Genomic DNA, 57,035 nt, shown 5'->3' on the forward strand with positions numbered 1-57,035 from the left:
TACCTCTTCTTGCTCTACGTGTTTTCTTAGGTGCTTCTTCTTCAGTTTTCTCAGGTTGAACACCTTTTTGAAGAACCTCACCTTTAAAAATCCATACTTTAATACCTATGTTTCCATAGGTTGTATGAGCCTCAGCTACACCGTAATCTATCTTTGCTCTAAGAGTATGAAGCGGAACGCGACCTTCTAGATACCACTCGGTTCTTGCCATCTCAGCGCCACCTAAACGACCAGCAACTGAAATTTTGATACCTTTAGCGCCTGATTTTTGAGCACCTTGGATAACTTTTTTCATAGCACGTCTAAATGCGACACGCTTTTCAAGTTGCATAGCTACGTTTTCAGCAGCAAGTTGAGCTGAAGCTTGAGCTTTTCTTTCTTCTTTGATATTTACATTTACTTCTTTGCCGATAAGTTTGCTAACTTCATTCTTTAGGTTTTCAACATCTTGGCCTTTTTTGCCGATGATGATACCAGGGCGAGCTGCAACTACGGTTACACGAAGTTTTTTAGCCGTTCTTTCGATTAGAATTTGGCTAATTCCTGCATAGTAAAGTTTTTTCTTTAAAAATGCACGAATTTTGTAATCTTCACCGATATTTTCAGGAAGACTTTGTTTGGTTGGAAACCATCTAGATTCCCAGTTGCGGTTAATTCCTAGTCTAAGACCTATTGGATTTACTTTTTGTCCCATATTATGCTTCCTTCTTTTCAGGTTTAGATACTTCTACCATTACATGAGAAGTAGGTTTGCGAATTTTGCTCGCTGTTCCTCTTGCTCTTGGTCTAAATCTCTTTAATACAGGACCAGCGTCAACGCGGCAACTAGTTACTATAACCTCTTCTGGCTCAAATCCGCCATTTGCTACTGCTGAGCTAATAGCGTTTGCTATAAATTTAGCACCACGATTTGGCATAAACTGCAAGCTTGCAAGTGCTAGCTCAGCATTCATACCTTGAACTTCTCTTGCTATAAGTCTTGCTTTTGTAGGAGAAAGTCTTACGAATTTTATAATTGCTTTACTCATATTATCTCCCCTTACTTGCCGATTTTCTTTTGCACTGAGCCTTTATGACCCTTAAATGTGCGTGTTGGAGCAAATTCGCCAAGTTTATAGCCTATATGATTTTCTGTAACATATACAGGAATAAAGCTCTTGCCATTATGAACGTTAAATGTTAGTCCAATCATTTCAGGTACAATCGTGCTACGTCTTGACCAAGTCTTGATTGGTTTGTTATCGTTTGCATTTTTTGCGGCAATAACTTTTTTCATTACATGATCATCTACGAAAGGACCTTTTTTGAGTGATCTTGCCATCTCTATTTTCCTTTCCTTCTTGAAATTATAAGCTTATCGCTAGCTTTTTTACGGCGAGTCTTAGCACCTTTAGTTGGTTTACCCCATGGAGTAACTGGGTGACGGCCTGAATTTTTCTTACCTTCACCGCCGCCGTGTGGGTGATCAACTGGGTTCATAGCAGAACCACGTGTTTGTGGGCGGATGCCGCGGTAGCGATTACGTCCAGCTTTACCTATAGTGATGTTAGCCCAGTCTTCGTTACCAACTACACCGATACTTGCCATACACTCAGCTAGTACTTGTCTCATCTCGCCACTTGGCATTCTTAAGATAACGTACTTCTCTTCTTTACCCATTAGCTGAGCATAACCGCCAGCTGAACGAGCTATCTGAGCGCCTTTGCCAGGTTTTAGCTCTACGTTATGAACGATAGTACCAACTGGGATAAATCTTAGTTTCATAGCGTTGCCTGGTTTAATATCTAGTGAACCCTCATCGATAGATGCGATAACATCGCCAACATTTAGGCCATTTGGTCTAATGATATAGCGTTTTTCGCCATCTTTGTAAGCTATAAGAGCGATACGGCAGTTTCTATTTGGATCGTATTCGATCGCTTCAACTTTACCTTCTATACCAAATTTACGACGTTTAAAGTCGATGATACGATAAAGTTTTTTTGCACCTGCCTCTTTATGTCTTGAAGTTATACGACCATTGTTATTTCTACCGCCAGATGCAGGTATTTTAACAAGCAAGCTTCTAACGCTTGGTTTAGCTGTTATATCTTCAGAGCTTAGTCCAGTCATATATCTACGACTAGGTGTATATGGTTTATATGATTTTATAGCCATCTTACGCCTCCGTATTTTCTAGGCTTACGCCTTCAGGTAACTTAACGTAGAATTTCTTTATCTCGTCACGTTGGCCTGCTCTTCCTCTAAAACGCTTAACCTTGCCGCTAATTCTAAGTGAATTTACGCGAACAGGCGTTACTCCAAAATACTCTTGTAAAACCGCTTTTAAGCTGTTTTTTGTAACTCTTGGTGAAGTTTGGATAACAACAACGCCTTGTTCTTGAAGGCCTAGAGTTTTTTCTGTATAAATAATTGTTTTGATATCAGTTATATCCGCCATTTTAGCCCTCTTTTGTTATAGTTTTTAGTGCAGCTTTTTCAATGATAACCGAACTAAATGTAGAGATAAGATAAGCATTTACCTCATTTGCATCTACTACATAGCAGTTTGCTAAATTTCTAAAAGCAAGTAGTGTTTTATCGTCTAGTAAATCTTTAACTATAAGCGCGTCTTTTACTTTTAAATTTTTGATGATATTAGCTGCATCTTTTGTCTTTCCAGACTCGATTGAGATGCTATCTACTGCGAAAATTTTACCATCTTGTGCTTTTACTGCCAAAGCGTACTCAAGAGCTAGTCTTTTTTGTTTTTTATTGACTTTTTGAAAATAGTTTTTCTCGTTTGTTGGACCAAATGCAACTGCACCGCCTACCCAAACGTTAGTTCTAGTTGAACCTGCTCTTGCACCACCACGTCCTTTTTGTCTCCATGGTTTTTTACCGCCACCGCTTACAAAAGCACGGCTTTTAGTATGAGCCGTATTTGCTCTTATACCAGCAAGGTAAGATTTTACATAAAGATATAGGTTGTGCGGATTTACTTCAGCGTAGCTTGCAGGAAGCTCTAACTCGCCTGAATTTTCAAATTTATCGTTTAATACGTGAATTTTACTCATTTTACAATCCTTATTTTACCCATTGCACCATTGTGACCAGGAACGCAACCTTTTACAACTACGATGCCATTTTGAGCGTCAAAGCTTATTAGCTCGTTTTTAACAGTAACTTTCTCATTGCCCATGTGTCCTGCCATTTTCATACCTGGTTGAACACGACCTGGCCATTCGCAGTTACCAATTGAACCGTGGCGTCTGTGGAAACGTGAGCCGTGGCTTTTTGGACCACCACCGAAACCATGTCTTTTTACCACACCTTGGTAGCCTCTACCTTTTGAGTTAAAGCTAACTTTTAAAATTTTAGCCTCGTTTAATGGTGTAAAGTCTAGGTTTCCAACTTCGCTATTAGCTACTTCAAGCGTAGCAAATTTGTTAAATTCTGCTGTCAGATTGTATTTTTTTTGCTGACCAGCGATAGCTTTGTTGTTTGCTTTAGTGTGGGCATACGCTACGATAGCACGTTTGTTTTCGTCGATCTCACATACTTTAGCCTCAACTAGCTTAAGTAGTGTAACTGGCGTACTCTTCGTGGCAATCGTTCTACTCATGCCTATTTTTTCTACAATATATTCCATACTCTTATCCTTTTGTCCGCTTATTTCATCGCACGAACTTCGACATTAACTTCTGGAGCTAGGTCGAGTTTTGTTAGGCTATCTACAGTTTCTGGAGTAGCAGCTACGATGTCAAGCATACGAGCGTGTATTCTCATCTCAAACTGCTCACGTGAGTCTTTGTTGATGTGTGGAGATTTTAAGACTGTATAGCGTTTGATCTTTGTAGGCATTGGTACCGGGCCACGAACGTCGGCACCTGTTCGTTTGACAGCTTCTACGATTGCTGCAACAGTGCGGTCTAGAACTCTATGGTCGTAAGCTTTTAGCTTTAACCTGATTCTTTCCATGTGTTTTCCTTTAAAAAGAACTTGTCGCAAACTCGCGACCTCTTTACATCAAAATAACTCGCATAGGATCAAGCGATCGTACGAGCAAAGACGCTTGTCTTTTCGTAAAGAGAACGCGATTCTACAAAAAAGCTATTATAGTTGTCAAGAAAAACGCTACTTTTTGATGAATTTTGATTAATTATTTCCTTTTAATAAGGAAGATATAAAATTTAAAAAGATAAGATTCCAAGAAATTAAAATTTTAAAGAGAAAAGATGCCGATCTTTAATCCAAAATTCTTATTAGCTCAAGAACAAGACGAGGAGAAGCTTAAAAAGCGTTATGCAAATTTGCAAATGTATCAGGCAAAAGCTAGCGACATTAAGAGCTTCAAAGAAGAGAAATTTCAAACGCAGTTTCTAAAAGATATCTTTGAAAACTGCCTTGGCTACACTTTAGACACTACTAATCCTACAAATTTCAATCTTGAACGCGAGAAAAAGAACGAAACTGACGGCAAAAAAGCAGATGGGGCGATACTGATAAATGGCGAAGTTAGATGCGTGATCGAGCTAAAAGATCAGACTACACAGCATCTTGATAAAACTCCATCCAACCGCGAGCTTAGCCCAGTAGATCAAGCCTTTCGCTATTTTATCTCGCATGAAAATGCCAAATATGTCGTTGTTTCAAATTTTAATAAACTGCGCTTTTACATCGGCAATAAAACAACATTTGAAAAATTTGACCTTTTTACAGCAAACTTTGACGAGTTTAAAAGACTTCATTTACTGCTTAGCTTTGAGAGCATTAGCACGGATCTGCCGCTAAAGCTAAAAGAGAAATTTGCCACTCACGAGCGTGAAATTTCAAACAAATTTTATAAAGACTTTAGCGCATTTAGGCTCACTCTTTTTAAAAATATTTGCAAAAACAATGCTAGCATTGATAAAAATAGGCTTTTAAGCCTAACTCAAAAACTATGTGATAGGTTTGTCTTTATACTATTTGCCGAAGACCGCGGACTACTAAGACTTCGCACGATAGCCGAGATAAAAGATAAATTTCAAAACCAAGTTACTGAGCTTAGTTTTTATGACTTTTACAAAATTTACTTTAAAGCCATTGATGAAGGCAGTGAACGTCTTGATATCAAACGCTATAATGGCGGTCTTTTTGCCACAGATACTGAGCTTGATGCGCTAAAGATAGACGATAGCGTGCTTGAAGCGCAGTTTTTAAGCGACTATGACTTTTTAAGCGACATCGGTGTAAATATCCTAGGACATATCTTTGAAAGCTCACTAAACGACCTTGAAGAGCTAAATGCGCAAATAAATGGAAATGAATTTGATACCAAACAGAGCAAACGCAAAAAAGATGGTATATTTTATACGCCAGAGTTTATAACAGAATTTATAATTGAAAATTCGCTTGGCACGCTTTGCAAAGCTAAAAAAGATGAGCTAGGGCTTGATCTAAATGAGCTGCTAGCACCAAAAAATCCCAAAAAATTAACCAAAGCAGAAAGCGAGATCAAAGATAAAATTTATGCTTACCGCGAGTGGCTCTTATCTCTTAAGATACTTGATCCGGCTTGTGGCTCTGGTGCGTTTTTAAACCAAGCCTTAGAATTTCTCATTGCTGAGCACGGCGCATTAGACACTTACCGAAAAGTATATGAGGGCGAAGGTTTGGGACTTTACGATATAGAAAGCACTATTTTAGAAAATAACCTTTATGGCGTAGATATAAATACCGATGCAGTCGAGATCGCCAGACTATCTCTTTGGCTCCGCACAGCTGCAAAGGGACGAGTTTTGACAGATCTTAGTAAAAATTTAGTAACTGCAAACTCGCTTTTAGAATTTCCTTTTGACTTTAAATTTGATGTCGTTATCGGCAATCCTCCCTATGTCAGACAAGAGGCGATAAAAGAGCAAAAGCCAGCCCTACAAAAATATAAAGCTTATAGCGGCACGGCTGATTTGTTTGTCTATTTTTATGAGCTTGGCATTACACACCTAAAAGAAAATGGGCTTTTAGGTTTTATATGTTCAAATAAATTTTTCCGTGCCAGCTATGGTGAAAATTTACGTAAATTTATATTAGAAAATACACAAATAACACACATTATTGATTTTACTGGGGTTAAAGTTTTTGAAGACGCAAGTGTAGATAGTGCGATTACTATTTTTAAAAAAATAAGAGCCGATGAAAATTCAAAATTTAATTTCCTAGCTTCAAGCACTATAAATTTAAAAACGCAAAAATTTATCCAAATACCACAATCCACACTAAACGAAACAAATTTCACTTTCCTTGATAACAGCAAATTTGAGCTAAAAAACAAGATCGAAAAAGTCGCAAAACCATTAAAAGATTGGGGTGTGAATATCAATTATGGTGTCAAAACTGGACTAAACGAAGCATTTATCATCGACGATAGCACTCGTGATAAAATTTTAAATAACTGCTTTGGAGAAGAAAGAGAACAGACACAAAAGCTCATAAGACCAATCTTGAGGGGTAGAGATGTAAAACGATATGACTATGAGTGGGCTGGGCTGTGGCTCATTTGCACTTTTCCAGCATTAAAGATAGATATTGAAAATTTTCCAAGTCTTAAGGGATGTTTACAAAATTTTTTGCCTTATATAGCACAAAGTGGTGAAACCATAAATGGTAAAAAATGCCGCAAAAAAACATCAAATAAATGGTTTGAGACGCAAGATAACATCGCTTATTATGAAGAATTCGAAAAAGAGAAAATTTTATGTGCCAGAATGGTGCAAAGCCCAAAATTTGCTTACGATATAAATAATAATATTCCAGACAATACTGCATATTGCATAACTGGCGAAAATCTAAAATTTTTATTAGCTTTTTTAAATTCAACAGCTGTTTATAAAATTTTCAACTTTTTCTATGCTGGAGGCGGACTTGAAGGCGAAATAAAAATAAATCGCTTAGAGATTTTACCTATTCCCCAAATCACGCCACAAAATGAAAATTTAGCAAACGAGATAATAAATTTGATCGATGAAATTTTAAAAGCCAATGAAAAAATCAAGCTTTACGAGAAGCACATGCCTACTTTAAGCCTTGATGAAAAGCTAGAAGCCAAAGAAAATATCGACACGCTAAACGACAAAATCAAGGCAAGTGACGAAAAAATAGACGAACTTGTTTTTGAGCTTTATGAACTAACAAGCGATGAGATCGCACTTATAACGGGGGGGGGGTTCTGAAGGTATAGCAAAAATTTACATATACATCTTACAAAGGGGAGAAAATGAACCAATTAGAGCTTTATTACAATCAGCCGCTTAAATCAAGTAAATTTATCCCCAGAAAATACGAAATTATCTCGCCAAAAACGCTTATAATAGGCGCCATTTCAAGTGGCAAAACAGCCCTTGTTTATGAGTTTTTGAGCCATTATAAAAGCGAAGAGAGACTTTATGTAAATTTAGACGATCTAAGGATAGACAGAGCCTTACTTTTAGCAAATTTGAAAGAATTTTTAGAAAAAAATACCCAGATAAAAGTGCTCGCAGTTGAAAATTTACAAGCTGCTGACCTTGCAAATTTAGGCTTTTTAAAGAGCGCAACACTTGAAAATATCATCCTTACAAGCAAGGAATTTTCACTCACGATTGACTGCTTTGCTCGCATAAATTTAAACTATCTCGATTACGAGGAATTTATACTATTTTTTAAGAAAAATTTGGACCAAGACCTGCTGTTTAGCTATTTTTTGGCTCACGGCAACGAGATAGCAAGTGCCTTTTTAGACTCCAGCGAGGTCACGGCACACTTGCAGCAGCTCTTAAAAGCAAATTTAAGCGAGCAAAGCATTGCGATTTTAAAAGAATGTGCTCCAAAATGCCACGATGTGCTTAGTACTTTTGGTATCTACAAAAACCTAAAAGAGCAGATGAAAATCTCAAAAGATAGTGTCTATAACGCAGTAGCTAGCCTTAATGAAAATGGCTTTATAGAATTAGTACCAAATTTAGATGAGAGCAGCACGAGTAAAAAGCTCTATTTTACAAATTTTGCACTTCGCAACGCTTTATACCTAAAAAAGGACTTTTTAGCTGTCTTTGCAAATGTCGTTTTTTGCGAATTGCTTAAATTTAAAGATGAAATTTACTACACAAAAGAGATTGATTTCTTCCTTAATAAAAGGAAGATCGCAATCATCTGTGTGCCGTTTTCTGCACCAGAGATCATCTTTTTGAAATTTAAAAAACTCCACGCAAGCTTAAAAGAGCTAGGCGTTAGTAAGCTTCAGATAATCAGCGTCGCAAACCAAGCTGAGCTTAGCTTTGAGGGCATAAAATGCGAAATTTTGCCATTTTCTAGGTGGAGTCTAGGTTTATAAATTTAAACCTTTATTTGATTATTGTTTTAAAAGCTTAAAGTAAAGAAGCTATAATCAAAAAAACTATAAAGGACGGATATGAGAGCATTTTTTGGGATTTTTATACTTATAGTAAGCCTATTTGGCTATGAGATAAATCACGAAAACTGGGCAAAATTTTATAAATTTATTGGCGAGGCAAATGGTATAAAATTTGAAGTTTATATGAACTATTTTAAAGATGAATTTGAAAATTTTAAGCAAAGCAAGAGCTTTAAAGTGCCGGCCAAGATAAGCGGACATATCTTTTTTGATGGTACAAAATATGACTACGAAAAAGGCTCTTTTGAGCAAAATAGCAGTGAAATTTCATCGCTAAATGCTGTATCTGATAAGATAAATTTAGACGTTAAAAATGAAAATGGCGAGCTAAAGGGCAAAATAATCGTTAAAAACAAAGCCTATAATGCGACTATCAAAAAAGAAAAAGAGTATGAAATGCTAAATATTGGCATCCAAATGACCGAAGCAAATGGCACAAGATACGAAGCTATAATTAACGATATATTTGCCAAAGAATCGGCTAAAAAAAATAAAAATAAATTACTCTCGACACTTTATGACCTAAAAAGCGAGCGTAAAAAATGGCCAAATAACCAATTTGAAAGCCTAGATAATATCTACTATATAAATGACAAAATAAAAAGCATCTGCACCTATAAAAATAACAAAACTAGCTGTGATGTCGTCTTACTTAAAACCAACAAAAAGCTAAAGTTAAAGCAGATTTTTAAAGATATGAACGACACTCATCTAAAAGCAATCCTCGCAACAGCAGGCGTTAGCGAAAATTTTGTACTTTCGCCACTTGGGCTTACCTTTTTAAACGAGGAGCAAATTAGCGTGCCACTTGATGAGCTAAGACCTTACTTTAGCGATGAAATCGGACTTTAATGGTAAAAATTTGTGGCATAGATGAGGCTGGACGTGGGGCTTTAGCTGGGCCTTTAAGCGTAGCGGCCTGCGTGCTTAATAAAGAAATTTCAGGCCTAAACGACTCCAAAAAACTAACCGCAAAAAAGCGTGAGGAGCTTTTTAAAGAGATCATAAAAAGCTCAAATTTTCTCATCATCTACTTCTCAAATGCACAAATAGACGAATTTGGGCTAAGTGAGTGCTTAAGACGAGCGCTCAAAATTTTTAAGGCGCACTTTGAGGGTTTTGAGATCATTTATGATGGAAATTTAGACTATGGTGTTGGTATCACAACGATGATAAAAGCTGACAGCAAAGTCGCTGGGGTAAGCGCTGCTAGCATATTAGCAAAAGTTAGTCGTGATAGTTTGATGAAAGGCTGGGATAAAATTTACTCAAAGTATGGCTTTGCTGGGCACAAAGGATACGGCACAAAGGCTCACCTAGATGCCATTGCCAAGTTTGGCTATTCAAGCTTTCATAGAAAAAGCTTTGTAATAAAATCTTTTGAAAAATCTCTATTTGACTAAGATTAATTATCTAAGCATCTATTTGATGCTTAGATAACATCCTTTTTAATGGCAGCCACAACCGCAACTACCGCTACTTTTAATAGCATCAAATACAGCATCGTAGTTTGGCTCTTCTGTCACTTCAGGAACGATTTGTTTGTGTATTATTACGCCATCATTGATGACAAATACCGCTCTTGCAAGTAGTCCTTTTAGTGGGCCATCGCTCATTAAAACACCATAGTTTTTAGCAAATTCTCCGTATCTAAAGTCACTTCCGACACGTAAATTTTCTATGCCTTCAGTTGTGCAAAATCTCCCCATCGCAAATGGCAAATCATTTGAGATGATGCTAAGTTTTACGCCGTGTTTTCCAGCTACTTTTTCGTTAAATTTACGTGCTTCTGCCGCGCAAACGCCAGTATCAAGTGACGGCAGGCAAACAAGTACTTCTACGCCATTATTTCCGCCTACGCTAAACTCGCTAAGATCTTGCGCTACGACTTTTGCTTCAGGCGCATAAGAGCCTACGAAAACCTCATTTCCACTTAAATTTACCTCACTACCTTTAAATTTTGTAGTTGCCATATCTATCTCCTTTATTATTTTTTTGCTTTTTTAAATGCTTGATCAAGATCTGCTATTAGATCATCAGCGTTTTCGATGCCGATGGCTAGGCGAAGCAAGTTTTGCTTTATACCAATCTTATCTAGCACCTCTTCTGGATACGCCTCGTGCGTCATCGTAGCAGGCCTGCAAATAAGGCTTTCTACACCTCCAAGGCTCACTGCTAGATCAAAAATTTCTAGCGATTTTACAAATTTATTTACATCATATTTTTCATCGAGCTCAAATGAGATGAGAGCACCGATGTCGCTTGCTTGAGCCGCTTGTATCTTTGCCTCTTGCTCGCTATATGAGCCGGCAAAATGCACAACGCTAACTGCGTCATTATCCTCTAAAAATTTGATTATTTTATGTGTATTTTGTGTTTGTCTATCAAACCTAACGCTAAGCGTTTTAAGCCCACGTATTAGGTAGTATGCGTCCATCGGGCTTATGATGCCACCAAGCGTGTTTTTAGCAAATTTTATCTTTTCGGCCAAAGCATCATCGTTTAGCGTGACGATACCAGCGATCACGTCGGCGTGTCCGCCGATATATTTTGTGGCGCTATAGACCACGATATCAGCTCCATGATCAAGTACTCTTTGATAATAAGGCGTTAAAAATGTGTTATCCACGATGACTAGAGCGCCTTTTTTGTGAGCGATCTTTGAAATTCTAGCAATGTCTGTCACTCTTAAGAGAGGATTTGACGGAGTTTCGATGAAGATAGCCGCCACGTCGTCACTAATGTCATCTTCGCTCAAAAAATTTAGATCATCTATAAATTCGCTCTTTATACCGTGGCTTTCAAAAACGGTTGTAACATATCTATAAGTGCCGCCATAGACGTTGCTATTTAGTAGGACTTTTTGCCCAGTTTTTATAAGGCTAAGTACCGCCGCTGTTGCTGCCATGCCTGAGCCAAAGCTAAAAGCGTATTTGCTGCCTTCAACTTTTGCAAAAATTTCATCAAATGCTTTTTTAGTTGGGTTGCTACCACGCGAATATGCAAATTCTTGAAAATTCTCAAGATCATCTTGCACAAATGTACTTGCTAAAAAAATAGGCGGAATGACAGCTTTATTTGGATTATTCTTAGCTTCAATGCCTTTTACGATCAAGGTGTCAAGTTTCATAAATTTCCTTTTAAAAATTTGTGAAATCTTACATAATAAAGATTAATCTTCCCCAAACCCACCCAAAACGTAGCTAAATCAGTAAGTGGTAGTAACATTTATTTTTAAGAATGCATTTTTTAAATTGCTGGGATAAATTTAAGCTTTTGCTCTCTCCCCGCAAGCCTAATAAATTTTTCTTTTTACTCGCCTTTAGCTACATTTTCACCATAAATTTTATTCTATAAGATCAACTTGCCAGTTTGCCTCTTGTAGCTTCATATCTAGCTCTCTGATCTCTTTGGATAGCTCGTCTATTTGCTTTTGAAGCGTGACCACATCGACACTACTTAAAATTTTTATCTCGCTATTTGAGTAAAGATCAACCTTTTGGCTTGCGCTTTTGGCAAAATCCCTAAGTACGCTTGCTTTTTGGCTTAACGTATCTTTTTTAGCAATCATTTCAGTTAGACTCGCGCCTTCAAATTTTGCAATTGAGTTTGTTAAATTTATAGCCAAGATCAGCCTAAATAGCTCATCGCTTAGCCTATCAAGCTCTTTTAAAAGAAGCTTTGGATCTTCGCTAGGTCTTTCATTTTCTTGCATTTTTGCATTATCGAGCAACCTACCTTTTAGCTGCTCTAAGCGTTTTTGTGTATCGGCCCTTAAAATGAGAGCCTGAGCTAATTTCATCATTTTTCCTTTTGAAATATTAAATTGAGAGAAAATTTCAAATTATATTAGTATCTTTTGGGTTATAATTGATTTAAAATTTTATTTTAAGGAAAAGCTATGAAGTACGATTTTGATACGCTTATTAGCAGAGATGGCACTAACTCATCAAAATGGCGAATGAAAAACGATGTTTTGCCAATGTGGGTTGCTGATATGGATTTTAAGGCTGCACCTGAAATTTTAAATGCCCTACAAAAGCGTCTTGATAATGGCGTCTTTGGCTACTCATTTATCCCAAAAGAGTGGAACGAAGCGATTAAGGGCTGGTGGAAAAGGCGTCATGATGTTAGCTTTGAAAACGATTGGATGTGCTTTTGCACTGGCGTTATACCAGCGATTTCTACTGCTATTAGAAGATTTAGCAATCCAGGGGATCAAATTTTAGTTCAAGCTCCCGTCTATCACGTATTTTTTAACTGCATCAAAAATAATGGTCGTGAAATTTTATCAAACGACCTTGTCTATAAAAATGGCTCTTATGAGATTGACTTTGAAGACCTTGAGGCAAAGCTAGCGCAGCCGCTAACAACTATGATGCTTCTTTGCAATCCTCACAATCCAATAGGAAAAATTTGGGACAAAGAGACGCTTAAAAAAATAGGCGAGCTTTGCTATAAGCACGATGTTTTGGTTATCAGCGATGAGATCCACTGCGACATAACTGATCCTGGTCTAAGCTACGTGCCATTTATCAGCGTTAGCGAAGAGTGTAAAAATAACTCAATCACATGCATCTCACCAACAAAAGCTTTCAATATCGCAGGACTTCAAAGCTCAGCCATCGTCACGCCAAATGAGCAAATACGCGCCAGAATAAATGCAGCTGTAAATTATGATGAGATAGGAGAAGCAAACGCATTTGCAATAACTGCGACAATAGCGGCATTTAACGATAGTCAAACATGGCTTGATAAACTTAGGGAGTATCTCTTCGAAAATAAAAAGGTCGTTATAAATTTCATAAAAGAGCAAAATTTGCCAGTAAAACTCCTACCATCAAATGCGACTTATCTTTTATGGCTCGATTGCAGCGCTTTTTGTGAGGATTCGAGCGAATTTATGAATTTCTTGCGTGATAAAGCTGGGCTTTGGCTAAATGATGGCAATGCTTACAGGGGAGATAGATTTTTCCTCCGTATGAATATTGCAACCCAAAGAGCCAGAGTGCTTGAGGGGCTAAAACGCTTACAAAATGGTATAAATTTATACACTTCAAGAAAATAAAATTGACCAAATTTGGCTGGGTGGCTTTTGAATTTTAAGCTACTCCTGCCCAATATTAATACAGCTCGGGGCATTTTTGAAGCAGTGAATATTGCCCCAATATTTTTAAATATCAAATCAAATTGTACTGATAATTTTAAAGGTAAGATGACCTACACTAGTTTTTATTTGCTTGCTTAAATTTAAGTATATAACCTCTCTCAATCACGATATAGTAGATTAAAGCGAGCAATTTGCACCTTTTTGAAGTGATAAATTCTATACCCATGGCTTATAAAATTTAGCAGTGGTTTAAAATTTTCAACAAAGCAGAAATTTGAAGTTAAGATAGCTTATGCTGGTTTTAAATTTAAGAGAAATTGTTTGCTAAAACAAAATTTTGAGCCATTTTTGAAGTTACACTTTCTTTTAAAACAAGGTAGTTTTTGCTAATAAATTTGATGATTTTAAAAATTTAGATAAAAGTAGAAATTTAAAGGCGGGTAAGCCCCCGCCAGATATTATTTGTGAAGTTCTTTTGTGTAAAACTCAACTGAGCCTAGGCCCTCTTTTAGCGCCCACTCGTAAGCTTTGCTTACAAATTCCCAGTTTATATTCTCATAGAAAGTCTCTAGGTATTTTGGACGAGCGTTGAAGTTGTCGATGTAGTAAGCGTGCTCCCAAACATCAACGACTAGAAGCGGCACTTTGCCATCGCTCACTGGAGTTTTTGCGTTACTAGTTTGTACGATCTCTAGCTTTTTGTTGCTTGGATCAAATACAAGCCATGCCCAGCCTGAGCCAAAAAGTGTTGTAGCTGCCTTTAAAAATTCCTCTTTGAAATTTGCGAAATTTGCTTCGATCGCAGCTTTTAGCTCGCTTGACATCTCGCTTTTTTTAGCGATACAGTCCCAGTAAAAGTCGTGGTTGTAAACTTGAGCGACGTTGTTGTAAAGGCCACCTTCGCTATTTGTTAGAATTTCATAAAAAGATGCGTTAGCAAATTTTGTATCTTTTATAAGATTGTTTAAATTTGCTACGTAAGTTGCATGATGCTTGCCGTAGTGGTATTCACAGGTTTTTGCGCTAACTACTGCATTGCTATTTGCATCAAATGGAAGTTTTCTAAGTTCAAACATAATAATTCCTTAATAATAAAATTTGTTGTTTCGTATTATAGCCATAAAAAATTAATAAACAAAAATCTTTTAAATTTAGCCGCAAAATATAGGCTAAATTTAAGCAAGACTAAACTTACATTTTTTGGCGGGCTTTTAAACTTATAGAAAAAATTTAGAGCAAAATATCCCATACATTTGTTTAAATGGATTCAAAAATTTATTAAAAGTAAAAATAAAATAAATTTTATGTGTAAAAAAGTAACAAATATACTTTAAAAGTTTAGTTATTAAAAAACTATAAAAATTTTTCAAAAATATAAATTAGCCTTTAAGAGCATAGTTGTTACTAAAATACACATACAAAAATAAATAGCTGTGAATTTACGAAACAAAATTTCTAAATTTTTATTTTTGAAATTTATAATGCGTTTAACAAAACCATTACAAAGGATAAAAGATGAAATTCTTACAAGCTTTACTTTTCACTTGTGCCATCAGTGGCTTAGCATTTGGTGCAGACAAAGTCTATACGATCAAATTTGCTCACGTTGTTGCAGCTTCTACACCAAAAGGCAAGGCAGCTGACTTTTTTGCTAAACGTGCTGAGGAGCTAAGCGGCGGTAAACTAAAAGTTCAAGTCTTCCCATCAGCTCAGCTACTTGATGATGATAGGGTTTTTGGTGCGTTAAAGCTTGGCAATGTTCAAATGGCAGCTCCAAGTTTTTCAAAATTTACACCTATCGTGCCACAGTTTCAGCTATTTGACCTGCCTTTCATCTTTAAAGACGCAGAGCACCTTCATAAGGTCCAAGACGGCGAGGTCGGCGAGGAGCTAAAAGCCCTTGTTACAAAAAAAGGCTTTGTGGCACTTGATTATTGGGATGCTGGATTTAAGCATTTTAGCTCAAGCAAAAAGCCAGTTCTTGTGCCAGAAGATGCAAAAGGACAAAAATTTAGAATCCAAAGCTCAAAAGTGCTTGAAGAGCAGATCAAAGTGATCGGTGGTAACCCACAAGTTCTGCCATTTTCAGAGGTTTATTCTGCACTTCAACAAGGCGTAGTTGATGCGACTGAAAATCCACTATCAAATTTCTATAACTCGAAATTTCACGAAGTTCAAAGCTCGCTTACACTTTCAAGTCACGGATATTTGGGCTATTTAGTCGTTATGAGCGATAAATTTTGGAGCAAGCTACCAGATGATCTAAAAGCAAATGTAAAACAAGCTCTAAGCGAAGCAACAGCTTTTGAGAGAGAAGAGACAGCAAAAGAGGACGCTCACGTCATAGCTGAGCTTGAAAAATACATCGCTGCTAGTAAAAAACTAGAAATTTATAAGATCGATGATGCACAAAAGGCTGAGTGGCAAAAGGTTATGCAATCAATCTATCCTAAATTTTACGATGTTATCGGTAAAGATCTCATAGAAAAGACTCTTGGGACAAAATAATGAAGAGTTTTTTTAATGTCCTTGATATAGCGATAGCCTCACTAAATAAAACTATCGCAGTAGTCGGGCTAGCTAGTGGAACATTGCTGGCCTTTGCAAATGTTATGGCTAGATATTTTTTCGATAAAAGCTGGTCATGGGCGAGTGAGCTATCAAACTATCTATTTATATGGTCGGCGTTTTTTGCCGCAGCATATGGCTTTAACAAGGGCATTCACGTGAGCGTAACTATCTTGGTGGAGAAATTTCCACCAGCGCTCGCGAAAGTATGCCTGCTCTTTTCACACATCTTAACAACTGTCTTTTTGATATTTATCGCAGTTTATTCGATTGATTATCTCAAAATTTTGCATGAGATCGAGCAGATGATAATAGACCTTGGCATACCTCAATGGGTCCCTATGTTAGTGCTTCCAATAGCCTTCGTTACAGCTAGCTACCGCTCGACTGAAAAAGCCATAAAAGTAGCTCTAACGCCTGCAGAAAATGTCGTAAGCAACGAAGCACATGAGCTAGCTCATGGTAGCGTAGTCAAAGATTAAGGAGAAAAAAGATGACAATAGCATTTTTATTTATCCTACTTTTTGCACTAATGCTAATAGGCGTGCCTGTGGCTGTTTCACTGGGAACTAGCACTGTTTTAACGATGATATTTTTTACAGATATCGACATCGCTACGATCCCACAGCTAATTTTTGATGGTATCAATAAATTTTCGCTAATGGCGATCCCGATGTTTATCTTGGCTGGAAATTTACTAAGTAAAGGTGGCTCAGCAAGACGTATCATCGACTTTGCAAAGTCTATGGTCGGACACTTGCCTGGCGGCTTGCCTATGAGTGCGATATTTGCCTGCATCATCTTTGCAGCGGTCTCTGGAAGCTCACCTGCGACGGTTGTAGCGATAGGCTCAATTATGTTTGCAGCGATAAAAGAGGCCGGCTATCCAAAAGAGTACGCAGTGGGCGGCATAACTACAGCTGGCTCGCTTGGAATTTTGATCCCACCTTCAGTTGTTATGATAGTTTATGGCGTAACTGCTGAGGTAAGTATTGGCAAGCTCTTTATGGCTGGTGTTGTGCCTGGTCTTATGCTTGGAGCTTTTATGCTAGTTCAAACTTATGTTGGCGCAAAAAAACTTGGCTTTAAAGCAACTAAGGCTGAACCATTTAAAGTAAGAGTGCAGAAATTTACCAAAGCATTTTGGGCGCTTTTGATCGTTGTTGTGGTCATCGGCGGAATTTATGGAGGTATTTTTACTCCGACAGAAGCTGCTGCGGCAAGTGCAGTCTATGCGTTATTTATCTCACTTTTTATCTATAGAGATATAAAGATAAAAGATCTTTGGGATATCTGCCTAGACTCGGCTCTTACAACAGCTATGATATTTTTCATCATCGCAAACGCTGTTGTTTTTGCATATTTGCTAACTAGCGAGCAGATCCCTCAAGCTATCGCTTCGATGATACTTGACGCGAATATCGGTATGATAGGATTTTTGATATTTGTAAATATCCTGCTCTTTATTATGGGTCAGTTCATGGAGCCTTCAAGCGTTATCATGATCATGGTTCCACTCTTGCTTCCGATAGCTACGCAGCTTGGCATAGATCCGATACATTTTGGTATTATCTTAGTTGTAAATATGGAGATAGGCATGGTGACTCCGCCTGTTGGACTAAATTTATTTGTCGCAAGCGGTCTTACAAATATGAACTTAAAAGAGGTCATCATGGCATGCTTGCCGTGGACACTCACTTTATTCTTTGGCCTTATCTTGGTTACTTATATACCACAAATTTCTCTTTGGTTGCCAAACATAATGTATGGACATTAAAATTTAGAGGCTCTTGCCTCTAAATTTATGCTTTTGGGTCGTAATCCGCACTCATAACGATATTTTTACCACTTCGCTTACCAGCATAAAGTAGATTATCAGCTTGTTTTATCATCTTTTCTAAGCTAAATTCTCCCGTACCATCATGAGCAACTACTCCAAAAGTCATAGTTGCGTTGATCTTTATGTTTTCAAACTCAACTATATTTTTACTCAAAGTCTCTCTCACACGCTCTACGATACTTACAGCTGCATCTTTTTTTACGCCCAAGACGACTGCTAAAAATTCTTCTCCGCCAAACCTAGCCACTCTATCTTTATCTCTAAATGTATTTTTAAATATGCCTGATAAGCTTCTTAAAACGGCATCTCCTGCACCGTGTCCATAGGTATCGTTTATCTTTTTAAAGTTATCAATATCGCACATAACGATTGCAAAGTCCCTATTTTTATAAAGATCGTTTTGGCTTAAAATTTTCTGCATCGAAGTACGATTTAAAAGCCCTGTTAATGGATCGTGATTTAAGATATTTTCAGCCATCTCTTTTTCCTCTAAGATGCTTAAAAATATAAATAAATTTGAGCTCTCCAAAAGGTACGAAACAACAACCGAGAATACACAAACCATACTTAAGTTAAAAACAAAAAGTAGATCTCTAAAGCCGTCAAAATTTTTTACAGGCTGGCCATCTAAATATACATAGCAGGCTATAGATAAAATTATTTGCACTGCAACTATTATGTAGTTAAAAAATTTATAGGTAAATGAAGTAAAAAATAGTATTAGCGACGATGCTAGAAACAATAACCCAAATCCATACCCCCATCCAAGTGTTAGCATACAAACTAATGCATGAAATAAAATTTCAAGCTGGACTATCAGCATTGCTATCTTGTTATTTTCAGGGCTATCGTAAATAAGCCTTAAAAGAAAAAGATAGGTTGCCACCGAAAATACATTCATAACCGCTAGAATTTCTTCTTTCATAAATAAAAAAATGAAAAAATAACAGACGTGAGTTAATAATATTGAAAATATGATAATTTTTTGAGCCGTATAGAGTGAAATTCTACGCATCCGAGCCCTTTTTTAAAATTTCTAATTCGATGCGGTCTTTGCCATTTTGCTTGCCTTCGTAAAGCAGCTTATCTACTAAAGTTATGGCTTGCTCAAAATCCACCTCAATACCATTTGCACATATTAGCATGCCAAAGGTCATAGTAACTGGAGTTTTATCTGGAAGTTTTGCGTTGTTTATCTGTTTTTTAAGCCTTTTGCTCACTTCGTGGATAAATTCTATCTTTGTATCGGGCAAGATTATCAAAAATTCTTCTCCGCCCCAGCGACAAACATAGTCTTTGCCTCTAAATGATTTCTTCAAAGCACTGGCTATATCTTTTAAGACCTCATCGCCACAGTCATGTCCATATGTATCGTTTATTTTTTTAAAATTATCAATATCGCCTAGCATTATGACTAAATTTGTGTTACCGCTTCTTTCCTTGTTGGCAATTAGTTCAAATCTTAAAGTTTTTTCTATTGTTCTTCTATTTAAAAGACCAGTTAAAAAATCATGCTTTGAGTCCTTTTCAAGCTCTTCCGTCTCTTTTCTTATTTGCTGATATCCACTAGAAGTGATGATATCTGCAAACATTGAAAGCCTTAAAACAATAAAAAAAGCAAAAACAATACTGCACACAACTATCGTCCCTCGTATAGCTGATGGGATCAGCGGCGCCTCATCTTTATGAATAAAATAAAGAAGTATAAGCAAGATTAATTCTAAAAATGCCATTATATAAGTAAGACTCTTTGAATCAAACGCTAGGAAGTAGTTTATAAAAATTACACCAACAAGTATTATCCAAATTCCAGTATTCCAACCCATAATAGTAACAATAATAGTAACAAGTAATATGATATTTAGGTGAAATGCAAGGGATATCAATACTCTATATTTTATGTCAAATTTTATTCTAAGCAATATACCAGCTGCTATAAATAATAAGCACATAAAAAGTAGTGGTGTAGCTATGATCATAAAAAGGAACAAAGATAGTGCATTCGTAGCTATCATAACATCTAATATCGTTTTATAGATATCATCGATCGCTTTATAACTACTTTGATCTACAAAATCGTGTGTCAAACAAAACTCCCTGTAAATTTATTCCATTAAATTTCATTAAGTCATTCTAATAAGAGTCGTAACTATCTTCGTCCTCGTCACTATCTTCGTAGTTGTAGTCATTTTCATCGTAATTATAGTCATAACTATCGCTACTATCGTCCTCATCGTCATTAAATTCAGAGTAGTCTTCTTCTACTTCTTCATAGTCAAAATCATCACTCATTGTTTTCTCCTTAAATTTTATCTTTGACACTTTCAATATACAAGCTTTGGCTTGGGAATGCGAAATTTAGACCATTTTGCTTTAAAATATCCATAATCTTTAGCATTACATCTTGTTTGACATCTAAAAATTCTCCCCAAACGATAGTCTTTGCAAAACAATAAACTAAGATATTTATCGAGCTATCTGCAAAATCATCAACCACGACAAATAAATTTGATTTATATCCAGCATAATCATCAACTGAAACTATACTTTGTCTATATTTTAGCCCTTTTTTCTTTGCTGTTATATCCTCACTTTTGGCAATATCTGGATGATTTATCAACATAGTTTTTATATCATCTACACATTTTTTAATCTCATCAGTTGTCGCTCCATATTCAATGCCTATTAGCATTCTGATACGTCTACCGACTTTTCTTCTACTCCAGTTTCTAACAGGATCACTTGCTAGTTTTGAGTTTGGCACAAAGATTAAAGCATTATCAAAACTTCTAATAGTCGTCTTTCTAAAGCCAACCTCAACAACAGTGCCCTCTATATCACCACAAACTATCCAGTCTCCTTGCGAAAATGAGTTATCAAAGAGCATCATGACAGAAGCAAAGAAGTTTGCGATGATATCTTTTGCAGCAAATGCAACAGCAAGACCACCGATACCAAGTGAAGCTATGAGTGCTGATATATCAAAGCCAAGCTTTTGAAGAATTAGTAAAAGTGCGATTATTAATACGATTACGTAGACTACTTTTAAAACTAAATTTACGACCTCTTTTCGTCTGCTTTTTTGAGCAATTTTATCGATTATTACTATGCCATAACCATTTAGGATGGTTAAAACAAGCCATGAAAACGCGACTATATATACGATCGAGAAGATATTTGCTAGAGTTAATGGCACTGGCACTGGATAAAAGCCAACACCGATACAAATATTTAGCGCATAAATGATAAGAAGTGCAGAGATAGGCTTTTTAACGATATCTACTATCTGATCCTTTGCCTCCTTTACACCTTCACCAGAGGCAATAAGTGACATAAGCCAGTACGTGAGTTTGGCAAGAATTCTTGTAAGTGAGACAAAAAATAAAAATACTACGATTATAACTACGATCTTACCAACGTTAAATTTTGCCGAATTTATAGAAGTTAGCTTATTTATATATTCGACCGTATCGACTAAATTTAGCTCTGATAAGATCATGCTTGAGCTCAGAAGATCGGCATTGTTTTTAAGATAGATTAAAATTTCCTCATCAGTCTCTTTTTTTAAATCAAGCTCGGCAAATGCGTTATCGTAAGAGTTTGAAGTCTCATTTAGTGAATCTTTTAGCTCTTTTATGCTGACGTAAGAATTTGTTTGTAAATTTAAAAGTCCGTTATCTATCACCTCTTTTATAGAATTTGCCTTAGCACCCTTTTTAAAGATCTCTTCAAGGCTAATAAGCGCTGAGTAGTAAGCGTAGTCGACTTTCATCTTTTCAAGTTCAATGGCACTTTGGATATAAGCGTCTTTATTTGATTGTTTTTCTAGCCTAGCTACTTTTTTTTCTAGATTATTTTTTTGCAAAATAAATTTGTCAATATCGCTTTGAGTCACTTCAATCTGCATGATATATAGCGGAATTTTTTCCAAAAGATCGTTCTTCTTCTTCTGAAGGCTGGCTAAATTTGAATTATCTGTTTTTGAAGAGTTTGTATCTTTTTGCTGTGCTTTTATAATCTGGATTTGATTGTTTAAAGTTAAGATCTGATTTGTTAGGCTTATGATGCTTTCTTCTTGCGTTTTATTATCTTCGGCACCAAAAAGAGTTAAAAATGAGAGCAAGACGATGGTTAAAATTTTACGCATTTTCACCCCTTTTATCTGCTAAAAGTTTGAATGTGCCCTCTTTTAAATCGTAGCTGAAAATTTCACCAGTTTCTATAATGTAGTGCCAGCCATAAATTTGAAGGTTTCCTCTTTCATACTCCTCTTTTACATTTGGATAAGTCATTATATTTTCGATCGAATTTATCACATTTAATCTCTCAGTTAGCCACGCCATCTTTGCTGGATCGTCGCTTGTAAATTTAAGCACTTCTCGCTTGACCGGCTCTATTAGCTTTATCCAATTTCTAACATTTGGCGTAGTTTTGAGCTTTTTTTCATCCATATAAAGCGCTGCGCATCCGCCGCAGTCAGAGTGTCCGCAAATAATGATATTTTTGATATTTAAAAGCTCTAATGCATATTCGATAGCAGAAGTCGTTGCCAAAAATTCCTCGCTCACTCTATAAGGTGGCACGATATTTGCGATATTTCTTACCATAAAAAGCTCGCCTGGCAGGCAGTTTGTTATAAGATTTGGCACAACTCGTGAATCTACACATGAGATGAAAAGCGTATGCGGGTCTTGTTTGTGTTGTAGGCTTTTAAAGAGCTCTTCATGCTCTAAAAAGCCATCTTCCATAAATTTTATTGCACCTTCAAGTAGGGAATCATCCATAAAAATTTATTCTCCATTTTTATATTTTTATGCGATTATAGCAACTTTTATTTAATCTAAAAACTGCTTATTAATATAAAATTTTAGTTAATATTATTTATTAATATTCTTTTTATTTATTGTTTAATGATTTTAGGTTAAACTCATCCTAAAAATTCGTAAGGAGAAAAAATGAGTTTGTATGACAGAAACTATGCAAACCAAAATCAAGAGGAACTTGCCTACTCTCAAAGCTCACTAAGCACTTTTATAAAGCAAACTTATCAGCTTTTTGCGGCTTCGCTACTTTCGGCTACAGCTGGTGCTTATGTTGGCATTAGTATGGCTGGAATTTTTGCAGCAAATAGATTTTTGTTTTGGGGACTTGTAATAGTCGAGTTTGCGCTACTTTTTGGACTAATGGCGGCTAAACGCAAAGAGGGATTAAATTTAATACTTCTTTTTGCATTTACATTTGTAAGTGGCCTTACGCTAACTCCGCTACTTTCAGCGATCTTAGCTATGCCAAGTGGTGCTGGTATTGTAGCTCAAGCGTTTGGTTTAACGACTGTTGCTTTTGGCTCACTAAGCGTAATTGCCATGAACTCAAAACGTGATTTTACAACGATGGGCAAAATGCTATTTATAACTTTAATAGTTATCGTAGTAGCAGCTGTTATCAATATTTTCGTCAAAAGCACAATGTTTCAACTTGTAATCGCAAGTATTTCATCGATCCTATTTAGTGCGTATATACTTTATGACACACAAAATATTATCCGCGGAAACTATGAAACACCAGTTGAAGGAGCGGTTGCGTTGTATCTTGATTTTATAAATCTTTTCACATCACTGCTTCAAATTTTAGGAATTTTCAATAGAAACGACTAAAAATGAGCGCATTTACCGTGTGATAGATGCGAATTTAAACAGACTAAAAGAAGGGCTTCGTGTCGTTGAAGATATAAAAAGATATGTCTTTGACGACTCCGAGGTCGCCTACAAAATAAAATTTCTTCGCCACAAAGCAAAGATTCCACAAGATGACTTTTTGAAATTTAGAAATTCTAAAAACGACGTCCTAAAAACCAGCACAAAAAGTGAACAAACAAGATCAAATTTGGACGAGATCGTCACTGCAAATTTCAAACGCGCACAGGAAAGTGCTCGCGTACTTGAAGAGTGTTTTAAACTTATAAATTTAGAGTATGCTGAACTTTTTAAGTCGATAAGATACGAGCTTTATGAGCTTGAAAAAGAACTTTAACTAAAAATTCAAATCTTTTTTGTATAATCGCAAACTATTATTTTTAAAAATTTAAAGGAAATTTCGTGAGTTTTATATTTTTAATCCTACAATTTGCTCTTGCTGTAATCATCACTATCGCGGTATTGCTTCAAAAAAGCTCATCTATTGGACTTGGAGCATATAGTGGAAGTAACGAAAGTCTTTTTGGGGCAAAGGGGCCGGCTGGATTTTTAGCCAAATTTACATTCATAGTTGGCATTTTATTTATCCTAAATACACTTGTGCTAGGATATTTTTACAACAAAGATCTAAAACGCTCTATCGTTGATACAGTAGATAGTAAATCTCTAGTCGTACCAAAATCAAGTGACGTGCCATCAGCTCCTAGCGTACCACAAACTCCAGCAAAATAACAATGATAAAAACGTTTTTAGCGTCATTTTTGACGCTAACGTTTGCTTTTGCAGACGCCCATATCTTAGTTTATCATCGCTTTGATGATCCAAGACATGCCAGCACTGATATCTCTATCAAAAATTTAAGAGAACAATTTGAATATTTTAAAAACAACGGCTACGAAGTCGTAAAGCTTTCTAAATTAGTTAATGCGCTAAATTCTGGCGAAGAGATACCAGATAACTGGATTGTCATTACTATTGATGATGGCTACAAAAGCTTTTATGATAACGCGCTTAATGTTTTTAAAGAATACGACTATCCATTTGCCATGATGATATATGTCGAGGCTATTGCTGGAAAATATGGCGATTATTTGACATTTGATCAGCTAAAAGAGCTAGAAGCCTACGGCGAGATCGGCTACCACTCATACGCACACCCAAGGATGACCAAACTTAGTGATGAAGCGCTAAGAGAAGATTTTCAAAAAGGTGTAGAAACTTTTGAAAAACATATGGGCTATAAACCAAAATTTTTTGCTGTGCCTTACGGTGAGATCGATAAAAGAGTGGTTGAGCTTACGAAAGAATTTGGATTTTTGGCACTTCTAAACCAAAACTCAGGCGCTGTTTCAAGCAAGAGCGACGTTTACGATCTTTATAGAACGCCTGTGATGAACGGCACCAAAATAGCACTAACGTTTAATAGTAAATTTTTAAATGCTCAGTGGATATTTCCAGAGGGCTATCCGCAAAATAATGCGATCGATAAGCTAATCATCAAAACCGATACAAATGCTAGTGAAGGCAGCTTTTTCATCACTGGCTTTGACGGCTTTAAAAAAGTACCTATGACAAATGGCGTTTTTGAGTGTAAATTTGACCCACCGCTTGATAAACGCAAAGTTTTAATATCACTAAAAGTAGATCATCAACGAAGTACAAAACTTCTAATAAAGGACATCAATGCTAAATAAAATTTATGAAACACAAAAAGAGGGCTGCGAGAAGGCAATCGCTTCATTAAAGCGCGATTTTACAACGCTTAGAACAGGCAAGGTAAACATTAACATCGTAGATCACGTAATGGTTGATTATTACGGCTCACCAACTCCACTTAATCAAGTAGCCACTGTGCTTACAAGCGATGCTTCGACTATTGCTATCACGCCTTGGGAAAAGAGCATGATAAAAGCGATCTCGTCAGCTATCCAAGCTGCAAATATCGGCGTCAATCCAAACAGCGACGGCGAGAGCGTTAAGCTATTTTTCCCACCAATGACTGTTGAGCAACGCCAAGAAAATGCAAAACATGCAAAAGCTATGGGAGAAAAGGCAAAGGTAAGTATCAGAAACGTTAGAAAAGACGCAAATGACGAGGTCAAAAAGCTTGAAAAAGACAAAGCTATAACTGAAGACGAGAGTAAAAAGGGACAGGATGAGGTTCAAAAGATAACCGACACCTACACTGCAAAAATCGATACTCTTGTAAAAGAAAAAGAAGCCGAGCTTTTAAAAATCTAAAATTTTTAGAAATTTTTCCTTATCTAGCTACTTTTATGTAGCTAGATATTCTCTCAAAATAATATTTCAAAAAAATATTTATCAGCAAGTAGTTTAATTTTTTGTCTGTTGTGTTTTATCTATTAAATATAAATAAATCCTAACTACATAAAACATAGCCACCACTTTGTCTTTAAACTATTTTCATGGATTGCTTTAATTTAAATTTTTATTTTGGATTCGTCTTAAATTCTTTATTCAATATTATTAATTTTATTTATATTTATACATAGTGGTATGACCTATTATATATTTTGGATGTGCTACTACAAATATTATTTTTAGAATTTAAGATAGCCAAAAATAAAATATAAAAACTCTTAAACTTTCCCTTATCTTACAGTATCTTACTTTGAATAAGCAATTTGATACTATTTTTAGTTTTAGTAAATTTTTATAAAAATTTTCTTATAGCCATTATGAACAATAAATCTAGGTAATGCTTTATAAAATAAACAAGGAATTAGAAGGTGGCCGGGAGATAGGGACACCTAGAGTGTAAAAACATTTTTCATTACTACAAGTACCTAAAAATGGGATTTCTATGGTATTTTTAAGAGTATAAATTTTGACTCTTTCTGGGTAAAAAGATGTAACAAGCCTATGTAACAAGTCTAGCACCATTAATTCCTTTCCTCTGCGATATTTTATATAAAATTTCGTCCAAAATTTTAGACGATTTTTATTTAAATATATTAATCGGCAACCGTCAGGTTACCTAGATACTTAGTCTTTTGCCTGACGCTGTCGCACCTTCAAGCGTGCTTAGCGTTAGCGAATCGTTGTCTGGGTTTAGTAGTCTATCAAGAGCGGCGCAACTGGTTTTCATGAGCTTAGTCACCTTTGTTTTGGCTGTACTGTACATTCCAGCTTTAAGCTAACCTCTGATATAACCAACAAAAGGCTTTACATTTACTGTATATTATATCAAACGCTCCAATTTTCCATCCTAAGCTCGCTTATATCTTTAAAATCTTTTTCATTATTCGTAACTAAAACAAGATCATTACTAAGCGCTACGGCGGCAATCAGCATATCCATATCGCCTATCCTTCTATTTTTATTTTTCATCTCAAGCCTTATTTTACCGTAGCTTGCTGCGTTTTTGCTCGTAAAATCCAAAACGCCGAAATTTGAGATAAAATCGCCCATGAGTTTTAAATTTAGCTCTTTTTGAGTAGAATTTTCTATACCGTAAAACATTTCGGCTACCGTTATACTGGAAATAAAAATATCCTTTTTGCCATATCTAGTTAAATGGCCTAGTATATTTTGACTGTAAGGCTCGGCGTTAGAAATCAAGTAACTACAAATATTGGTATCGAGCAAAAACATTATTTAAATCCGAAATTTCGCTCTTGCGGCAAGCTTTGCTCGGCTCTTTCAAATTTAACTCCAGCATCTTTCAACTCATTTAAAGTCTTAAATAGTCCGCTCCATTCATCATCTTTAACCGGGGTTAAAACCACTTCGTTATTATCAAAACTCTTTAGTATAAACTCTTTGACGTTGTCTAAATTTAGGCTTTTTGGAAGCCTTAGTGCCAAAGAATTACCGCTTTTGAATACTTTTAATCTAGCCTGCATTATTACAACCTTTCGTATATATTTTTCTAAGTATATACTGAACAAGATAAAAATATTCTTATATTTTGCTCGTTTATAGTATCAGCATTGCAATGTTTTTTTGATAAATCTTATGCAAAAGATAAAAAGTAAGAATGGATAAAAGTGTGGAGCAAATAGCGTTAAGAGCGTTTTTGTATAGGTATGGACGTAAGGTAAAAAACGGGAACTTAAAATGCAAAAATCTAGGCATTTTTCGCATTTTGAAATCCAAACTTCAATTTGCCTCAAAAACTTCAAAACCCCTTTAAATCACGCCTTTTCTGATATGCGCTACGGCTCCGCACGTAAACTGCCCGGGCTGGGGAACTTACTTTAACATCGACGGTGCAGATGTCTGGGATATAGAGCTTAGCGCAGACTACGACTACTAAAAAATATAAATTTGCGCGGCAACTACACATACAACAACTCCAAAATCAAAACCGGCGACCCAACGATCAATACCCCCAAACGGCCCGGTTAAATTTAGCCAGACCAATCTTAGCCGATTAGACGGCAAATCTCTGACCGCAACGCCCGAACACGCGGCAAATTTGACGCTTACGTATAAGCCTATCGCAAGCGTGAGCACCTTTGCCCAAGCAAACTACGAGAGGGAGCTAACTAGCATCAAATTCAGCCCCGGTAATAAAGTAAGCGAAAACGACAAGAAGCTTTTTACCGTCGATTTGGGTGCCAGCTGGGAGGTAAATAAAAATCTAAGCTTAAATTTGACCGCCTACAATATCTTTGATAATATCCGCTACGACGAGGGAATGGCCGATGACGGCAACTACTACTGGTATCCCGAAGAGGGCAGGAGATTTTGGTTTAAGGTAAGCGCGAAGTGGTAAGGGCCGTTAAATTATTTTTGGGAGCTTTGATTATGATTGCTGCAGCCAGCGCAAAGCCTACTCAGTACATAGAGCCGATAGATGAAAGCGTTTATCGGCTTTTTGATGTTAAATACTCCATAGTAGAAAGCGCGGGTGGAGAAATATATAAAATTTTTCAAGCCGTCCCGAAAAACCGCAACGTTTATCCAAAAACGATTTTTATGCTCGATGCGAATGCGCAATTTTCCATGCTGCTTAATTTATTTAAAAATTTTACTTCTAGCGGTAGCGTACCGCTTATCATAGGCGTCGGATACGATACGCCATTAGCTTACGATACCGCAAGGCGAACAAAGGACTTAACGCCTTTAGCTCAAGGTAACGAATACGAGCAAGGCGGCAATGCAGACAAATTTTATAAATTTATAAAAGAGAGGCTATTGCCGTTTATATATAAAGAATACGATATAAAAAATAGCAAAAAAATATTTTATGGCCACTCTTTTGACGGACTATTTTTAGTTTATTCGCTTCTACAAAACGACGGTATATTTGATGAGTTTTTTATAGCTTCTCCGTCTCTTTGGTGGGGAGATTCAAAAATTCTAAAGGACGCCTTAGATAACGACGGCAAGCTAAAAATTAGATTAAAGGCGAGTCTTATAAGAATTAGCGTAGGAGAATTAGAAAAAAGAGCGAGCAAAACGGACAAAGAAAATATACTAAAAGCGGCAGATCTCGCTGAATTTCTGAAAAAGTCGGGCGTCAAATACGAATTTAAAATCTACGAAGGACAAGGACACGGCGACGTAATACCGCTAGTGCTAAAAGATATCGTAAGGCATGTAAGCGAATAATTTAAACCCACAGATAGATATTGATTAAAAGATTTTAGAGGCAATTCTTTTTTTAATATCTAAATTTATACCAAAATACCGAATAGAAAAACAAAAGTAAATTTTTCTATAAACTCTAATTCGCTTGAATTTAATAAAAACAACATCTACATATGGTAATATGTTAATACTTACAGTAAACTCAAATGAGTTTGCTGTAAGGTCTTAGCAGACGGCCGATATTTTTCTTTTGCTCGGCCAAAGAAAAATATAAAAGCTTAGACGAAACTTTATCAATCAAAAAATGATTTTTTGTCAATAAAACGTCTAAGTTTTTCTTCGGAAGCTTTTAACGATCATTCGTTAAAAGCTTATAAATGCTTCCTATTTGCAAGCATAGGCGTACAATATACGCCTTGGTAAGCACTACTGCTAATTTGAGCATATTTTATTTTATATGTGGTCATATCAAATTTGTTATAGTCCCACTAGAAATATTATCTTAACAGGCTTTTGAGAGCCGTCTACGGCAAATTTTTAGACAACCTTGCAAAATCAATAATAATATTTTCTATTTTTCATCAAATTTTTGGGTGCCGTGCCGTAATAATCGCAAAAAAGCTTGCTGAAGTGGCTTTGATTTTTAAAGCCCGTCGCAGCCGAAATTTCGGCGATATTTAGCTCCGAGCCTTGCAGCATCGCCAGCGCTCGCTTCATCCGCTCTTCGCGCAAAAATTCGTAAGGAGTTTGCCCAAACAAACTTCTAAAGCCGACTTTAAGTTTAAATTCGTTCAGCCGCACCTGTTTTGAGAGCTCTTTTATAGACGGCGGATTTTTAATATCCATGCTTAAAATTTGCCTGGCTTTTTGTAGCGCGTTTTTGTCCGCTTCGTCTAGTATAACATGCTTATTTGGGTATTTTAGGTGGCTAAATTCGTTATAAATAAGCTCTAAAATTTTACTTTCTAAAAGCAGTCTTTCAAGCGGCTCGTCGGCGTTTATCGATAAAATTTGGTTTAATAAAATTTTATTTACGGCGCAGGTGTCGTTTTGCGAAACGAGTTTGTTTGCGCCAAGCTCGATAAGATCGCCGAAATTTGCACTCATAAACGAGTTTTCTAGGAATAAATTTATTCCCGCGTGCGCGCCGCCGTAAATCTCTTGATCCGAGCTTGGTAGATCGACCGAGCTGATCGTGGATAGTCCGCTTTTGTATTCGATTTTGCCATTCGCCGAGCTTAGGCTGATGCCTCCTTGTAGGGTGAAATTTATAAAGCAACCCCGCAAAGCGTGAAAATCGCCGACTATTTTGGTGTCGTCTTTAGCGTCCATTTTTATCGTGCCGAAGGCTATTTCATCGCTTAGCGCGATATTTTTGGCGCGGATTTTGACGCCAAGACCAGCCAAAACTCCATCTTCGCTGCTATTAAATTTATCCATAAAAACGTCTGCGGATACCGTGCGCAAATTTTTCCTTTAAATATAAAAATAAATCCGTCATTTGTAAATTTTGGATTGATAATAAATATCAAAACTATTATACTATCCTTGAAGTAAAGAAATTATAAAAGGAGTCTAAAGTGAGAAAAATTTTGATTTTAAGCGCGGTTGCGACGCTAGCGATAGCAGCTCCTGACGTTATGTTGGAAGAAGTCAGCGTATCGGCTCAAAAGATCGATGAAAACGCTAGCGAGGTAGCGGCTGCGGTGAGCGTGCTGGACGAAAAAGAGTTGCGGCTTAGAGAAACAAAAGATCTAAACGGGCTTAGGAGCGTATCGTCAAATTTATCGTTTTTGCAAGGCGGAGGTATTTCGCTTTTTATCATGCGCGGCGTTACGAGCGATTACGCATTTGATAGCCCAAACGTCGGGCTCTATCTTGACGGCGTGAGCTATCTTGGCACTTACGGTAACTACGTATTTTTAGAGGATATCGAGCGCATCGAGATCCTAAAAGGGCCTCAAAGCGCGCTTTACGGCAAAAATGCTTACGCCGGCGTGATAAATGCAGTCTCCAAAGCCCCGACAAACGAACCGCAAGCTAAGATCGGGCTAAAACTGGGCAAAGATAGTCTGCGAAGCATTAGCTTTAGTGCAGGCGGAGCAATAGTAAAGGATAAATTTCTGGCTAGTTTTACAGGTTTTAGCGAAAAGAAAAACGGTTTTATGTATAACGAAAATTTAAACAAAAGCGACGACTACAAAGATGCCCTTTACGGCAAAATTTATTTTAGATTTTTGCCTACGGATGAGCTTACGGTAGATCTTATTCAAAATCATTACAAGATAGCTAACGGTGCGCAAAGATCAAATCTGCCTAACGCGACCGATAGAACGCGTTATGCTAACGGCATAGAAGGCAAGGAAAATGCCAAAAACTACGAAGCATCGCTCAAAGCCGAATATAGATTTAGTGATTATGCGCTCACTTCGCTTACGACTTTTAGGGATTATAAAAACGACAGTAGTTACGACGGTGATCATCGCCCCGCGTCCTTGTTGGATGTGTATTACAAAGAGGATAGAAAGGATTTTACGCAGGAGTTTAGATTTAGCGCCGATAACGCGTATGGCAAATTCGTCCTAGGTGCTGCGGCGGGCGCTACGCAAAGAGACGTGCGAAGTAGCGTAAACAGCGTGATGTTCGGCGGTATTCGCTCGCTGCAAAATAACAAAACCAGAAGTAAAAACTACGGCGTTTTTACGCATAATGAAATTTATCTGCCGCTTGATTTTTCGGTTATTTTGGGAGCTAGATTCGACAAAGATAGGGTCAAATTTCAAAACCGCATGAGGGGTGAAAATTTAAGCGATTCATATAGCGCGCTATCGCCTAAGATTGGGCTAAAGTATGCTATAAACGACGAGGTTACGGCGTATGCGAGCGTATCTAAGGGTTATAAGCCGGGCGGTTTTTGGGCCGCCTCGCCTACGTCTAAAAAATGGTACGATAAAGAGACTATGGCTAGCTACGAAGTCGGCGTAAAAGGGGCTTGGGAGCGGTTTGAACTAGGCGCCGCCGTTTTTCGCGCCGATATCAAAAACAAGCAAGTAGTAAGCGTCATCGTAGCGCCTAATATTACGGTGGCAGAGAACGCCGGCAAGGCTCGCTCTCAGGGCTTTGAGTTTGACGCCGCAACGCTTTTAACGGATGGATTAAAGCTTAGCGCAAATTTGGGATATGCAAAAAGCGTTTTTAAAGACTATAAAGACGCACAGGGCGATTATAGCGGTAAATACGTATATTACGCGCCAAGGCTAACTTATGGCGCAGGGCTTTCGTATGAGGCTCCAAGCGGATTTTACGCGGCGGCATTTTTGCGAGGACAGAGCAAATTTTATACCGACAAGGCCAATGTCGTAGAAAATGCGGGCTACGCGACCGTCGATGCAAAAGTAGGCTTTAATCACAAAAATACCAACGTTTATATTTACGCTAATAATCTTTTCGACAAAGATCACGACGTAAAATACGCCACGATGCACTACCTGTCCGACCCTCGCGAGATCGGCGTAAAATTCGAGTATAAATTTTAAGGAAAAAGATGAAAAATTTTAAATTTAAAAGCGGCGAAAATCTAAGCTACGAGGACTTAGGTAGCGATTTTAAGGATGTTTTGGTTTATCACCATCCGCTGATGATTTTTCCGCAAAATACCTTGATAAATTTCTGCGAGAAAAATCAAATAAGGCTCGTTTTAATATACAGAAGCGGGCATTTTGACAGCTCGCTTTTTAGCGCGGACGATAGTTTTTTAAAATTCGCCTTACGCTCAAAAGAGCTTTTCAAGGCCTTAAATCTAAGCGAATTTAGCGTGCTAGGCGAGTCGGTGGGCGCGGCTTACGCCTACGCTACGGCTGTAGCTTGCAAAGAGGCGAAAAAGGTGTTTATACTAAGCGGATTTAACGCCACACCCGAGCTTTTGACAAGCTACTCCGACTATGCGCACATAAAGGAAATTTACGATTTCGCTTTGCGTAATACTCCTGAAAATACGGCGCAAATGGCGTGGGAAAAATACGGCTCGCAGGCTAAGGGTACGCTAAAAGAAGCGATAAAAGCGCAGCTTAACGGCATCGGCTTTGACCTCTGGCTCCAAGCTAGGCCGTGGGGATTTGAGCTAAAGGATGTCCCTCAAAGCGTGCTTATGTATCACTCCAGGGCCGACGAGGAAGTGCCTTTTGTCGTCGCTTCGCAAGTGTCGAGGATGCTACCAAACTGCGAACTAATCGCCGCCCAGGACACGCCTCATCATAGCGCGAAAGCTCTTTTGGATTTTTTAAAGATCATCAAAGAGCGGTTGTAAATTTGGCTTTTGCGTAAATTTTAAGAGCTAAATTTGCGCCGTTTTAAGCGTAAATTTAAGCTCGTTTTGCGGTTTTTCTGTTGCGGGCAGGTTTGCTTGATGCGGGATAAATTTATCGCCTTTTTTGCGCCAGAGACTTAAATTTGGCCTTGCGTTCAGGTTAAATTGCGTGCGTTTAATCCGCATTGTCGGCACGGGCTAAATCTGCAAAGCGATTTGCAAAACTCTGCGGAATAAAATTTACGCCGTTTTTTGTACTGGACGGCGACTTAAATCGCACAAAATCGTAATCCGCTAGATAAATTTATAAATCTTTATAAAATAAACTAGGCTCAAAACGCAAAACGCCGCCGCGCCCAGCACGACCGCTCCGTAACCAAACGTCCCCGCCAAAAGCGTTCCGAGATAAAACGAAAATATCTGAAATGTCATATTGAGGCTACTTTGCACGGCGTATTCGCTAGCGGGTCGCCGTCCCGAGGCACGTTGCATCATCATCGTGGAGATTATCGTCGCTTGCGCCATATATACCGCATACGCCGCGCTCGAAGCAAAAAGTACCGACGCGCGGTCCGTCCAGCCGCCGATAGGTAACCAGATGGCCAGGATGCCTAGCGTCTGCATCGCTACGGCGTATAAAAAGGCTCTTTTAGCGCCTAGTTTTTTTACCGCAAAGCCCGCCACGAGCGCACCCGCGAAGCCAAATATCGTGCCGTATATGTGCAAGACCTCGCCGATATCTTCCAGCTTCCAGCCGATATCTACGAGCATCGGGCTAAGCAGTCCAAACGCCGCGCAGATACCGATAGATTGTACGAAAAGCACGCTAAGCCAAGCCTTTTTGCCCTTAAAAAAGCCAAACATCGCCCTAAAATCCAGCCCCTCGCCGACATTTACGCGCTCAGGCTCTTTAAAGAAAGCAAGGCTAAGCAAGGAAACCGCTATCAAAGACGTCAAGAATAAATTCGCCTCGCTCCAGCCGAATTTTGCGTAGATTACGAGCGTTAGGCCGTTACCGGATACGTGTCCTATCAATCCGCCGCTAAGCTTGAGGGCGTTTGTGAAGCTTAAATTCGAACTGTTTGAAATTTTAATAAAAAATGCGTTCGACGTCATCGTCCAGGTGGCCGAGATAAAGGCCAAAAGCACCGCTAAAGCGATTACGGCAGGTAAATCGTCGCGCGGATTTAGAAGCGAAACCACATATAAAATCGCCAAAGTAAGGCACTGAAAGGCTAGGATAATCTTTTTGTAACCGCCTATTTTTAGCGCTATAGCGTCGATAAACGGCGACCACAAAAAAGCCAAAACCGCGAAAAGTCCAAGCCCTCTAAGCGTGCCGACGCGCTCTAAACTAAAACCGTCTTGACGCAGGATGCTAACGAGCCCCTCGCCGAAAAATCCGATGCAAATAAACTGCGCGATGCAAAGGCTAAGCACAGTTAGCGACCTGTAAAGCAAATTTATCCTTTAATTTTTTAGTTAGATTATATTTAAATGGATAGGTGTTATCAAGAATATTTTGACGTTTAGGGGATAAATTTTTATATTTTAAGAACTTTTGACAAAATTCGGCCGCATTACCAAAGTACAAAAAAGATCTAGGTATACGCTCAGATTTGGTGTAACCAGCTCGCACATTATATAACTTGGTATATGTTGGCAAAAAAGAAGCTTATTAAATATGCTGACTAAAAATTTTGGTAACTTTATATTCGAAATCAAAAACCAATCCAACTAAAAGCCTATTCCTATACTATCTTTGCCGGCTATTTTACTTTTCATTTCATCCTTTATTTCATTTGGCTTGTCATCTAGCAACCTACTAAAATTCGGTATTAGAGAAAATGCAAGCGAAGAAAACATACTAGCAGTAAGGTCTCCAAAGATCCTACATATAACTACACACGGATACTTCATAAGTGATGAGAACATAACAAACCCTATGCTAAAATCAGGAGTTGCGCTTAGCGGTGCAAATATAGGTATAAAACAACAAACTGGCGAAGGTCTTGTAATGCACTTAAACTATCTGGACTAAGCCTAGATGGAACCGATCTGGTTGTGCTATCTGCATGCGAAACAGGCCTAGTAGACGTTAAAGACACGAGCTCTGTGGCAAGTCTGCTTAAGACATTTATACAAGCTGGCTCTAAAAATGTGCTAATGAGCCTGTGGTCTGTAGATGACAGTAGTACGGTGGAGCTAATAAGAGAATTTTATACCGATACCAAAGGTAATGAAAAGAAATTTAACGAAGTTCTAAGAAATGCAAAGATCAAGATGATCAAGGAAGGCAAACATCCGTTTTACTGGGCCGCTTTTATAATGAGCGGAGAGTAATACGATAACTCACCAAACCGCAAAATCATAACCTAAAGCGATGTCGCAATAATGCTTTGTGACATCGTGCCTTCTTATACTTTCAATGTTTTAAATTTTTAAATGAGATTTTTATATGTTTTATCTACTTCAGTAATATGTCTAGGTATAAATTTATTAAAAATAAATTTTAGTAGTTTACTATTGTTTGTTTATATCAACTTTTTTAAGTGTCTATGTATTAATGTATTCGGATATTCTTAAATAGCAAAAATAAATTTTTCAAGGTAAAACTTAGACCTCTTATCGATAAAGGTCATCTTTAGTAAAAAAGTTTTGCCTAAGCTTTGTTTTCCAAATAAAAATTTTGCCCGTCTGGCTAAGACCTTACAGCAAGCTCAGCCCGAGCTTGCTAAGTAAGTTTATTTATCAACATATAAAAAATGTTGATGCTTAATAGGGGTGAATCTAGATAATTAAAGTGTATGGTGGCATAATTTTACGTAATGTTACATAAGGTAAAACCACGTAAAACACGTATAGTGAAGTACAGTAAGGTAAAGCACGTATACCAAAGTAAAACTACGTAAAATAGGCATACCTAAGTATAGTAACGTAAATTACGTATAGCAAAGTAAGTATACGTATTTTACGTATAGTGAAGTCACGTGAAGTATAGTTAAGTGAAGTTAGGTTAAGTATAGTAGGGTATAGTGAAGTAAAACAAGTATACCTAGGTAAAACCACGTAAAACACGTATAGTGAAGTAAAGTTACGTAATAAAATGTATTATGAGATATATTAGTAACTTACCATTTCGACTTTTGCTTTTAATACAATAGCATTTATATTTGTAGCATATGTTCCAAGTAAAATTTTATACTGCTTCTCATGTCCTACTATTTGAGCTATGATATTTGGCTCTACTTCTTGTTGGACAAGCGTATCTATAAAATAGTGCCTAAACGAGTAAAAAGTCTTTTGTTTGTCGCTACTTATTAGCTTTCGTTGTATTTGTGATCTAAAAATTTCTGAAAAGTCTTTGTTACTTACTTTGAAGATTCTTTTATTCGCACTAGCTTTTTGTTTTACAAACTCCATTAGTCCAAACTCTATTAGCTTGCTATGCACTGGCACGAGCCTTATGGAATTTATATTTTTAGTACTCTTGCCATCATCTCTATTTATACTAAAGCAAAGCACATTATTGTGTTGCACAATGTCACGTGCTCTTAGCTGAACTATCTCATTTATCCTCATGCCACTATATGCTGCTATCATAGTTATATAGTATAGATCATTTGCGTTTATCCGCTTGCTTGGCGACTTGTTTATATCTTTAAAATTTTGGACTATTTTAAAGATAGCATTAGCCTCTTCCTTGCTATAAGGTAGCACCTTGTGCTCCATCGGATTTATCTCTACTTTTACGTTTAGGTCATTTACAATGCTCTTACTTATGTAGTCGCTGTTATAGCAATACTTAAAGAACTGAATAACCCTTATCATATACTTTTGTATAGTTACTTGTGATAGCTTAGGATCGTTTTTGCCTATGTGTATGATTTGCTCTAGGCTTTTGTCTTTATATTTGGCTTTTTGATTTAGCTTGGTTGGTATGAGAGCTAAAGTATTTCTAAATTTAAGTAAATCATCTCGTGATATGGCTGTGATCTCTTTGTTTGGGTTAAAAAATTTAAATAGTATGTTTCCTACTATATTTACCAAATCCATAGTGCTATTTGACCACTTTTGGCTAATGTTAGTATTTGCTATAAAATTTTCAAATGCTGTTTTTAGTGTAATGGTCTCTTTGCTCTCTGCATTTCTTTGGCTGGCGGAGCATGGTACTATCTCATATTCTTGTCTTATTTCATCATTTAAAATACCTACTATAAAAACAGCTTTTACCTAGATAAAAGCTTTCTGGAAGATATCGAATGCGTACTGCAAGATGGAAGCTTGAATATAAGGGCGATGGATGACTTTGCACAGCTTAGAGGCATTTTAGAGTTCTTACCCGTAAACGAAACTAGCGTAGTTTTAAGCAATAGTAAGAAATTGGTCGAGGCCATAAAAGAATACGCCTTGCCAAAAGATAAAAACATAGACGTGCTAACCATGGCTGTTTCTACAAACGACGCTAAAAAACGACCGCAAGCTATTTTATAGAAAAATTTATGTTTTATTAACTAGAAGCAAGGAAAATTTATACGTTTTGATTCCTGAAAAGCTTGACGAAAATTTGCCTGCCGAGATCAAAAACGTAATAGAAACGATAAAAAAATACGCAAGCATAGCAAAAGCTGCCGAAGGGCCGAGCAAAGGCGAAAAACCGCAAGTTCAAAAATAAAACTAGCCTCCATAAAACCCGTGCTAAGGGATATAAAAGACGGAGCCGAGCTAGTAGCCGGAAGCGAACTATTTGCCATAATAGCAGGGCTATTTGGTTATAATTTAGCCTTAAATTTGGGCTTACGACTACCAGTTAAACCGAAAAACCGATTTTATACCCACGTCTACATACTAAGTTTTATCAAAATTCGGCAGATTACGGTGTCTTATTTCATTTTGCAATCATGGCAATGGGTTTATTTTTTGTTTTTCTAGATTTTCTAGGTTTTACGTATCCGATTTGATTTTTTGGGATATTCAAATATTCAAAAATATTTTTAAAGGCGCCAAGTCCTTGTATCGCCAAAATTTTCGCATCCATGTATTCGGACTTCGCATATGTACCATGCGTCATATCGGGTGCATAACCCAGTATAGTTTTGGTTATTTTATGTTTTACTTGATCTTCGATATCGTCTTTTTTTAAATTTTCCGAATGCCCGAGCAATTTCTTATCCGTACCTACATAGTCCTTAAAGCCAGCAACAACCAGCCACTCATCGATCGCGTTAGCAAAATTTCCTCTAAGTCTATGGACGCTTACCGTATTATCTTTTATTACCTTATCTATTTCGGCATTGAGAGCTTTTGATAGAGTTCCTTTGTTTGAATATACTTTTTTAATTTTTGCAACCCAGCTGTGTTTATAAAGGTCTTTCAATAATGGATGTAAAGGTACATTTCTATAAAACACATTTCCGTCACCTTGCTTCGCAGTTTTTACCTTTAAAAACGGATGATTACAATCCGTGCAAAAACTATCTTTATTTAAATTATAAAATTCCTCAGTTCTTATGCCGGTTAATAGTAGAAATCTTAAACAGTCTAAAATTTCTTTGCGTGCATTATCATATTTGCCACTGAATATCTTTTTGAGCTCTTCAAGGGTAAAATTTCTTTTATCCGTTGTGTTTTTATCCACTTTATAGTTGCTAAGTTTTTCAAACGGATTATTATTTACTTGCTTTATTAATACTATATAGTTGAAAAAAATTCTTAACCTACTTATTATATTATTTAATGTTTTTCTACTTATTGTTTTACCTTTTGCATCTTTTTTTGTAAATATATGGTTTTGAAATTCATCTACATCTAATTCTTCAATCTTGTATATTTTATTTTCCTCCATATATTCAATTAGTCGGTTCACGTCTTTTATGTATCTTTGCATTGTTTCTTGCGTGTATCGTCATTTATCGCATTCGCGCTCTATAAATTTATTGCATATGGTCTTCAAATTTATACTAATTTCTAGCTTTTGATTTTTCGGTAAAAGCTCTTTTTACTTTTTCGGTAATTTTTTAAGCGTTTCGCTCTCTAAGTACCCTGCAATATTGTCGGGTACAAATCGGTTATTGATAAATCTGCCGCCTTTTACTTTTTCATCCGTTAAAATGCCGTACTTTATTACTTCTTCGGGTATATCGTAATTTTTAAGATCTATTACGCTTGTTTTCGGCTCATTTTGCACATCAAGTTCGTTAACCGAATTCATGACGCTTTGAATTTTCATTGCAGTATCTTTGAAAACGACTTGAATGTAATATTTGGTAGGCATTGAGTCGTTTAATTTTTTTAAAATATCCGCTCTTTTTAGCCATTTATCTTTGTCTTTTGTATTTCTGGTGTAACTCTTTACGCAATAGTCCATATCTCTCTCAAGCTGCTCCTTATCTAGGGCGTTTCCGATAAAGCCCATCTCGATATTGTCTGTTTTGTTTATAAAAGCCTTTTTTATGCCAGAGTAAAACTCAAAAAGCCTACCGAAGTCTACGTTTTTTTTCGTCAAGTAAATTTAAAATCTCTTTTTTCATTCTCTGCCTCGTTTTTTAGCCCATTATACAAAATAGACTGAAGATATTCAAGTAAATTCTTTATTGGCGTAAATCGGAAAATACATTTAATCCATCCATTGCCTTTAGCTTTGCTTTTAGGGAGATATCTTTGGCGTATACGTCTGTTGCTAGATCAGTAGTGTGACCGAGCAAAACAGAGGTAACGTCCGTAAATCCGTTTTCTAGGCAATAGTTTTTAATAGCAGACGCAAAATTCGCCCTCAGTCTGTGAAAGCTTACGTTGGAGTCCGGTAAAACGGCATGAATATGTTTGTTAAGCCTTTTTCCAAAATAATTACAATCGCTTTTGCCTTTTTTTATTTTCGTTATCCACTTCATATCGCTTAGACGATATATATTTTTATGTATCGGCAGCTCTCTAAATTTAACGTCTCCGCCTTTTTGCTTGGCAGTTTGAACTTTGATAAATTTAATGCCGTCTCGCTCGCTTACGCTACTTTCATCTAAGCTCCAAATTTCGCTAAGCCTAAGTCCAGTATGTAAGGCAAACGCCATATAATCTTTAAGCTCTTTTTTATCCGTCTTAAAAATTTTAACGAGTTCATCCATACTAAAATTATCCTTCGGCGATTTTTGATCTTTGGAAATTTTAAACGAGCTTAAAAGCTTAAACGGGTTTTGAGATATAAGGCCTATTTTGATAGCATAGTCAAACATTCTACTTGCGTAGCACGTGTAGTTATTGATAGTCTTTTTGTTAAGCTTTTTATTATTTAAGAGATGTAATTGAAGATCCTCGCAGTCCTGATAAGAAATTTGGGTTATCTGCTTGTGCTTAAAATAAATGTCAAGTGCTTTGGCTACTCTCTGATAGTATCCAGTATTTTTACTATTTGACTTCTTACTTTCGTTTTGAGCGTATCTGGATGCTATATCCGTAAATTTTATCGATTTTTGTGTTTTCTTTGGCCTATCGTTTTCTTGACATTCTTTTCTATTGACAAACATATCGTTGTCGGCTTTGGTAATCCCATAAATACCCGATATAACTTTTTCAAATATTTCTTTATATTCGGTCGTCGATAGTCGATGCGATTTGTTTTTAATATTTTTTTGAATGGTGCGTATCTTGTATCTTAACGGTAAATCAATAAATTTTTTGGTTTGAGCAGAATTACGTCTATTATCGGCTTCGTTTTTTATTTTTAAAGCGATGGCTTTGGCCTCAAACTCATTGTCCGTAAATAGACAATATTTGACGGTGATAATTTTATCATTTTTCAAAGCCTTATCGAAATAGTAGTAGCTTGGTCTATTTTTGATTCGAGTTATTAATTTAGAAGTCATTGCAAACTCCTAATCTAATAAGTAAACGATGTAACAGAAATCCAAATTCGGTGTAACAAAATAAAATCGTCCGAAATTTGAGACGAAAATATGGTGATATAGGCTGCTTAAAAATGCTGAAATACAGATATCTGAAGATATATTTTAAGAGTGGTTGTGGCCGGGAGATAGGGATTCGAACCCCAGGAGGCTTTCACACCTCAACGGTTTTCAAGACCGCCGCTTTCGACCGCTCAGCCATCTCCCGAATTAAAAGATTTGTGATTATAACCAACTTTGCTTAAAATTTACTATAATCTCTAAAATTTACTCTGTTTTTTCTTTAATATATGTAGCTCCATCATTTATCTTTTCTTTGGTCCATTCTTTAGCATTATGAGTATCTTCTTTTACACCATGCCAAGTATTTGAACAACCAGCTACAAAAAATGCTATACAAGCTACTAAAAATAAATTTCTCACTGTTATTCCTTCGAGTAGTTATTTTTGAAGTTTGGAGGCGACACCCGGATTCGAACCGGGGATCAAAGCTTTGCAGGCTCATGCCTTACCACTTGGCCATGTCGCCATATCGTGGTGCCCGAGACCGGACTTGAACCGGTACGGTAAAAACTACCGAGGGATTTTAAGTCCCTTGCGTCTACCATTCCGCCACTCGGGCTAAGTTAATGGAGCGGGAAACGAGATTCGAACTCGCGACCCCAACCTTGGCAAGGTTGTGCTCTACCCCTGAGCTATTCCCGCGTTAAAGTTTGCAATATTATCCAAAAATTGCTTAAAATTTTATTTTACTAAAACGAATTTCAAAATATTGTAAGCCATAAAAAGATAAAATACCAAAATCTATTTGGGGTTATAGCTCAGCTGGGAGAGCGCTTGAATGGCATTCAAGAGGTCGGCGGTTCGATCCCGCTTAACTCCACCATAAATCTAAATACATCTATCATTATTTATACCTTACTGCAAAAATAACTTTTTACCAAAAAATAAGATGCTAATATGTAAAAATTTAATAAATAATTGATATTAAGACCCCTATCAATATTAGCAAAAGTTAATAACTAAAAAATAATTTTATAAATTTTTATCTTGCTTTAACAAAAAATAAAATAATATTCGCTATTAAAATTTAAAGGAAAAAAATGTTTTTAAAACGAGGAAAAATCATTTTCAACATCCACCTAATAATTGGACTAATTGCGGCTATTCCGCTAATATTCATGACTCTTTCAGCCCCATTTGCGTCTTATAGAGAAGAGATCAAAAGTGCGATAAATAAAAATTTTATAAACTTAGTTCCTAGCGAAAAAGCGAATTTAATTTTAAATGAACTCCTAGCTAAAGCAAAAAGTGAGATTCAATTTGATACGCTTGAAAGTTTACAAATAGGTGGAGCAAATGAAGCTTATCGTATAAGCATTACAAAGGATAAAAAACAATTAAATTTCTTTATAGATCCAAGAAGTGGCAAGGTGATCAGCGAGGACTGGGGTGAGAAATTTCGTATCATTATATTAAGTCTTCACAGAAATTTAGGCCTTGCTTTACTTGATAGCAAGATCTCAGCTAATATCGGCAAACAAATAGTTGCCATTAGCTCTATCATCATGGCCCTGCTTGCTATCAGTGGACTCATCCTCTATGCCCCAGCGATCAAGCGAAATTTCTTAAATTCGCTAAAAATCAAGCCAAACGCAAAAGGCTACGCCTGCTTTTACAACCTCCACACGAGCCTTGGCACCTACGTTGCGATCTTGCTTGTAGTGATGTCGCTAACTGGTCTTTACTGGTCTTATGACTGGGTCAGAAGCAGTGTAAATAGCATATTTTTTGACCTAAAGCCAAGCGAGATGAAAAAGTCTATGCCTCAAAGAAATTTGATCCCAATAAGCGATGAGAAATTTAAAGAGATAGAGACTGCGGAGCAAATTTTTAAAGAAAATGTCACGCTAGAGCTAAAATCGCTCACGATAAACGTACCTGAAAATAATCAAACTACCTACACTATAAACTACGAAACAAGTGAAAGCCAAGTGGGCAAACTAAAGCTTGACGCGAGCGCTGGTAAGATCAAAGAGAATAAGCTTATTAGCAAGGCTGAAAGCATTCCAGAGGCCAAAAAAGCTGGCCGCAAAGTGCTTAGCCTGCACACCGGCGAGATGTTTGGCGAGATCGGTCAGATCGTCTTTGCCGTATCATGTGTGATCGCGGTTTTACTAATCATAACTGGCTTTTTAATGACCATAAAAAGGACTAAGGCACTCTAAATAAAAGTAAATTTTTACCTTGCTTTGGGTAAGATTTTGAGAAATTTTTACTACAAACAAGAGAGAAATTTATGAATAGAAAACGTATCTACAACCCAAGTTCAAATGAAAATTTGACAGACAGAAGAGTCTTTAACGGCAACCCACACGGCATTTTAAATTTCACCAAGGCAAAATACGAGTGGGCGTTAAAGCTTTGGGACCTCATGGAGGCAAACACCTGGTTTCCAAAAGAGGTCGACACCACCGACGACGTGCGCGACTACGCCTATAACCTCACAGAGGCTGAAAAACGCATGTACGATCTCGTCTGGAGCCAGCTCATCTCGATGGATAGCTTTCAGACAAACAACCTAGCTGACAATATCAACCCCTACATCACCGCGCCAGAGATCAACGCCGTGCTAAGCCGCCAAGCCTACGAAGAGGCAAACCACAGCAAGTCTTACGCCGTTATGGTCGAAGCGATCTGTGACAACACCGACCTCATCTACGAGATGGAGAAGCACGACGATGTCTTACGTGAGAAAAACGACTATATCTCAAGCGTCTATGAAGAGCTTGCGGGCGAAGTGACTGACGAGAAGCTACTTCTTGCGATGGTTGCAAATCAAATTTTAGAGGGTATCTATTTTTACAGCGGCTTTACAGCGATCTACGCTCTAGCTCGCGCTGGCAAGATGCTAGGCTCAGCTCAAATGATCCGCTTCATACAACGCGACGAGATCACGCACTTGCTTTTATTTCAAAACATGATAAATTCAGTCCGCAAAGAGAGACCTGACCTCTTTACGCCTGAGACTGAGGCAAAAATTTATGATATGTTTGAAAAAGCTGGAAATTTAGAGATCAAATGGGGCAAATACATCACCCAAAACCAAATAATGGGCTTTACCGACGATATCATCGAGCAGTATATCCACTATCTCATTGATCAACGTCTAGTTGCGATCGGTCTAAAACGCAAATACAACGTCGCTCACCCGATCAAATGGGTCGATGACTTTGCGAAATTTAACGACCAAAAGTCAAATTTCTTTGAAGCAAAAGTGACAAACTACAGTAAGGGAAGTATCAGCTTTGATGACTTTTAAAAATGGCATTTTAGCCCTTGCCTGCGTGCTTTTTATAGGTTGTGCAAATAATAATCAAAGGATAATTGATCAAGCAAATAAAAATAATCTAGAAAATTTCTATGCCTACAAGCTTGTCAAGGTAAAAGAGACAAACCAAGCGGAAGTCTATCAAGAGATGCCAAATGGTGAACTTGCACCAAGTTTCGCATCGCTAGGATCTGTGCTAGGAAATGACGTGATGCTTGGCATAAACAAACAGTGCGGTTTTGAAGCAAAAGACCTAAAAGAGGTAAGAGTGGTTTCACATGATGAGGATAGAGGTCTTGGCTTTGAGGTCTGGGTTTTTAATGACCCACTCTCCAAGCGCGATGATAAAATCACAGCTATAAGCGTTATTTTAAAAGCCACACCAAACATCGGTGGTACGGATATAAACTATAAAATTCCAAAAGACTGCCATGACGAAAAGCCTATGACATTTGTATTTGGAAAATAAATGAGCGAAAATTTAAACCTAATAAGCCTAACTTTAAAGGCAAAAAATGCAACGGATCGCCTAGAGGAGCTTGCAAATTTAGTTGAGGCTGCACCTGAAAACTCACTCATTCTTGCAAGCGAGCTTTGCATCAGCGGATATGACTTTGACGGCTTTTTTGCAGGGGCGAACAAAGCGATGCTTGGTGGCATGATAGGCAGCTTTGATGCGATGCTACTTGAACGCTTACAAGAGGCACTTAGTCCAGATAAATTTCTTGGTTTTACGCACCTTAGCAGCCTAAACAAAAGCGCAGGGCTCGCTCAAATTTCAAATCTAAATCCGCACCAGCCAAAAATTTATAACGAATTTTTGCTTCTTAACTCAAATAACGTCTTTCATTCGCAGTTTAAGGCTGAGCTTTTTAGGCCAAATTTAGAGCATGAGATCTTTGCTGCTGGCGAGGTGAGCGATATAAATACATTTACATTTAAAGGGCTAAAGCTTGGCGTGCTGATATGCTTTGAGCTGCGTGATAGCAGGCTTTGGGCAAAGCTAAGAGGATGCGACATCATCATGGTGCCAGCCATGTGGGGCAAGGCTAGAGAGGACGCCTACCTTAGCCTTTGCAAGGCTCTAGCTATCGCAAACAACTGCTACGTCATGATCTCAAGCTCACTTGCATTAGAAGTTGCTGGGGTATTTTTACCAAATGGCACACTTGTTAAAGAAACGATATTTGATACAAATTTAATAAAAGAGATCAAGACGAATTTAGGGATTTTATAAATTTTAAGATAAGTTTTAAATCGTATAATAACGATTTAATTTTTATTTAGGATATAAATTTTGACCCAACTAGAAGCGATAAAATGCCAAAATTTAGCTAGCGATATAGCCGATGAGATCACACTAAGTCCGCTTTTGTTCGATGCGATAGCTACCACTGAGCGTGAAATTTTTGTACCAATTACTGCACATGCTTATAAACTTGACGCGCAGCCCATACTGGGCAATCAATGGATCAGCTCACCGCTAACCGTTGCAAAAATGACAATGGCACTAGAGTGCGAAAATATGGATAACATCCTAGAGATAGGCTGCGGTAGTGGCTATCAAGCAGCGATTTTAAGCAAACTTGCGCATAGAATTTTTAGCGTCGAGCGTATAGAAAAGCTAGCTATGGAGGCGAAAAAACGCTTTGAAACGCTAAAAATCAGAAACGTGCACGTAAGATATGATGATGGAAACAACGGCTGGCGAAGCTACGCACCGTTTGACCGTATCTTGCTCTCGGCTGCTGCTGACGAGATCTCACCAAATTTATTTGCACAGCTAAAAAATGGCGGTATCTTGGTCGCTCCAATGAAAAAAGATGGCAAACAATTTATCGCTAAATTTAAAAAAGATAAAGATGGGAATTTAGAAAAAGAGTACTTGGATGAGTGCCTTTTTGTGCCACTTCTTGAAGGTAGAGAGTAGCCCAAAATAAGGCAAAGCCTAAGCCTTGCCTAAATGTTAGAATTTATAAGTATAGCCTGTATAAATTCCTATAGTTGTATCTCTTAGCTGAGCTCCGCTATTTTTCTTATAAAAAGTCTTATCAGCTTTTAAGCCAAACTCGATCGCGTTATGTTCATCAAATGAGTAGATACCGCCCGCTTTTGCACCAACTAGCAAGCCTTTAAAATTTTTCTTACTTGTTTCGTTATTAAATCTCTCTCTAACGCTCAAGTAGCCAAGACCTGTGTATCCGCCAAGAACGGCTTTAAAATTTTCAGTGATGTTTGGTGTATAGTCGGCACCGGCTAAAAGCTTGTGTTTACTCCATTTTGCGTCTGATTCGCCAGCATTTTTCCTGGCTTTAAAGTCATAATAATAACCGCCATACGCTCTATAGCTGTCAAAATCATAACCACCATAAAAGCCAAGACCATAGTGACCTTTTTTGAAGTTATTTCTCTCACTACTTGCTATGTTTTTTGTTTTGATTTTTGAGTTAAACGAATAATCACCCTCACCACCAACAAATGCACCTTGAGCTAGTGCCACTGAGCTTACCAAAGCTAGAACCAAGCTTGATTTTACAAGTAAATTTTTCATACCTCTCCTTTAAAAAATTTCTGAGATTTTACATCTAAGCTTTTAATTTGGCTATAAATTTATTACTGATGGTAAATATAGTAAGTGTGAGTATTATTAAGAAGATAAGAGTAAAAATACTTAAATTTAGCACGGCTTTAGGGCAAATCCTAAGCCCATAGCCATGCCAAATTTATTAAGTTACGCCCTAAAAATGCACTTTAAATTTCGCCCAAAAGCTTCTGCCAGGCTCATAAAGCCTCGTGCCGTTAGGGATAGTCTCGTAGCCTGCGATACCGCCGCCGTAGCCGCCTTTTGAGTTATGATAGGCGTATTTGGCGTCGTTTAGGTTTTCCGCCGCTAGCAAGAATTGATAATTTTTATATTTATAGCCCGCGCTTAGCCCCAGCGTCCAGAAGCTATCACTCTTGCCAAGATCCATGCCACCCACGTCGCCGTAGCCTTTTTGCGCGCGGTTTTGCGACGCGTTAGCGTAGAAGTCGGCTTTGACGAACCAGTCTGGCTTTTCTAGTCCGGCGCTTAGTTTAAACGTTAAAGGAGAAACCTTAGGCAACGCGTCGCCGTCTTTTAGGCCGCCCGCGTTTTTAGTCACTTTGCCGTAGACATAGGATACGCCGGCACCCAGCCTAAACATATCGGCTAGTAGCGTGTCGCCCTCGATCTCGCCGCCGTATAGTAAAGCATCGGTATTAAATACATTTGAAGACATACCCATAGGACTATATTTTATCATTATGTAATCATCCATCTTTGAGACGAAAAAATTCGCGCTTAGTTCGTAATTTTTATCTTTTAGCACTGCGCCAAAATCCAGCTGAGTATTTTTTTCTTTACGTAGCTCTAAGTTCGGGTCCTTATTTGTTTCCCAGTGATCAGGCAGTCTTTGTGCATGCCCTAGCCCTGCATAAAGCGTTAAATTTTGCAGATATTTTTCGTATCTAAAAAAGCCTGAGAATAAATTTTCGCTTCTACTTTTATGCGTTAGTAATTGCTTTCTCTCGCCGACGTCTAGCCTAAGTCCGCCAAAAGCCCGTAGTCGTTTTCAAGGACGTATTCGTCTTGAGTGTAGATCGTTTTATACGTTACCTTGCGCTCTTTTGCGTGCGGCTTTGATAGGGCAGCGTCCATTTTGGCTTTAGATACGCCCGCCATACCGCTTCCGGCGCCTCTCCACTTAAATACATCCTCAGAGTACCCAGCGCCAAGATAGCTTGTTAGATTATCGAAATTTAACTCGCCTTCTAGCTTAAAGCCGTACATATCTCGTATCGGGTGACTGATGCTATATCCTCTGCCCATTGCGTTACCAGGCACTATCGGACGCACCGGACGCATGGTAAAGTTATCCATTATGTGATCGATTTGATGATAATACGAGCTTAGCCTGATCTTGTGCTCGCCGACGTCTTGTTCAAATTTTAGTCCGAAAGACTTGCGGTCAAACTGCACGCCGTCTCTCATCCTATCGGCATACGCCGCTTCTCCATTACCCAGATCCGCGCTTAACTGTAAGGCCGTAGTATCCGTGGGCGTTAGCGTACCCACTAGCGAGACGCTGTTGCGTTTATGGTGCGTATGCATTTTCTGCCCACCGCCGCTTTTATAGTCGCCGCTCTGGTAGTGTCCGCCAGAAATTTCTAGGCTTCCTAGCTCGTTACCCGCCGCTACGTCCGCGGCAGTTTCAAATCTTCTAAAACTGCCGCCCAGCACGCTTACGTTTCCTCCGAAGCTCGGTTTTGACAGCCTTGCTATCTCTCTATCGAAAAATATACCGCCGCTAATGAGCGCGCCGTATCTGACGTCTTGCGGGCCTTTTACGATGCGAACCGAGCTGTAGTTTTGAGCCGAGATGTAAGTGATTGGCGTATCCATGCGCATACCGCAACCGCCGTTTAGAGTGCTACCGTCGATCAGCACCGGCAGCCTAGCCGCCGTCTGCGAACGATAATAAACCTCGCTGCCGCCTCCGCCCTTACGCTCCATTGTAAAGCCGCTCAAATTTAAAAGCGATTTAGCGATGTCGCTGTTTTCCAGTATCGCGCCTTTGCCCACTATTTGAGCCTTTGTAGGTTCTTCAAGAATGGATTTTTGTATCTTTGCAGAAACGGTAACCGGAGCCAGGTCTATCGTTTCCTCAGCACCAAGCATTAAATTTGGTACTAAAGCAAATGCTAAAACGTAAGAAATTTTCATGTTTAGTCCTATGAAATTAATATTTAAAATTAAAATTAAAGTAAAAATGAACTTAAATAAAGTATAAATATTTATATAACATTAATTTTACAATACAGAAATTTGACTCAAATAGTATTATTTTAGTTAGACTGCATTAAATATATAAAGAAACAATTTTGGTGAATTAAAACCGAAGCAATCTCGGTTTTGTTAAAATTTAGCATTATAAAACCGAGATAAAATTTATAAAATCTCTTTTATAAGTAGCTGTGGAGTAACAAGTCCGCGGAATGAATTTTTTGATATACAAAAGATAATATCTATCATCTCGCCCACTCTAGCATGTCTTGTAAAGTTAAAAAATAGAGCCTCAAGCGTTTTATTATCCTTTTGCAAGATGAGCTTTAAGTGGTTTTGATCTCTTCCTATAAGTCTTTCGTTTTTAACAAGAGCATTTTTTATCTTAAATACTGGGCGAGGATTCTTCTGTCCATACGGCTCATAAAATTCTAAAATTTCAAGCAGTTCAAAGTCTATCTCGCTTGGCATTATGTCACCAAGTAACTCGTCCGAGCTTTTGCACTCTTGCATATTTAGGCATGAGCAACTTTTATTTATCGCTTCTTTAAATTTCACCAAATTTTCAGGCGTAAGTGTAAGTCCAGCCGCTCCTTTATGACCACCGTAGCTTGTTAGTAAATTTTCGTGGCTTGCTATGAGAGATAATATATCGAGCTTACCAATGCTTCTAGCGCTGCCTTTTGCACGGCCTTTATCTATACTAAAGACGATAGCTGGCTTTGCAAAGTGCTTTGCTAGGCGGCTAGCTACGATGCCTATCACACCCTCGTGCCACTGCTCACCCCAAGTGATAATGACTTCATCGTCTTCTTTTACGTCCTTTAGCGAGCACTCAAAGAGTTGGCGCTCTTCCTCTTTTCTGGAGTTGTTAAATTCAATGATCATATCAAGATAGTTGTAGGCTTCCTCGATACTTTTAGCACGTAAAAAGTTAAATGAATTCATCGCATCGTCCATGCGTCCGGCTGAATTTATAAGCGGAGCTATAAGAAAGCTAATATCATCACACTCAAATTTTTCCTTACCATAAAACTCTTTTATAGCGTGAAATGCGGAACGCTTAGACGCATTTAGCTTACAAATGCCAAGACGAACAAGCATTCTATTCATATCTCTTAGCTCCATCATATCAGCGATTATCGCGATAGCTAAAAGCTCTAGAAATTTGCTCATATCATAATTTAGCCCAAAAACATCCTTTAACGCTCCAACCAAATACCAAGCGACCTCAGCGCCACAAATTTCGATATTTGGGAAGTTGCAGTCTTCTTGTTTTGGATTAATGATCGCATAAGCTTCTGGGAGAACAGCTGGTGGCATGTGATGATCAGTGATAATAAGATCGATGCCTTTTTCTTTGCAGATAATGGCCGCATCGTTTGCAGAGATGCCGTTATCAACGGTTATAATCAAGCTTACATCGGCTGAGAGTTCGTCTATTATCTCAGGGTTTAGCCCATATCCATCTTTAAATCTATTTGGAATTTTTACTAGGTAGTCTTTCACGCCAAGATCATCAAAAAACTCGGCCAAAATTACGCTCGAAACCACACCGTCAACATCATAATCGCCCACAATGGCTATACGCTCGTTTTTCTCGATCGCTTCTTTTATGCGGTTAGCGCCTTTGTATATATCTTTTAAGGCACTTGGTGTCGGAATTTCACTAATTTTTTTATGTATGTCGTTACAAAATCTATGCGCTAGTAAATTCCTTATATCCTCTTTATTTAGCATGGTTTTGGCAAGAATTTTTAAAGAACTTGCCAACTTTATTTAATGCCACTTGTTTACTTAAATTTACACCCATATTGCCAAAAATTTGGCTATAAAAATACTTCTTTTTCATCGCAATCTTTCGTCTTTATTTTGAATGCTTGGATTATATCTTTTTGAAATTTAATTTCTTATAATTTTAAATAAAAGTAGGATTTATAGGGCCAAGGATATGTTTGAAGGCTATATTAAATTGATAGTCTTTACAAATTTATCGCCGCCAAAGCAAGCGTAATATAAAATACCGAAGTCTTTAAAAAAGGACGAAAAATGAACGTAAAATTTGACATGACTCCTGGATACGGAGAAAAACAGTTAAAAGAATTCGGCTACTCACAAGTGGCCGTGATAGGCGACCGCATTGAAATTTCGGGGCAAGGCGGCTGGGACGACCGCTGGAATTTCCCGCAAAATTTAAAAGACGAGATAGAACAAGCCTTTAAAAACGTAGAACGCACGCTGGCCGTAGTCGGAGCCTCTTGGAACGATGTTTTTAGCGTGCACTCATATCACGTAGGCTTTGAGCCGGCGGTAAACGGCATAATGACCAAGCTTTTTAAAAAATACATGCCCACTCATGCGCCGCTTTGGACATGCCTTGGAGTAGAGAAACTAGGCGATCCGAAAATGCGCGTAGAGATACGTGTCAGCGCCGTGGCCAAAAAAAATTCAAGCCACTCGGACGAAAATTTGCGCTCGTTTTGAGCTAAATTTGAGTCTTGTGGCAAAATTCAAAAACGCAGTGAACTAAAAACGAAAGCAAATTTTAAAAATCGGCAAGCGTAAATTTAGCAGAAAATTTAAAGGTGGCGGGACGTGAAATTTGAGCGAGTAAAGACGGTGAAAAGTAAAATTTAAGAGAGTAAAAGAGAAATTTTAGAGCGCAAAGGCTCTAAATTTAAGATTTGACGTTTTCTAAACTTGCCTTTATAAAGCCTAATATCACAGGATTTGGTTTAGTTAGACGGCTAGTAAATTCAGGATGGCACTGCACGCCCACAAACCATGGATGGCCTTTTAGCTCGATAGCCTCTATCAGTCCATCGCTCTCACCGCTTACCAAAAGACCATTTTTCTCAAAAATTTCTTTATATTTTGGATTTGCCTCGTAGCGGTGGCGGTGGCGCTCTTTTACACTCTTTGCATTGCCATAAATTTCAGCTAAAAGTGTCTTTGGTTTGATGTCGCAGTTATATGCTCCAAGCCTCATCGTGCCGCCAAGTGGGCTTGTGTGCGTTCTTATCTGTTTTTTGCCGTGAGCGTCGATAAAGCTATCGATTAGATAGATGATAGGGTTTTTACACTCTTTGTCAAATTCCATAGAATTTGCATCTTCTAAGCTCAAAACATCTCTTGCAAACTCAATGAGTGCTAGCTGCATACCAAGGCAAATTCCAAGATAAGGGATCTTATTTTCACGAGCAAATTTTATAGCTTGCATCTTGCCTAAAACGCCCCTCTCGCCAAAGCCGCCAGCAACCAAGATGCCATCTACGTCCTTTAAAAGCTCATTTACATTGTTCTCTTCTATCTTTTCACTATCTATCCAGCGTAAATTTACCCTAGCATCCAAATTTGCTCCAGCGTGGATGATGCCCTCAGTTAGACTCTTGTAGCTCTCTTTTAGGTCGATATATTTACCTACAAATGCTATTGTAGTTTCATTTGTTGGAGCTATGATTCTTTTTACTAGACTATCCCACTTTGCCATGTCTGGTTTTAGCTCATTAAAGCCTAAATTTTCAGCGATTGGAGTTAGTATGTCTTGCTTTAAAAATGAAAGTGGAATTTGATAGATACTTGCGCTGTCTAAGCTCTCTATGACACAATTTTTCTCAACACCACAGCTTGCTGCTATCTTATCTTTTAGCTCGCGGTTTAGTGGCATTTCAGATCTGCAGATGATGATATCTGGTGTTATGCCTATACGTCTTAGCTCGCCTACACTGTGTTGGGTTGGCTTTGTCTTTAGCTCGCCAGCTACTTTGATAAATGGCACAAGCGTTAGATGGATATTTAGCGCTCTTTTTTTGCCAACTTCCACTCTTAAAGCTCTTATCGCCTCTAAAAATGGTAACCCCTCGATGTCGCCAACGGTTCCGCCGATCTCAACGATTAGCACATCTTTGCCCTCGCCTGCCTTTTTGATGCGATCAACTATCTCGCCAACGATGTGAGGGATAACTTGAATAGTCTTTCCAAGGTAGTCGCCACGGCGCTCTTTTTCGATGACCGAGCTATAAACTCTACCCGTTGTGAAGTTATTATCTTGACTTAGGCTCTCATCTAAAAATCTCTCATAGTGGCCAAGGTCAAGATCTGTCTCTGCACCATCGTCTGTGACAAAAACTTCGCCATGTTCTAGCGGGCTCATCGTGCCAGGATCTACGTTGATATATGGATCAGCTTTTAAAACACTTACTTTTAGTCCGGAATTTTTTAAAAGAGTCGCGATAGACGCAGCTGCGATGCCTTTTCCAAGTGAGCTTAAAACACCACCTGTGATAAAAATGTACTTCGTCTCTTTTGCCATTAAATTTCCTTAAATTTATTTATTTTTTAATTGCGGATTATACCCCTTAAATATTTAGTAAGGCATTAATCGTATAAATTTTAAAAATTATTCTTTAAGTCTTTTTGTTATAGACTTCAAAAACTATGATAAAAAACTACCTAAACATCATTGCCTCTTTATATATAGAGGGCTTTAAAAATATGAAAATAGGCAAAAAATTATGGCTTCTCATAATAATAAAGCTTATCATCATGTTTGGAATTTTAAAAGCCTTCATCTTTAACGAGACTCTTAATACCAAATTTCAAACCGACGAAGAAAAAAGCGAATTTGTTATTCGTAATCTAATAAAGGAATAAAATGTCTGAGATGGATTTTGTTGATTGGTCTAGGGCTCAGTTTGCGCTGACTGCCATTTACCACTTTTTGTTTGTCCCACTTACTTTGGGGCTAAGTTTTATCATCGCCATTATGGAGACGATATATGTTAAAACCGGCGATAAAGTCTGGCTTGAGATAACGAAATTTTGGCTAAAGCTCTTTGGTATAAATTTCGCTATCGGCGTTGCTACTGGCATCATCATGGAGTTTGAATTTGGTACAAACTGGGCAAATTACAGCTGGTTTGTCGGCGATATATTCGGCGCTCCACTTGCTATTGAAGGCTTGCTCGCATTTTTCATGGAGAGTACATTTTTTGCCATTATGTTTTTTGGCTGGGATAAAGTCAGCAAAAAATTTCACCTACTTTCAACTTGGCTTGTTGCGATTGGTTCAAATTTAAGCGCACTTTGGATCTTGATCGCAAATGGCTGGATGCAATATCCTATCGGCATGAAATTTAACCCAGATACCGCTAGAATGGAGATGGAAAATTTCTTCGAAGTAGCGCTAAATCCACTTGGTATTAGTAAATTTTTACACACAGTAACTAGCGGCTACACTATCTCAGCTCTTTTTGTGATAGGAATTTCTGCTTGGTTTTTAATCAAAAAACGCCACATATTACTAGCTAAAAAAAGTATCGTCGTTGCTAGCGCATTTGGACTTATCACATCGGTATTTTTGCTACTTAGCGGCGATGAGAGCGCATATTTTGTAGCTCAAAAGCAGCCTATGAAGCTTGCAGCCATGGAGGGACTTTATAAGGGCGAGAAAAACGCTGGTCTAGTTGCCGCTGGTATTTTAAACCCAGCTAAAAAGCTTGGCGATGAAAGCGATGCATTTTTGTTTGAGATAAAAGTACCTTATGCGCTTGGCATCATGGCAAACAGAGAACTAGACTCATTTACACCAGGCATTGACGACCTACTTTATGGCAATAATGAGCACAATCTAATAAGCGTCGAAGAGAAGATGGCAAAGGGTAAAGTAGCTATCGAAGCTCTTAAAAACTACAAAGAAGCCAAAAAAGCAAATGACGAGAGCTTGATGAAAAGCTCGCTTTCAAATTTAGAAAGCAACCTAAATTTCTTAGGATATGGCTATCTTAAAGACGCAAAAGAAGCTGTGCCACCAGTTGCACTTACATTTTATAGCTTCCACATCATGGTTGCTCTTGGTACTTACTTCATAGCTCTTTTTGCTATCACTCTTTATCTAAATCTCTCAAGAAAATATAAATTTGAAAACATAAGAGCATTTTTATGGATCTGCCTCTTTACCATACCGCTTGGCTACATCGCAGCTGAAGCTGGCTGGATAGTAGCAGAGGTCGGCCGTCAGCCTTGGGTGATACAAGATCTCATGACCGTTGGCGTAGGAGCTACAAATTTATCTGACTCAAATGTCAAAATTTCATTTACATTATTTGCTGTTTTATTTACGGTCTTGCTGATTGCCGAGATCAAAATCATGCTTAAGCAAATAAAGATAGGATTTAACGACCATGCATAGTTTAAGCTTAGAAAATTTACAAATTTATTGGTGGTTTATAGTTAGCCTTCTTGGCGGACTTTTAGTCTTTATGATGTTTGTTCAAGGTGGTCAAACGCTCATCTTTAGCCTTGGCAAGGACGAGATTAAAAAAGATATGCTCATAAATTCTATCGGTAGAAAATGGGAGCTTACATTTACGACGCTTGTTATGTTTGGAGGCGCGTGCTTTGCGGCGTTCCCGCTATTTTACGCTACGAGTTTTGGTGGCGCTTACTGGGTTTGGCTGGCTATTTTATTTTGCTTTATCATCCAAGCTGTAAGCTACGAGTACCGCAAAAAGCCTGATAACTTCTTAGGCGCTAGAACTTATGAAATTTTCCTTTTCATAAATGGCTCACTTGGCGTTATCCTTATTGGCATGGCGGTTAGTACATTTTTTAGCGGAAGTGACTTTGTGCTAAATGAGCACAACTTTGTCGAGTGGAAGACTCCGTTTCGCGGCCTTGAAGCTTTGGCAAATCCTTACTTGTACTTGCTTGGCATAGCGATGTTTTTCCTATCTCGCGTAGGCGGCTGCTTATACCTTATAAATAACATCGCGGACGGCGAATTTATACAAAACGCCAGAAAGCAACTGCTTGTTAATACCGTGCTATTCTTGCCATTTTTCTTAGGATTTCTTGCGTGGATACTTACAAAAGATGGCTTTGCATACGACGCAAATGGCGTAGTTAGCCTTATGCCTTACAAATACGCTATAAATTTGATCGAAATGCCTATCGTTGGCGCGCTACTGCTTATTGGCGTTCTTTTGGTACTTGTTGGAATTTTCCAAGGGGCATTTACAAAAAGCATACGTGGAATTTTTGCTTATGGCCTTGGCGTTACGCTAGCTGTAACCGCACTATTTTTGATAACAGGCCTAAATGGTACTGCGTTTTATCCGTCATTTAGCGACCTTTCTAGCTCGCTAACTATCAAAAATGCAAGCTCTAGCCACTATACGCTTGGCGTTATGGCCTATGTTAGTTTGCTAGTGCCAGTAGTGCTTGCTTATATCATCGTCGTTTGGCGAGCGATAGATAGCAAGAAGATCACGCAAGACGAGATCAAAAACGATCATCACGCATACTAAGGATACAAAGATGTTAGAAGCAGGAATTTTTTTGATACTTTGGCCAGTGACATTGTTTGCTAGCTACAAATTTGTACTATTTGCTTTAAAGAAATTTGAAGCAAATAACTAAAATTTAGGGGCTTTTGCTCCTAAATTCTTCTTTTTTTACTCTTTAAAACGACTTCTTTATAAATTTACTTAAGCCACTTTTCATATAAGCGTTA

59 protein-coding genes, 5 tRNA genes and 2 pseudogenes (1 of these 66 cut by a window edge) are annotated in these 57,035 nt (G+C 37.8%); 31 read left to right on the forward strand and 35 right to left on the reverse strand.

What is annotated here, in order from left to right; translation table 11 throughout:
• The 8 genes in view from rpsC to rpsJ are tightly spaced (at most 20 nt apart) and all read right to left on the reverse strand, a layout consistent with a single transcriptional unit that may run on beyond the window.
• Positions 1-694 carry the 5' portion of a 30S ribosomal protein S3 gene (rpsC, locus tag CVT15_RS09195; RefSeq protein ID WP_002941650.1) on the reverse strand. Its footprint begins 5 nt before the window's first position, so only the first 694 of its 699 coding nucleotides appear in the window; the start codon lies at positions 692-694; its stop codon lies beyond the left edge, outside the window.
• 1 nt (position 695) lies between these two features.
• Positions 696-1,028, reverse strand: a complete 333-nt coding sequence (gene rplV / locus CVT15_RS09200) for a 50S ribosomal protein L22 (protein WP_087586686.1) — start codon at positions 1,026-1,028, stop codon at positions 696-698.
• An 11-nt stretch (positions 1,029-1,039) separates the two neighbouring features.
• The gene (gene rpsS / locus CVT15_RS09205) at positions 1,040-1,321 is read right to left on the reverse strand and encodes a 30S ribosomal protein S19 (protein WP_002941639.1); all 282 of its coding nucleotides are present in this window, start codon (positions 1,319-1,321) and stop codon (positions 1,040-1,042) included.
• A 2-nt stretch (positions 1,322-1,323) separates the two neighbouring features.
• Complete coding sequence (rplB, locus tag CVT15_RS09210; protein ID WP_087586685.1) at positions 1,324-2,157, reverse strand: 50S ribosomal protein L2; 834 nt, start codon at positions 2,155-2,157, stop codon at positions 1,324-1,326.
• Position 2,158: 1 nt separating this feature from the next.
• A complete protein-coding gene (locus CVT15_RS09215; protein ID WP_002941535.1) occupies positions 2,159-2,440 on the reverse strand; it encodes a 50S ribosomal protein L23 in 282 nt (93 codons plus the stop codon).
• A gap of 1 nt (position 2,441) precedes the next feature.
• Entirely contained in the window at positions 2,442-3,056 is a 615-nt protein-coding gene (rplD, locus tag CVT15_RS09220; RefSeq protein ID WP_103576382.1) for a 50S ribosomal protein L4, read from the reverse strand.
• On the reverse strand, positions 3,053-3,631 hold the full coding sequence (gene rplC / locus CVT15_RS09225; protein WP_002941563.1) for a 50S ribosomal protein L3: 579 nt from the start codon (positions 3,629-3,631) through the stop codon (positions 3,053-3,055). The genes rplD and rplC overlap by 4 nt, the downstream gene beginning before the upstream one ends.
• A gap of 20 nt (positions 3,632-3,651) precedes the next feature.
• The gene (rpsJ, locus tag CVT15_RS09230) at positions 3,652-3,960 is read right to left on the reverse strand and encodes a 30S ribosomal protein S10 (RefSeq protein WP_009295257.1); all 309 of its coding nucleotides are present in this window, start codon (positions 3,958-3,960) and stop codon (positions 3,652-3,654) included.
• Positions 3,961-4,217: 257 nt separating this feature from the next.
• Between rpsJ and CVT15_RS09235 the strand changes: the two genes are divergently transcribed.
• The 4 genes from CVT15_RS09235 to CVT15_RS09250 all read left to right on the forward strand — a co-directional run bounded on the left by CVT15_RS09235 (position 4,218) and on the right by CVT15_RS09250 (position 9,816).
• Positions 4,218-7,193, forward strand: coding sequence for an Eco57I restriction-modification methylase domain-containing protein (locus tag CVT15_RS09235; RefSeq protein ID WP_107898210.1), 2,976 nt, complete (start codon positions 4,218-4,220; stop codon positions 7,191-7,193).
• Between the two features lie 44 nt (positions 7,194-7,237).
• Positions 7,238-8,332, forward strand: coding sequence for an ATP-binding protein (locus CVT15_RS09240; RefSeq protein WP_103576384.1), 1,095 nt, complete (start codon positions 7,238-7,240; stop codon positions 8,330-8,332).
• Positions 8,333-8,410: 78 nt separating this feature from the next.
• Positions 8,411-9,265: an S-adenosylmethionine tRNA ribosyltransferase gene (locus tag CVT15_RS09245; RefSeq protein WP_107898209.1), complete on the forward strand. Its 855-nt coding sequence runs from the start codon at positions 8,411-8,413 to the stop codon at positions 9,263-9,265.
• On the forward strand, positions 9,265-9,816 hold the full coding sequence (locus CVT15_RS09250) for a ribonuclease HII (RefSeq protein ID WP_103576424.1): 552 nt from the start codon (positions 9,265-9,267) through the stop codon (positions 9,814-9,816). The genes CVT15_RS09245 and CVT15_RS09250 overlap by 1 nt, the downstream gene beginning before the upstream one ends.
• 45 nt (positions 9,817-9,861) lie before the next feature.
• Here the strand turns inward: CVT15_RS09250 and tpx are convergent, their stop codons facing one another.
• The 3 genes from tpx to CVT15_RS09265 all read right to left on the reverse strand — a co-directional run bounded on the left by tpx (position 9,862) and on the right by CVT15_RS09265 (position 12,215).
• Positions 9,862-10,386: a thiol peroxidase gene (tpx, locus tag CVT15_RS09255; RefSeq protein WP_021091125.1), complete on the reverse strand. Its 525-nt coding sequence runs from the start codon at positions 10,384-10,386 to the stop codon at positions 9,862-9,864.
• 14 nt (positions 10,387-10,400) lie between these two features.
• Entirely contained in the window at positions 10,401-11,543 is a 1,143-nt protein-coding gene (locus tag CVT15_RS09260; RefSeq protein ID WP_103576423.1) for a trans-sulfuration enzyme family protein, read from the reverse strand.
• 216 nt (positions 11,544-11,759) lie between these two features.
• Positions 11,760-12,215, reverse strand: coding sequence for a DIP1984 family protein (locus CVT15_RS09265; protein WP_087586679.1), 456 nt, complete (start codon positions 12,213-12,215; stop codon positions 11,760-11,762).
• 99 nt (positions 12,216-12,314) lie between these two features.
• Here CVT15_RS09265 and CVT15_RS09270 point away from each other — a divergent pair, with 99 nt between their 5' ends.
• Positions 12,315-13,481 (forward strand): MalY/PatB family protein, encoded by a 1,167-nt coding sequence (locus tag CVT15_RS09270; protein WP_103576422.1) that lies wholly within the window; start codon positions 12,315-12,317, stop codon positions 13,479-13,481.
• A gap of 500 nt (positions 13,482-13,981) precedes the next feature.
• Here the strand turns inward: CVT15_RS09270 and sodB are convergent, their stop codons facing one another.
• Positions 13,982-14,599: a superoxide dismutase [Fe] gene (gene sodB, locus CVT15_RS09275; RefSeq protein WP_103576421.1), complete on the reverse strand. Its 618-nt coding sequence runs from the start codon at positions 14,597-14,599 to the stop codon at positions 13,982-13,984.
• A 439-nt stretch (positions 14,600-15,038) separates the two neighbouring features.
• On the opposite strand from sodB, the gene CVT15_RS09280 reads away from it, so the two are divergent.
• Genes CVT15_RS09280 through CVT15_RS09290 form a run of 3 tightly spaced genes read left to right on the forward strand, consistent with a single transcriptional unit; the run spans position 15,039 to position 17,868 of the window.
• Positions 15,039-16,031: a DctP family TRAP transporter solute-binding subunit gene (locus tag CVT15_RS09280; protein ID WP_103577387.1), complete on the forward strand. Its 993-nt coding sequence runs from the start codon at positions 15,039-15,041 to the stop codon at positions 16,029-16,031.
• Positions 16,031-16,573, forward strand: a complete 543-nt coding sequence (locus CVT15_RS09285; protein WP_087586675.1) for a TRAP transporter small permease — start codon at positions 16,031-16,033, stop codon at positions 16,571-16,573. Before CVT15_RS09280 ends, CVT15_RS09285 begins: the two co-directional genes overlap by 1 nt.
• 11 nt (positions 16,574-16,584) lie before the next feature.
• Entirely contained in the window at positions 16,585-17,868 is a 1,284-nt protein-coding gene (locus tag CVT15_RS09290; protein WP_087577414.1) for a TRAP transporter large permease, read from the forward strand.
• A gap of 25 nt (positions 17,869-17,893) precedes the next feature.
• On the opposite strand, the gene CVT15_RS09295 is transcribed toward CVT15_RS09290, so the two are convergent.
• The 5 genes from CVT15_RS09295 to CVT15_RS09315 all read right to left on the reverse strand — a co-directional run bounded on the left by CVT15_RS09295 (position 17,894) and on the right by CVT15_RS09315 (position 22,715).
• On the reverse strand, positions 17,894-18,856 hold the full coding sequence (locus tag CVT15_RS09295) for a GGDEF domain-containing protein (RefSeq protein WP_343219215.1): 963 nt from the start codon (positions 18,854-18,856) through the stop codon (positions 17,894-17,896).
• 82 nt (positions 18,857-18,938) lie between these two features.
• The gene (locus CVT15_RS09300) at positions 18,939-20,018 is read right to left on the reverse strand and encodes a GGDEF domain-containing protein (RefSeq protein ID WP_230853932.1); all 1,080 of its coding nucleotides are present in this window, start codon (positions 20,016-20,018) and stop codon (positions 18,939-18,941) included.
• Positions 20,019-20,064: 46 nt separating this feature from the next.
• Positions 20,065-20,223 carry a hypothetical protein gene (locus tag CVT15_RS09305; protein WP_021091126.1) on the reverse strand — a complete coding sequence of 53 codons (159 nt, stop codon included), beginning with the start codon at positions 20,221-20,223 and terminating at the stop codon, positions 20,065-20,067.
• Positions 20,224-20,233: 10 nt separating this feature from the next.
• The gene (locus CVT15_RS09310) at positions 20,234-22,078 is read right to left on the reverse strand and encodes a mechanosensitive ion channel family protein (protein WP_087586672.1); all 1,845 of its coding nucleotides are present in this window, start codon (positions 22,076-22,078) and stop codon (positions 20,234-20,236) included.
• Positions 22,071-22,715 carry a carbonic anhydrase gene (locus tag CVT15_RS09315; RefSeq protein ID WP_103577390.1) on the reverse strand — a complete coding sequence of 215 codons (645 nt, stop codon included), beginning with the start codon at positions 22,713-22,715 and terminating at the stop codon, positions 22,071-22,073. Before CVT15_RS09315 ends, CVT15_RS09310 begins: the two co-directional genes overlap by 8 nt.
• Positions 22,716-22,886: 171 nt before the next feature.
• On the opposite strand from CVT15_RS09315, the gene CVT15_RS09320 reads away from it, so the two are divergent.
• The 5 genes from CVT15_RS09320 to frr all read left to right on the forward strand — a co-directional run bounded on the left by CVT15_RS09320 (position 22,887) and on the right by frr (position 25,865).
• On the forward strand, positions 22,887-23,585 hold the full coding sequence (locus CVT15_RS09320; protein ID WP_103577391.1) for a Bax inhibitor-1/YccA family protein: 699 nt from the start codon (positions 22,887-22,889) through the stop codon (positions 23,583-23,585).
• Entirely contained in the window at positions 23,572-23,961 is a 390-nt protein-coding gene (locus CVT15_RS09325) for a thiamine-phosphate pyrophosphorylase (RefSeq protein ID WP_103577392.1), read from the forward strand. Before CVT15_RS09320 ends, CVT15_RS09325 begins: the two co-directional genes overlap by 14 nt.
• Positions 23,962-24,026: 65 nt before the next feature.
• Positions 24,027-24,356, forward strand: coding sequence for a preprotein translocase subunit SecG (secG, locus tag CVT15_RS09330; RefSeq protein ID WP_103577393.1), 330 nt, complete (start codon positions 24,027-24,029; stop codon positions 24,354-24,356).
• Positions 24,357-24,358: 2 nt separating this feature from the next.
• Positions 24,359-25,318, forward strand: a complete 960-nt coding sequence (locus CVT15_RS09335; RefSeq protein WP_103577394.1) for a polysaccharide deacetylase family protein — start codon at positions 24,359-24,361, stop codon at positions 25,316-25,318.
• Positions 25,308-25,865 carry a ribosome recycling factor gene (frr, locus tag CVT15_RS09340; RefSeq protein WP_103577395.1) on the forward strand — a complete coding sequence of 186 codons (558 nt, stop codon included), beginning with the start codon at positions 25,308-25,310 and terminating at the stop codon, positions 25,863-25,865. The genes CVT15_RS09335 and frr overlap by 11 nt, the downstream gene beginning before the upstream one ends.
• Before the next feature lie 966 nt (positions 25,866-26,831).
• Here the strand turns inward: frr and vapC are convergent.
• Entirely contained in the window at positions 26,832-27,239 is a 408-nt protein-coding gene (gene vapC / locus CVT15_RS09345) for a type II toxin-antitoxin system tRNA(fMet)-specific endonuclease VapC (protein ID WP_087586666.1), read from the reverse strand.
• Entirely contained in the window at positions 27,239-27,490 is a 252-nt protein-coding gene (locus CVT15_RS09350) for an antitoxin (protein WP_087586665.1), read from the reverse strand. Before CVT15_RS09350 ends, vapC begins: the two co-directional genes overlap by 1 nt.
• 482 nt (positions 27,491-27,972) lie before the next feature.
• Between CVT15_RS09350 and CVT15_RS10105 the strand changes: the two genes are divergently transcribed.
• Positions 27,973-28,365, forward strand: a complete 393-nt coding sequence (locus CVT15_RS10105) for a TonB-dependent receptor domain-containing protein (protein WP_257640325.1) — start codon at positions 27,973-27,975, stop codon at positions 28,363-28,365.
• A gap of 32 nt (positions 28,366-28,397) precedes the next feature.
• On the forward strand, positions 28,398-29,204 hold the full coding sequence (locus CVT15_RS09360; protein WP_230853934.1) for an alpha/beta hydrolase: 807 nt from the start codon (positions 28,398-28,400) through the stop codon (positions 29,202-29,204).
• Between the two features lie 534 nt (positions 29,205-29,738).
• Here the strand turns inward: CVT15_RS09360 and CVT15_RS09365 are convergent.
• Positions 29,739-30,623: a helix-turn-helix domain-containing protein gene (locus CVT15_RS09365; RefSeq protein WP_103576551.1), complete on the reverse strand. Its 885-nt coding sequence runs from the start codon at positions 30,621-30,623 to the stop codon at positions 29,739-29,741.
• A 140-nt stretch (positions 30,624-30,763) separates the two neighbouring features.
• Here CVT15_RS09365 and CVT15_RS09370 point away from each other — a divergent pair, with 140 nt between their 5' ends.
• Positions 30,764-32,719, forward strand: a complete 1,956-nt coding sequence (locus CVT15_RS09370; RefSeq protein ID WP_103576552.1) for a TonB-dependent receptor — start codon at positions 30,764-30,766, stop codon at positions 32,717-32,719.
• An 8-nt stretch (positions 32,720-32,727) separates the two neighbouring features.
• On the forward strand, positions 32,728-33,489 hold the full coding sequence (locus CVT15_RS09375) for an alpha/beta hydrolase (protein ID WP_103576553.1): 762 nt from the start codon (positions 32,728-32,730) through the stop codon (positions 33,487-33,489).
• A 294-nt stretch (positions 33,490-33,783) separates the two neighbouring features.
• Here the strand turns inward: CVT15_RS09375 and CVT15_RS09385 are convergent, their stop codons facing one another.
• Complete coding sequence (locus tag CVT15_RS09385; protein WP_159070257.1) at positions 33,784-34,950, reverse strand: MFS transporter; 1,167 nt, start codon at positions 34,948-34,950, stop codon at positions 33,784-33,786.
• 346 nt (positions 34,951-35,296) lie between these two features.
• Between CVT15_RS09385 and CVT15_RS10185 the strand changes: the two genes are divergently transcribed.
• On the forward strand, positions 35,297-35,530 hold the full coding sequence (locus tag CVT15_RS10185; RefSeq protein WP_159070256.1) for a CHAT domain-containing protein: 234 nt from the start codon (positions 35,297-35,299) through the stop codon (positions 35,528-35,530).
• Between the two features lie 23 nt (positions 35,531-35,553).
• Positions 35,554-35,832, forward strand: a complete 279-nt coding sequence (locus CVT15_RS10190) for a CHAT domain-containing protein (RefSeq protein ID WP_087586660.1) — start codon at positions 35,554-35,556, stop codon at positions 35,830-35,832.
• Positions 35,833-36,612: 780 nt separating this feature from the next.
• On the opposite strand, the gene CVT15_RS09400 is transcribed toward CVT15_RS10190, so the two are convergent.
• A complete protein-coding gene (locus CVT15_RS09400) occupies positions 36,613-37,539 on the reverse strand; it encodes a site-specific integrase (RefSeq protein WP_230853935.1) in 927 nt (308 codons plus the stop codon).
• Between the two features lie 234 nt (positions 37,540-37,773).
• On the opposite strand from CVT15_RS09400, the gene CVT15_RS09405 reads away from it, so the two are divergent.
• Together CVT15_RS09405 and CVT15_RS10195 are read left to right on the forward strand one after the other, a co-directional pair.
• Entirely contained in the window at positions 37,774-37,983 is a 210-nt protein-coding gene (locus CVT15_RS09405; RefSeq protein WP_103576301.1) for a hypothetical protein, read from the forward strand.
• Positions 37,984-38,029: 46 nt separating this feature from the next.
• Positions 38,030-38,164 carry a hypothetical protein gene (locus tag CVT15_RS10195; RefSeq protein ID WP_258033168.1) on the forward strand — a complete coding sequence of 45 codons (135 nt, stop codon included), beginning with the start codon at positions 38,030-38,032 and terminating at the stop codon, positions 38,162-38,164.
• 213 nt (positions 38,165-38,377) lie between these two features.
• Here CVT15_RS10195 and CVT15_RS09410 read toward each other — a convergent pair.
• From CVT15_RS09410 to CVT15_RS09445, 8 genes and pseudogenes are all read right to left on the reverse strand, one after another.
• A pseudogene (locus CVT15_RS09410) lies at positions 38,378-39,382 on the reverse strand (tyrosine-type recombinase/integrase); the annotation flags it as partial.
• A 105-nt stretch (positions 39,383-39,487) separates the two neighbouring features.
• Positions 39,488-39,994, reverse strand: a complete 507-nt coding sequence (locus CVT15_RS09415; protein ID WP_087586579.1) for a hypothetical protein — start codon at positions 39,992-39,994, stop codon at positions 39,488-39,490.
• An 85-nt stretch (positions 39,995-40,079) separates the two neighbouring features.
• Positions 40,080-41,348 (reverse strand): site-specific integrase, encoded by a 1,269-nt coding sequence (locus tag CVT15_RS09420; protein WP_103576624.1) that lies wholly within the window; start codon positions 41,346-41,348, stop codon positions 40,080-40,082.
• 157 nt (positions 41,349-41,505) lie between these two features.
• Positions 41,506-41,595 (reverse strand) — tRNA-Ser (locus tag CVT15_RS09425).
• A gap of 59 nt (positions 41,596-41,654) precedes the next feature.
• Entirely contained in the window at positions 41,655-41,810 is a 156-nt protein-coding gene (locus CVT15_RS09430) for a hypothetical protein (RefSeq protein ID WP_180998589.1), read from the reverse strand.
• A 32-nt stretch (positions 41,811-41,842) separates the two neighbouring features.
• A tRNA-Cys gene (locus tag CVT15_RS09435) sits at positions 41,843-41,916 on the reverse strand.
• 6 nt (positions 41,917-41,922) lie between these two features.
• Positions 41,923-42,009: transfer RNA gene (locus CVT15_RS09440), tRNA-Leu, on the reverse strand.
• Between the two features lie 8 nt (positions 42,010-42,017).
• Positions 42,018-42,092, reverse strand: a tRNA-Gly gene (locus tag CVT15_RS09445).
• A 105-nt stretch (positions 42,093-42,197) separates the two neighbouring features.
• On the opposite strand from CVT15_RS09445, the gene CVT15_RS09450 reads away from it, so the two are divergent.
• The 6 genes from CVT15_RS09450 (at position 42,198) to CVT15_RS09475 (ending at position 46,648) form a co-directional block, all read left to right on the forward strand.
• A tRNA-Ala gene (locus tag CVT15_RS09450) sits at positions 42,198-42,273 on the forward strand.
• A gap of 217 nt (positions 42,274-42,490) precedes the next feature.
• Entirely contained in the window at positions 42,491-43,615 is a 1,125-nt protein-coding gene (locus CVT15_RS09455; protein WP_107898106.1) for a PepSY-associated TM helix domain-containing protein, read from the forward strand.
• A 71-nt stretch (positions 43,616-43,686) separates the two neighbouring features.
• Positions 43,687-44,709 (forward strand): ribonucleotide-diphosphate reductase subunit beta, encoded by a 1,023-nt coding sequence (locus CVT15_RS09460; RefSeq protein WP_009494790.1) that lies wholly within the window; start codon positions 43,687-43,689, stop codon positions 44,707-44,709.
• Positions 44,699-45,187, forward strand: a complete 489-nt coding sequence (locus CVT15_RS09465; RefSeq protein WP_087586561.1) for a hypothetical protein — start codon at positions 44,699-44,701, stop codon at positions 45,185-45,187. The genes CVT15_RS09460 and CVT15_RS09465 overlap by 11 nt, the downstream gene beginning before the upstream one ends.
• Positions 45,188-45,955 carry a carbon-nitrogen hydrolase family protein gene (locus tag CVT15_RS09470; protein WP_087586560.1) on the forward strand — a complete coding sequence of 256 codons (768 nt, stop codon included), beginning with the start codon at positions 45,188-45,190 and terminating at the stop codon, positions 45,953-45,955. It abuts the gene before it with no gap.
• A gap of 60 nt (positions 45,956-46,015) precedes the next feature.
• Positions 46,016-46,648: a protein-L-isoaspartate(D-aspartate) O-methyltransferase gene (locus CVT15_RS09475; protein ID WP_103576629.1), complete on the forward strand. Its 633-nt coding sequence runs from the start codon at positions 46,016-46,018 to the stop codon at positions 46,646-46,648.
• A 36-nt stretch (positions 46,649-46,684) separates the two neighbouring features.
• Here the strand turns inward: CVT15_RS09475 and CVT15_RS09480 are convergent, their stop codons facing one another.
• The 4 genes and pseudogenes from CVT15_RS09480 to recJ form a co-directional block, all read right to left on the reverse strand.
• Positions 46,685-47,269 (reverse strand): hypothetical protein, encoded by a 585-nt coding sequence (locus CVT15_RS09480; protein ID WP_103576630.1) that lies wholly within the window; start codon positions 47,267-47,269, stop codon positions 46,685-46,687.
• A 187-nt stretch (positions 47,270-47,456) separates the two neighbouring features.
• A pseudogene (locus CVT15_RS09485) lies at positions 47,457-48,242 on the reverse strand (TonB-dependent receptor domain-containing protein); the annotation flags it as partial.
• Positions 48,243-48,277: 35 nt separating this feature from the next.
• The gene (locus tag CVT15_RS09490; protein ID WP_196373529.1) at positions 48,278-49,462 is read right to left on the reverse strand and encodes a TonB-dependent receptor plug domain-containing protein; all 1,185 of its coding nucleotides are present in this window, start codon (positions 49,460-49,462) and stop codon (positions 48,278-48,280) included.
• 225 nt (positions 49,463-49,687) lie between these two features.
• On the reverse strand, positions 49,688-51,262 hold the full coding sequence (gene recJ / locus CVT15_RS09495) for a single-stranded-DNA-specific exonuclease RecJ (RefSeq protein WP_103577182.1): 1,575 nt from the start codon (positions 51,260-51,262) through the stop codon (positions 49,688-49,690).
• 309 nt (positions 51,263-51,571) lie between these two features.
• Here recJ and CVT15_RS09500 point away from each other — a divergent pair, with 309 nt between their 5' ends.
• On the forward strand, positions 51,572-52,006 hold the full coding sequence (locus tag CVT15_RS09500) for a RidA family protein (RefSeq protein ID WP_103577181.1): 435 nt from the start codon (positions 51,572-51,574) through the stop codon (positions 52,004-52,006).
• A gap of 193 nt (positions 52,007-52,199) precedes the next feature.
• Here the strand turns inward: CVT15_RS09500 and CVT15_RS09505 are convergent, their stop codons facing one another.
• The gene (locus tag CVT15_RS09505) at positions 52,200-53,834 is read right to left on the reverse strand and encodes a CTP synthase (RefSeq protein WP_103577180.1); all 1,635 of its coding nucleotides are present in this window, start codon (positions 53,832-53,834) and stop codon (positions 52,200-52,202) included.
• A 125-nt stretch (positions 53,835-53,959) separates the two neighbouring features.
• Here CVT15_RS09505 and CVT15_RS09510 point away from each other — a divergent pair, with 125 nt between their 5' ends.
• The 3 genes from CVT15_RS09510 to CVT15_RS09520 are packed head-to-tail and all read left to right on the forward strand — an operon-like array spanning position 53,960 to position 56,829.
• Entirely contained in the window at positions 53,960-54,175 is a 216-nt protein-coding gene (locus CVT15_RS09510) for a DUF4492 domain-containing protein (RefSeq protein ID WP_021091886.1), read from the forward strand.
• A gap of 1 nt (position 54,176) precedes the next feature.
• The gene (locus CVT15_RS09515; protein ID WP_103577179.1) at positions 54,177-55,712 is read left to right on the forward strand and encodes a cytochrome ubiquinol oxidase subunit I; all 1,536 of its coding nucleotides are present in this window, start codon (positions 54,177-54,179) and stop codon (positions 55,710-55,712) included.
• Positions 55,705-56,829, forward strand: a complete 1,125-nt coding sequence (locus tag CVT15_RS09520; RefSeq protein WP_103577178.1) for a cytochrome d ubiquinol oxidase subunit II — start codon at positions 55,705-55,707, stop codon at positions 56,827-56,829. The genes CVT15_RS09515 and CVT15_RS09520 overlap by 8 nt, the downstream gene beginning before the upstream one ends.
• Positions 56,830-57,035: the final 206 nt, after the last annotated feature.

The sequence above is a fragment of the Campylobacter concisus genome (assembly GCF_003048595.2).
Taxonomy (GTDB): Bacteria; Campylobacterota; Campylobacteria; order Campylobacterales; family Campylobacteraceae; genus Campylobacter_A; species Campylobacter_A concisus_L.

What these genes read in the sequence shown, in the direction of transcription:
- rplV (WP_087586686.1), bottom strand. Translation starts at nt 1,028, where the DNA reads ATGAGTAAAGCAATTATAAAATTCGTAAGACTTTCTCCTACAAAAGCA.
- rpsS (WP_002941639.1), bottom strand. Translation starts at nt 1,321, where the DNA reads ATGGCAAGATCACTCAAAAAAGGTCCTTTCGTAGATGATCATGTAATG.
- rplB (WP_087586685.1), bottom strand. Translation starts at nt 2,157, where the DNA reads ATGGCTATAAAATCATATAAACCATATACACCTAGTCGTAGATATATG.
- CVT15_RS09215 (WP_002941535.1), bottom strand. Translation starts at nt 2,440, where the DNA reads ATGGCGGATATAACTGATATCAAAACAATTATTTATACAGAAAAAACT.
- rplD (WP_103576382.1), bottom strand. Translation starts at nt 3,056, where the DNA reads ATGAGTAAAATTCACGTATTAAACGATAAATTTGAAAATTCAGGCGAG.
- rplC (WP_002941563.1), bottom strand. Translation starts at nt 3,631, where the DNA reads ATGGAATATATTGTAGAAAAAATAGGCATGAGTAGAACGATTGCCACG.
- rpsJ (WP_009295257.1), bottom strand. Translation starts at nt 3,960, where the DNA reads ATGGAAAGAATCAGGTTAAAGCTAAAAGCTTACGACCATAGAGTTCTA.
- CVT15_RS09235 (WP_107898210.1), top strand. Translation starts at nt 4,218, where the DNA reads ATGCCGATCTTTAATCCAAAATTCTTATTAGCTCAAGAACAAGACGAG.
- CVT15_RS09240 (WP_103576384.1), top strand. Translation starts at nt 7,238, where the DNA reads ATGAACCAATTAGAGCTTTATTACAATCAGCCGCTTAAATCAAGTAAA.
- CVT15_RS09245 (WP_107898209.1), top strand. Translation starts at nt 8,411, where the DNA reads ATGAGAGCATTTTTTGGGATTTTTATACTTATAGTAAGCCTATTTGGC.
- CVT15_RS09250 (WP_103576424.1), top strand. Translation starts at nt 9,265, where the DNA reads ATGGTAAAAATTTGTGGCATAGATGAGGCTGGACGTGGGGCTTTAGCT.
- tpx (WP_021091125.1), bottom strand. Translation starts at nt 10,386, where the DNA reads ATGGCAACTACAAAATTTAAAGGTAGTGAGGTAAATTTAAGTGGAAAT.
- CVT15_RS09260 (WP_103576423.1), bottom strand. Translation starts at nt 11,543, where the DNA reads ATGAAACTTGACACCTTGATCGTAAAAGGCATTGAAGCTAAGAATAAT.
- CVT15_RS09265 (WP_087586679.1), bottom strand. Translation starts at nt 12,215, where the DNA reads ATGAAATTAGCTCAGGCTCTCATTTTAAGGGCCGATACACAAAAACGC.
- CVT15_RS09270 (WP_103576422.1), top strand. Translation starts at nt 12,315, where the DNA reads ATGAAGTACGATTTTGATACGCTTATTAGCAGAGATGGCACTAACTCA.
- sodB (WP_103576421.1), bottom strand. Translation starts at nt 14,599, where the DNA reads ATGTTTGAACTTAGAAAACTTCCATTTGATGCAAATAGCAATGCAGTA.
- CVT15_RS09280 (WP_103577387.1), top strand. Translation starts at nt 15,039, where the DNA reads ATGAAATTCTTACAAGCTTTACTTTTCACTTGTGCCATCAGTGGCTTA.
- CVT15_RS09285 (WP_087586675.1), top strand. Translation starts at nt 16,031, where the DNA reads ATGAAGAGTTTTTTTAATGTCCTTGATATAGCGATAGCCTCACTAAAT.
- CVT15_RS09290 (WP_087577414.1), top strand. Translation starts at nt 16,585, where the DNA reads ATGACAATAGCATTTTTATTTATCCTACTTTTTGCACTAATGCTAATA.
- CVT15_RS09295 (WP_343219215.1), bottom strand. Translation starts at nt 18,856, where the DNA reads ATGAAAGAAGAAATTCTAGCGGTTATGAATGTATTTTCGGTGGCAACC.
- CVT15_RS09305 (WP_021091126.1), bottom strand. Translation starts at nt 20,223, where the DNA reads ATGAGTGATGATTTTGACTATGAAGAAGTAGAAGAAGACTACTCTGAA.
- CVT15_RS09310 (WP_087586672.1), bottom strand. Translation starts at nt 22,078, where the DNA reads ATGCGTAAAATTTTAACCATCGTCTTGCTCTCATTTTTAACTCTTTTT.
- CVT15_RS09315 (WP_103577390.1), bottom strand. Translation starts at nt 22,715, where the DNA reads ATGGATGATTCCCTACTTGAAGGTGCAATAAAATTTATGGAAGATGGC.
- CVT15_RS09320 (WP_103577391.1), top strand. Translation starts at nt 22,887, where the DNA reads ATGAGTTTGTATGACAGAAACTATGCAAACCAAAATCAAGAGGAACTT.
- CVT15_RS09335 (WP_103577394.1), top strand. Translation starts at nt 24,359, where the DNA reads ATGATAAAAACGTTTTTAGCGTCATTTTTGACGCTAACGTTTGCTTTT.
- frr (WP_103577395.1), top strand. Translation starts at nt 25,308, where the DNA reads ATGCTAAATAAAATTTATGAAACACAAAAAGAGGGCTGCGAGAAGGCA.
- vapC (WP_087586666.1), bottom strand. Translation starts at nt 27,239, where the DNA reads ATGTTTTTGCTCGATACCAATATTTGTAGTTACTTGATTTCTAACGCC.
- CVT15_RS09350 (WP_087586665.1), bottom strand. Translation starts at nt 27,490, where the DNA reads ATGCAGGCTAGATTAAAAGTATTCAAAAGCGGTAATTCTTTGGCACTA.
- CVT15_RS09360 (WP_230853934.1), top strand. Translation starts at nt 28,398, where the DNA reads ATGATTGCTGCAGCCAGCGCAAAGCCTACTCAGTACATAGAGCCGATA.
- CVT15_RS09365 (WP_103576551.1), bottom strand. Translation starts at nt 30,623, where the DNA reads ATGGATAAATTTAATAGCAGCGAAGATGGAGTTTTGGCTGGTCTTGGC.
- CVT15_RS09375 (WP_103576553.1), top strand. Translation starts at nt 32,728, where the DNA reads ATGAAAAATTTTAAATTTAAAAGCGGCGAAAATCTAAGCTACGAGGAC.
- CVT15_RS09420 (WP_103576624.1), bottom strand. Translation starts at nt 41,348, where the DNA reads ATGACTTCTAAATTAATAACTCGAATCAAAAATAGACCAAGCTACTAC.
- CVT15_RS09455 (WP_107898106.1), top strand. Translation starts at nt 42,491, where the DNA reads ATGTTTTTAAAACGAGGAAAAATCATTTTCAACATCCACCTAATAATT.
- CVT15_RS09460 (WP_009494790.1), top strand. Translation starts at nt 43,687, where the DNA reads ATGAATAGAAAACGTATCTACAACCCAAGTTCAAATGAAAATTTGACA.
- CVT15_RS09465 (WP_087586561.1), top strand. Translation starts at nt 44,699, where the DNA reads ATGACTTTTAAAAATGGCATTTTAGCCCTTGCCTGCGTGCTTTTTATA.
- CVT15_RS09470 (WP_087586560.1), top strand. Translation starts at nt 45,188, where the DNA reads ATGAGCGAAAATTTAAACCTAATAAGCCTAACTTTAAAGGCAAAAAAT.
- CVT15_RS09480 (WP_103576630.1), bottom strand. Translation starts at nt 47,269, where the DNA reads ATGAAAAATTTACTTGTAAAATCAAGCTTGGTTCTAGCTTTGGTAAGC.
- CVT15_RS09490 (WP_196373529.1), bottom strand. Translation starts at nt 49,462, where the DNA reads ATGAAAATTTCTTACGTTTTAGCATTTGCTTTAGTACCAAATTTAATG.
- recJ (WP_103577182.1), bottom strand. Translation starts at nt 51,262, where the DNA reads ATGCTAAATAAAGAGGATATAAGGAATTTACTAGCGCATAGATTTTGT.
- CVT15_RS09500 (WP_103577181.1), top strand. Translation starts at nt 51,572, where the DNA reads ATGAACGTAAAATTTGACATGACTCCTGGATACGGAGAAAAACAGTTA.
- CVT15_RS09505 (WP_103577180.1), bottom strand. Translation starts at nt 53,834, where the DNA reads ATGGCAAAAGAGACGAAGTACATTTTTATCACAGGTGGTGTTTTAAGC.
- CVT15_RS09510 (WP_021091886.1), top strand. Translation starts at nt 53,960, where the DNA reads ATGATAAAAAACTACCTAAACATCATTGCCTCTTTATATATAGAGGGC.
- CVT15_RS09515 (WP_103577179.1), top strand. Translation starts at nt 54,177, where the DNA reads ATGTCTGAGATGGATTTTGTTGATTGGTCTAGGGCTCAGTTTGCGCTG.
- CVT15_RS09520 (WP_103577178.1), top strand. Translation starts at nt 55,705, where the DNA reads ATGCATAGTTTAAGCTTAGAAAATTTACAAATTTATTGGTGGTTTATA.